The sequence below is a fragment of the Trujillonella endophytica genome (assembly GCF_900110555.1).
Classification (GTDB): Bacteria; Actinomycetota; Actinomycetes; order Mycobacteriales; family Geodermatophilaceae; genus Trujillonella; species Trujillonella endophytica.
This window is the reverse complement of record NZ_FOEE01000002.1, coordinates 55,932-112,428: the sequence shown is the minus strand read 5'-3', so window position 1 is coordinate 112,428 and position 56,497 is coordinate 55,932. Positions and strand designations below refer to the sequence as shown.

Annotated in this window: 53 protein-coding genes (2 of these 53 only partly in view); 23 read left to right on the top strand and 30 right to left on the bottom strand. The window is 74.7% G+C overall.

Annotation, left to right across the window (positions count from 1 at the left end; all coding sequences use genetic code 11):
- Positions 1–844: the 5' portion of a hypothetical protein gene (locus BMY88_RS03490; RefSeq protein WP_139220387.1), read on the bottom strand. 101 nt of this gene lie to the left of the window's left edge; 844 of the gene's 945 nt are visible here — the first part of the coding sequence; it begins with the start codon at positions 842–844; its stop codon lies beyond the left edge, outside the window.
- Between the two features lie 169 nt (positions 845–1,013).
- Between BMY88_RS03490 and BMY88_RS03485 the strand changes: the two genes are divergently transcribed.
- The 5 genes from BMY88_RS03485 (at position 1,014) to BMY88_RS03465 (ending at position 4,661) form a co-directional block, all read left to right on the top strand.
- On the top strand, positions 1,014–1,517 hold the full coding sequence (locus BMY88_RS03485) for a DUF1269 domain-containing protein (protein WP_091940259.1): 504 nt from the start codon (positions 1,014–1,016) through the stop codon (positions 1,515–1,517).
- Positions 1,518–1,694: 177 nt separating this feature from the next.
- Positions 1,695–3,137, top strand: a complete 1,443-nt coding sequence (locus BMY88_RS03480) for a DUF2252 domain-containing protein (RefSeq protein ID WP_091940257.1) — start codon at positions 1,695–1,697, stop codon at positions 3,135–3,137.
- Between the two features lie 105 nt (positions 3,138–3,242).
- Positions 3,243–4,070: a YhjD/YihY/BrkB family envelope integrity protein gene (locus tag BMY88_RS03475; protein WP_170860944.1), complete on the top strand. Its 828-nt coding sequence runs from the start codon at positions 3,243–3,245 to the stop codon at positions 4,068–4,070.
- A gap of 66 nt (positions 4,071–4,136) precedes the next feature.
- Positions 4,137–4,409, top strand: a complete 273-nt coding sequence (locus BMY88_RS03470) for an amphi-Trp domain-containing protein (RefSeq protein WP_091940253.1) — start codon at positions 4,137–4,139, stop codon at positions 4,407–4,409.
- Between the two features lie 36 nt (positions 4,410–4,445).
- On the top strand, positions 4,446–4,661 hold the full coding sequence (locus BMY88_RS03465; protein WP_091940819.1) for a hypothetical protein: 216 nt from the start codon (positions 4,446–4,448) through the stop codon (positions 4,659–4,661).
- Positions 4,662–4,876: 215 nt separating this feature from the next.
- Here the strand turns inward: BMY88_RS03465 and BMY88_RS03460 are convergent, their stop codons facing one another.
- From BMY88_RS03460 to BMY88_RS03440, 5 genes are all read right to left on the bottom strand, one after another.
- On the bottom strand, positions 4,877–5,419 hold the full coding sequence (locus BMY88_RS03460; protein WP_091940251.1) for a hypothetical protein: 543 nt from the start codon (positions 5,417–5,419) through the stop codon (positions 4,877–4,879).
- A gap of 159 nt (positions 5,420–5,578) precedes the next feature.
- Positions 5,579–5,821: a hypothetical protein gene (locus BMY88_RS03455; RefSeq protein ID WP_091940249.1), complete on the bottom strand. Its 243-nt coding sequence runs from the start codon at positions 5,819–5,821 to the stop codon at positions 5,579–5,581.
- Between the two features lie 57 nt (positions 5,822–5,878).
- Positions 5,879–6,085 (bottom strand): hypothetical protein, encoded by a 207-nt coding sequence (locus BMY88_RS03450; RefSeq protein WP_091940247.1) that lies wholly within the window; start codon positions 6,083–6,085, stop codon positions 5,879–5,881.
- Positions 6,086–6,183: 98 nt separating this feature from the next.
- Positions 6,184–8,802: a winged helix-turn-helix domain-containing protein gene (locus tag BMY88_RS03445; RefSeq protein ID WP_091940245.1), complete on the bottom strand. Its 2,619-nt coding sequence runs from the start codon at positions 8,800–8,802 to the stop codon at positions 6,184–6,186.
- Positions 8,803–8,896: 94 nt separating this feature from the next.
- Positions 8,897–11,485, bottom strand: coding sequence for a LuxR family transcriptional regulator (locus tag BMY88_RS03440; protein WP_091940243.1), 2,589 nt, complete (start codon positions 11,483–11,485; stop codon positions 8,897–8,899).
- Between the two features lie 331 nt (positions 11,486–11,816).
- Between BMY88_RS03440 and BMY88_RS03435 the strand changes: the two genes are divergently transcribed.
- Positions 11,817–12,011: a hypothetical protein gene (locus tag BMY88_RS03435; RefSeq protein WP_091940241.1), complete on the top strand. Its 195-nt coding sequence runs from the start codon at positions 11,817–11,819 to the stop codon at positions 12,009–12,011.
- A 35-nt stretch (positions 12,012–12,046) separates the two neighbouring features.
- On the opposite strand, the gene BMY88_RS03430 is transcribed toward BMY88_RS03435, so the two are convergent.
- Entirely contained in the window at positions 12,047–12,964 is a 918-nt protein-coding gene (locus BMY88_RS03430; protein WP_244524428.1) for an MIP/aquaporin family protein, read from the bottom strand.
- A 156-nt stretch (positions 12,965–13,120) separates the two neighbouring features.
- On the opposite strand from BMY88_RS03430, the gene BMY88_RS03425 reads away from it, so the two are divergent.
- Together BMY88_RS03425 and BMY88_RS03420 are read left to right on the top strand one after the other, a co-directional pair.
- Entirely contained in the window at positions 13,121–13,618 is a 498-nt protein-coding gene (locus BMY88_RS03425) for an NUDIX hydrolase (protein ID WP_091940237.1), read from the top strand.
- 101 nt (positions 13,619–13,719) lie between these two features.
- Positions 13,720–14,736: a patatin-like phospholipase family protein gene (locus BMY88_RS03420; RefSeq protein WP_091940235.1), complete on the top strand. Its 1,017-nt coding sequence runs from the start codon at positions 13,720–13,722 to the stop codon at positions 14,734–14,736.
- A 14-nt stretch (positions 14,737–14,750) separates the two neighbouring features.
- Here BMY88_RS03420 and BMY88_RS03415 read toward each other — a convergent pair whose 3' ends face one another.
- A complete protein-coding gene (locus BMY88_RS03415; protein ID WP_211435469.1) occupies positions 14,751–16,121 on the bottom strand; it encodes a diacylglycerol/lipid kinase family protein in 1,371 nt (456 codons plus the stop codon).
- The gene (locus BMY88_RS23685; RefSeq protein ID WP_170860943.1) at positions 16,118–16,291 is read right to left on the bottom strand and encodes a hypothetical protein; all 174 of its coding nucleotides are present in this window, start codon (positions 16,289–16,291) and stop codon (positions 16,118–16,120) included. Before BMY88_RS23685 ends, BMY88_RS03415 begins: the two co-directional genes overlap by 4 nt.
- A 218-nt stretch (positions 16,292–16,509) precedes the next feature.
- On the opposite strand from BMY88_RS23685, the gene BMY88_RS23680 reads away from it, so the two are divergent.
- From BMY88_RS23680 to BMY88_RS03405, 3 genes are all read left to right on the top strand, one after another.
- Positions 16,510–16,647: a hypothetical protein gene (locus BMY88_RS23680; protein WP_170860942.1), complete on the top strand. Its 138-nt coding sequence runs from the start codon at positions 16,510–16,512 to the stop codon at positions 16,645–16,647.
- 34 nt (positions 16,648–16,681) lie between these two features.
- Positions 16,682–17,896, top strand: coding sequence for a cation:proton antiporter domain-containing protein (locus tag BMY88_RS03410; protein WP_244524427.1), 1,215 nt, complete (start codon positions 16,682–16,684; stop codon positions 17,894–17,896).
- A gap of 117 nt (positions 17,897–18,013) precedes the next feature.
- The gene (locus BMY88_RS03405) at positions 18,014–19,762 is read left to right on the top strand and encodes a SulP family inorganic anion transporter (RefSeq protein ID WP_091940233.1); all 1,749 of its coding nucleotides are present in this window, start codon (positions 18,014–18,016) and stop codon (positions 19,760–19,762) included.
- A 12-nt stretch (positions 19,763–19,774) separates the two neighbouring features.
- On the opposite strand, the gene BMY88_RS03400 is transcribed toward BMY88_RS03405, so the two are convergent.
- Entirely contained in the window at positions 19,775–21,772 is a 1,998-nt protein-coding gene (locus BMY88_RS03400; protein WP_091940231.1) for an alpha/beta-hydrolase family protein, read from the bottom strand.
- A gap of 176 nt (positions 21,773–21,948) precedes the next feature.
- Between BMY88_RS03400 and BMY88_RS03395 the strand changes: the two genes are divergently transcribed.
- The 4 genes from BMY88_RS03395 (at position 21,949) to BMY88_RS03380 (ending at position 25,990) form a co-directional block, all read left to right on the top strand.
- Complete coding sequence (locus BMY88_RS03395) at positions 21,949–23,604, top strand: alpha/beta hydrolase (RefSeq protein WP_244524426.1); 1,656 nt, start codon at positions 21,949–21,951, stop codon at positions 23,602–23,604.
- A gap of 30 nt (positions 23,605–23,634) precedes the next feature.
- Entirely contained in the window at positions 23,635–24,315 is a 681-nt protein-coding gene (locus BMY88_RS03390) for a CPBP family intramembrane glutamic endopeptidase (protein ID WP_091940227.1), read from the top strand.
- Between the two features lie 290 nt (positions 24,316–24,605).
- Positions 24,606–25,733 (top strand): inorganic phosphate transporter, encoded by a 1,128-nt coding sequence (locus BMY88_RS03385; RefSeq protein ID WP_091940225.1) that lies wholly within the window; start codon positions 24,606–24,608, stop codon positions 25,731–25,733.
- A gap of 17 nt (positions 25,734–25,750) precedes the next feature.
- Positions 25,751–25,990, top strand: coding sequence for a hypothetical protein (locus tag BMY88_RS03380; RefSeq protein WP_091940223.1), 240 nt, complete (start codon positions 25,751–25,753; stop codon positions 25,988–25,990).
- 62 nt (positions 25,991–26,052) lie between these two features.
- Here the strand turns inward: BMY88_RS03380 and ppk2 are convergent, their stop codons facing one another.
- Positions 26,053–26,919: a polyphosphate kinase 2 gene (gene ppk2, locus BMY88_RS03375; protein WP_091940221.1), complete on the bottom strand. Its 867-nt coding sequence runs from the start codon at positions 26,917–26,919 to the stop codon at positions 26,053–26,055.
- 161 nt (positions 26,920–27,080) lie between these two features.
- On the opposite strand from ppk2, the gene BMY88_RS03370 reads away from it, so the two are divergent.
- On the top strand, positions 27,081–29,822 hold the full coding sequence (locus tag BMY88_RS03370) for a cation-translocating P-type ATPase (protein WP_091940218.1): 2,742 nt from the start codon (positions 27,081–27,083) through the stop codon (positions 29,820–29,822).
- Positions 29,823–29,887: 65 nt separating this feature from the next.
- On the opposite strand, the gene BMY88_RS03365 is transcribed toward BMY88_RS03370, so the two are convergent.
- From BMY88_RS03365 to BMY88_RS03340, 6 genes are all read right to left on the bottom strand, one after another.
- A complete protein-coding gene (locus tag BMY88_RS03365) occupies positions 29,888–30,397 on the bottom strand; it encodes a DUF6328 family protein (protein WP_244524425.1) in 510 nt (169 codons plus the stop codon).
- 195 nt (positions 30,398–30,592) lie between these two features.
- Positions 30,593–31,393: a bestrophin-like domain gene (locus tag BMY88_RS03360; RefSeq protein ID WP_091940214.1), complete on the bottom strand. Its 801-nt coding sequence runs from the start codon at positions 31,391–31,393 to the stop codon at positions 30,593–30,595.
- 153 nt (positions 31,394–31,546) lie between these two features.
- Positions 31,547–31,849, bottom strand: a complete 303-nt coding sequence (locus BMY88_RS03355; RefSeq protein ID WP_211435468.1) for a muconolactone Delta-isomerase family protein — start codon at positions 31,847–31,849, stop codon at positions 31,547–31,549.
- Positions 31,846–32,700 (bottom strand): catechol 1,2-dioxygenase, encoded by an 855-nt coding sequence (catA, locus tag BMY88_RS03350; protein WP_091940212.1) that lies wholly within the window; start codon positions 32,698–32,700, stop codon positions 31,846–31,848. Before catA ends, BMY88_RS03355 begins: the two co-directional genes overlap by 4 nt.
- A gap of 40 nt (positions 32,701–32,740) precedes the next feature.
- A complete protein-coding gene (locus BMY88_RS03345) occupies positions 32,741–33,844 on the bottom strand; it encodes a mandelate racemase/muconate lactonizing enzyme family protein (RefSeq protein WP_091940210.1) in 1,104 nt (367 codons plus the stop codon).
- On the bottom strand, positions 33,841–34,770 hold the full coding sequence (locus tag BMY88_RS03340; RefSeq protein ID WP_091940208.1) for a LysR substrate-binding domain-containing protein: 930 nt from the start codon (positions 34,768–34,770) through the stop codon (positions 33,841–33,843). The genes BMY88_RS03345 and BMY88_RS03340 overlap by 4 nt, the downstream gene beginning before the upstream one ends.
- Before the next feature lie 287 nt (positions 34,771–35,057).
- Here BMY88_RS03340 and BMY88_RS03335 point away from each other — a divergent pair, with 287 nt between their 5' ends.
- Complete coding sequence (locus BMY88_RS03335; RefSeq protein WP_139220386.1) at positions 35,058–36,023, top strand: GGDEF domain-containing protein; 966 nt, start codon at positions 35,058–35,060, stop codon at positions 36,021–36,023.
- Positions 36,024–36,111: 88 nt separating this feature from the next.
- Here the strand turns inward: BMY88_RS03335 and katG are convergent, their stop codons facing one another.
- Complete coding sequence (gene katG, locus BMY88_RS03330; protein WP_211435467.1) at positions 36,112–38,334, bottom strand: catalase/peroxidase HPI; 2,223 nt, start codon at positions 38,332–38,334, stop codon at positions 36,112–36,114.
- 22 nt (positions 38,335–38,356) lie between these two features.
- Complete coding sequence (locus BMY88_RS03325) at positions 38,357–38,803, bottom strand: Fur family transcriptional regulator (RefSeq protein WP_280138688.1); 447 nt, start codon at positions 38,801–38,803, stop codon at positions 38,357–38,359.
- A gap of 146 nt (positions 38,804–38,949) precedes the next feature.
- Between BMY88_RS03325 and BMY88_RS03320 the strand changes: the two genes are divergently transcribed.
- The 3 genes from BMY88_RS03320 (at position 38,950) to BMY88_RS03310 (ending at position 41,485) form a co-directional block, all read left to right on the top strand.
- Positions 38,950–39,423 (top strand): globin domain-containing protein, encoded by a 474-nt coding sequence (locus tag BMY88_RS03320; RefSeq protein WP_091940199.1) that lies wholly within the window; start codon positions 38,950–38,952, stop codon positions 39,421–39,423.
- Between the two features lie 146 nt (positions 39,424–39,569).
- Complete coding sequence (locus BMY88_RS03315) at positions 39,570–40,415, top strand: mycofactocin-coupled SDR family oxidoreductase (RefSeq protein ID WP_091940197.1); 846 nt, start codon at positions 39,570–39,572, stop codon at positions 40,413–40,415.
- Entirely contained in the window at positions 40,412–41,485 is a 1,074-nt protein-coding gene (locus tag BMY88_RS03310; protein WP_091940195.1) for a phosphotransferase, read from the top strand. Before BMY88_RS03315 ends, BMY88_RS03310 begins: the two co-directional genes overlap by 4 nt.
- 55 nt (positions 41,486–41,540) lie before the next feature.
- On the opposite strand, the gene BMY88_RS03305 is transcribed toward BMY88_RS03310, so the two are convergent.
- Together BMY88_RS03305 and BMY88_RS03300 are read right to left on the bottom strand one after the other, a co-directional pair.
- Complete coding sequence (locus tag BMY88_RS03305; protein WP_091940193.1) at positions 41,541–42,479, bottom strand: LLM class flavin-dependent oxidoreductase; 939 nt, start codon at positions 42,477–42,479, stop codon at positions 41,541–41,543.
- Entirely contained in the window at positions 42,476–44,833 is a 2,358-nt protein-coding gene (locus BMY88_RS03300) for a CaiB/BaiF CoA-transferase family protein (protein WP_091940191.1), read from the bottom strand. The genes BMY88_RS03305 and BMY88_RS03300 overlap by 4 nt, the downstream gene beginning before the upstream one ends.
- A gap of 267 nt (positions 44,834–45,100) precedes the next feature.
- Between BMY88_RS03300 and BMY88_RS03295 the strand changes: the two genes are divergently transcribed.
- Positions 45,101–46,348 (top strand): ABC transporter substrate-binding protein, encoded by a 1,248-nt coding sequence (locus tag BMY88_RS03295; RefSeq protein ID WP_091940189.1) that lies wholly within the window; start codon positions 45,101–45,103, stop codon positions 46,346–46,348.
- Between the two features lie 111 nt (positions 46,349–46,459).
- Here BMY88_RS03295 and BMY88_RS03290 read toward each other — a convergent pair whose 3' ends face one another.
- From BMY88_RS03290 to BMY88_RS03250, 9 genes are all read right to left on the bottom strand, one after another.
- Positions 46,460–47,179 (bottom strand): TetR/AcrR family transcriptional regulator, encoded by a 720-nt coding sequence (locus tag BMY88_RS03290; protein ID WP_091940187.1) that lies wholly within the window; start codon positions 47,177–47,179, stop codon positions 46,460–46,462.
- On the bottom strand, positions 47,179–48,381 hold the full coding sequence (locus BMY88_RS03285; protein WP_091940185.1) for a thiolase family protein: 1,203 nt from the start codon (positions 48,379–48,381) through the stop codon (positions 47,179–47,181). The genes BMY88_RS03290 and BMY88_RS03285 overlap by 1 nt, the downstream gene beginning before the upstream one ends.
- Positions 48,378–48,848, bottom strand: coding sequence for a Zn-ribbon domain-containing OB-fold protein (locus tag BMY88_RS03280; RefSeq protein WP_091940183.1), 471 nt, complete (start codon positions 48,846–48,848; stop codon positions 48,378–48,380). Before BMY88_RS03280 ends, BMY88_RS03285 begins: the two co-directional genes overlap by 4 nt.
- Positions 48,845–50,089 carry a CaiB/BaiF CoA transferase family protein gene (locus BMY88_RS03275; RefSeq protein WP_211435466.1) on the bottom strand — a complete coding sequence of 415 codons (1,245 nt, stop codon included), beginning with the start codon at positions 50,087–50,089 and terminating at the stop codon, positions 48,845–48,847. Before BMY88_RS03275 ends, BMY88_RS03280 begins: the two co-directional genes overlap by 4 nt.
- Positions 50,082–50,528: a nitroreductase family deazaflavin-dependent oxidoreductase gene (locus tag BMY88_RS03270; protein ID WP_091940181.1), complete on the bottom strand. Its 447-nt coding sequence runs from the start codon at positions 50,526–50,528 to the stop codon at positions 50,082–50,084. Before BMY88_RS03270 ends, BMY88_RS03275 begins: the two co-directional genes overlap by 8 nt.
- Positions 50,529–50,621: 93 nt before the next feature.
- On the bottom strand, positions 50,622–51,869 hold the full coding sequence (locus BMY88_RS03265) for a cytochrome P450 (RefSeq protein WP_091940179.1): 1,248 nt from the start codon (positions 51,867–51,869) through the stop codon (positions 50,622–50,624).
- A gap of 146 nt (positions 51,870–52,015) precedes the next feature.
- Positions 52,016–52,240 carry a ferredoxin gene (locus BMY88_RS03260; protein WP_091940177.1) on the bottom strand — a complete coding sequence of 75 codons (225 nt, stop codon included), beginning with the start codon at positions 52,238–52,240 and terminating at the stop codon, positions 52,016–52,018.
- Positions 52,233–53,444 carry an amidohydrolase family protein gene (locus tag BMY88_RS03255; protein WP_091940175.1) on the bottom strand — a complete coding sequence of 404 codons (1,212 nt, stop codon included), beginning with the start codon at positions 53,442–53,444 and terminating at the stop codon, positions 52,233–52,235. Before BMY88_RS03255 ends, BMY88_RS03260 begins: the two co-directional genes overlap by 8 nt.
- A 23-nt stretch (positions 53,445–53,467) precedes the next feature.
- Complete coding sequence (locus BMY88_RS03250; protein ID WP_091940173.1) at positions 53,468–54,940, bottom strand: aldehyde dehydrogenase family protein; 1,473 nt, start codon at positions 54,938–54,940, stop codon at positions 53,468–53,470.
- A 316-nt stretch (positions 54,941–55,256) separates the two neighbouring features.
- Between BMY88_RS03250 and BMY88_RS03245 the strand changes: the two genes are divergently transcribed.
- A complete protein-coding gene (locus tag BMY88_RS03245; RefSeq protein ID WP_091940171.1) occupies positions 55,257–56,378 on the top strand; it encodes an NDMA-dependent alcohol dehydrogenase in 1,122 nt (373 codons plus the stop codon).
- Positions 56,375–56,497, top strand: partial view of an ArsR/SmtB family transcription factor gene (locus tag BMY88_RS03240; RefSeq protein WP_091940169.1) — the beginning only. 216 nt of this gene lie beyond the right edge of the window; the window shows 123 of its 339 coding nt (coding positions 1–123); its start codon is at positions 56,375–56,377; the stop codon falls past the right edge of the window. Before BMY88_RS03245 ends, BMY88_RS03240 begins: the two co-directional genes overlap by 4 nt.

The window sequence follows — 56,497 nt, the reverse complement described above, 5'->3', positions numbered from 1 at the left end:
GGGAGGACACCGCGCTGCTGGACTCCCGCAGGATCTCCGGGAGGTCGACGGCGGCGAGCACCGAACGGGTGAGCGCGACCAGATCGAGCCGGGCGAGGACCGCGTCGAGATCCACCCGCGAGACCAGGGCGTCGGGATCGATGCGCCGCACGACGGCGTCGAGGTCGATGCGCCGCACGACGGCGTCGAGGTCGATCCGGCGGACGACGGCGTCGAGGTCGATCCGGGCGGCGAGCCCGTCCAGGTCGAGGCGGGCCGCGATCCCGTTCAGGTCCACGCGGTGCAGGACCGCGTCGAGGTCCACCCGGGACAGGATCGTGTCGAGGTCGACGCGCCCGACCAGACCGTCGACGTCGAGGCGGGCGGCGACCCCGTCGAGGTCCACGCGGAACAGCACCGCGTCGAGGTCCACCCGCGCGATCAGGCCGTCGAGGTCCAGCCGGTCCAGGGCGGCGTCCAGGTCGGTGCGCGCCACCACGGCGTCGACGTCGAGCGCGGCCGCGAGCGTGTCCAGGTCGACGTGCCGGCGGACCAGGTCGGTGACGTCGAGCGCGGTGAGCGCGGCCTCCGCCGCCCAGCGCACCGCCTCGGCCGCCGCCCGGGCCAGCCGCTCCCGCATCCGCTGCGCCCGGTCGTCCAGCCCGGCTGCCAGCCCGGCGGCCAGCCGGTCGGCGCCGCCCGGCAGCACGCGGATCGTCCGTGCCACGGCGCCGGCCACGCCCGCGGTCACCGCGCCCAGCGCTGAGGTCCCCACCCGCCGGACCCCCAGCCCGATGGTCAGGTCGAGATGCCGCAGCTCCCGCCGTCCTACCGGAGCGCCGCGCCGTCGCCGGTCCAGGTCCACGGCGGCAGCGTCCCCCGCCCCGGCGCCGCCTTCGTCATCCGGAGCGGGTGATGCCGGGCGCTCGCCGCGCTTCGCACACTCCGGGGACGCCGCCGCCGGGCTCGTCGATGCCGGCCCGCGGCGCGGGCAACCGGCCCCGGCTGCCCTCCGACGCAGCCCAGGAGTTGGCATGGCGACCTTGACCGTCTGGAAGTTCGACTCGGCCGGTGGAGCGGCGAACGCGCTCGCGATGCTCGAGCGGATGCAGAAGGAGGAACTGCTGCAGATCGTCGACGGCGCCTACGTCTACTGGCCCGACGGGAAGAAGCGGCCGAAGACCGAGCAGTTGCACAGCACCGCCGGCGGCGGCGCGCTCGGCGGCAGCTTCTGGGGTCTGCTGTTCGGGCTGATCTTCTTCGTCCCGCTGCTCGGCATGGCCGTGGGTGCGGCGATGGGTGCGCTGGCCGGGTCGATGACCGACGTCGGCATCGACGACCAGTTCATCCGCGAGGTCCGCGAGCAGGTCACGCCCGGCACCTCCGCGCTGTTCGTGATGACCTCGCACGTCGTCGCCGACAAGGTGATCGAGGAGTTCCGGCACAGTGGCGCCACGCTGGTGTCCACCAACCTCTCGAACGAGCAGGAGGCCGCGCTGCGCGAGGCCTTCGCCGAGGCCGAGGCCGAGGCCGAGTAGCCGAGCGGCCGAGGCCGGGCAGCCGGGCCGGCGCGGCCGGCCGGCGGCGGTGCGGGGTACGCGTTCCCCGCACCGCCCGCTCGTCCTCACCTCCGCCGGGGGATGCCCCCCCGGCACCGCCGGGGCACCGTCCCCGGCACAGCGCAGCGGGGGCCGCCGACCGACGAGGGACATCCCATGACGAGAAGCACCACGACGCGCCGCAAGCGGGCCGCGACCCCCGCACCGACCCCGCCGGCGCCGCGGGAACGGCGTGCCGCGCAGGGGAGGGCGGCGCGCGCGGAGGTGCCCCGGGAGAGCCACGCCCAGTTCACGCCGGGACCCGACCGCGCCGATCCGATCAGCCTGCTCGAGGGGCAGGGACTGGACCGGGTCCCGGAGCTGCTGCCGATCCGGTACGGGCGCATGGCGTCCTCGGAGTTCGCCTTCTTCCGCGGCGCGGCCCTGCCGATGGCCAGCGACCTGGCGCGCACGCCCCGGTCCGGGCTGACCGTGCAGGCCTGCGGCGACGCGCACCTGTCCAACTTCGGGCTGTTCGCCTCCCCCGAGCGGCGCCTGGTCTTCGACATCAACGACTTCGACGAGACCACGCCCGGACCGTGGGAGTGGGACGTCAAGCGGCTCGCCGCGAGCCTGGAGATCGCGGGCCGCTCCAACGGCTACCCGGCCAAGGCCCGCCGGCGGATCGTCCTGGCCGCGGTGGCGGCGTACCGGCGGGCGATGCGCGAGTTCGCCGGCATGGACGCGCTCGGCGTCTGGTACGCGCACGCGGACATGGCCCGCGTGCAGGACGTGATCTCCCGGCCGCTCACCGACCGCCAGCGCAAGACCCTCGCGAAGACCGCGGCGAAGGCGCAGACCAAGGACAACATGGGCGCCCTGAGCCGGTTCGCCGCGGTCCACGACGGCGTCGCGCAGATCGACGCCGAGCCGCCGCTGGTCGTTCCGCTGCGGGACCTGATCGCCGACCCGGCCGAGGCGCGGGCCGCGGAGGACGGCGTCCGGGAGATCCTGTGGACCTACGCGCAGACGCTGGAACCCGAGCGGCGGGTGCTGCTCGACCGGTACCGGCTGGTGGACCTGGCACGGAAGGTGGTCGGCGTCGGCAGCGTGGGCACGCGGTCCTGGATGTTCCTGTTCCTCGAGGACGACACGTACCCGTTGTTCCTCCAGGCGAAGGAGGCGGGGCCGTCGGTGCTCGAGGCCTTCGCCGGCCCGAGCGGGTTCGACAACGCCGGCCAGCGGGTCGTCGTCGGCCAGCGGCTGATGCAGGCGGTCAGCGACATCTTCCTCGGCTTCGTCCGGGTGCCCGGCCTCGACGGCGTCCCGCGCGACTTCTACGTCCGCCAGCTGCGCGACTGGAAGGGCTCGGTCGAGGTCGAGGCGATGGTTCCCGAGGGGATGGTGGCCTACGGCGAGATCTGCGGGTGGACCCTCGCCCGGGCGCACGCCAGGTCCGGCGACCGCGTCGCCTTGGCCGCGTACCTGGGTGGTGGCCCCGCCTTCGACGAGGCGGTCCGGGAGTTCGCCGACGCCTACGCCGACCAGAACGAGCGCGACCACCTGGCCCTCGTGGAGGCCATCGCGGCCGGCCGGATCACCGCCGAGGCCGGCGTCTGACCTGCCGCGACCGGATCCGGACCGGAGGGGAGGCCGACGCTGAACCGGCAGGGGGCCGCGGCGATCCTGCGCCGCCTGGAGACGACGTTCCCGGGCCGGTGCCTCGTGACCTTCCTGGCCCTGCGCGGCATCGACCGGGCGCTGGCGATCGCCTCCCAGGCCTTCACCGCGCTCGTGCCGCTCGTCCTGCTGGTGGCGGCCCTCGCCCCGGTCGACCAGGGCGACGTCGTCGCCGACGCCCTCGTGGGCAGGTTCCGGCTGACCGGCGACACCGCCGCGGCCATGCGGCAGCTGTTCGCGAACACCGGCGACGGCGCGACGGGCACCCTCAGCGTCCTGCTCCTGGTCCTGTCCGGGATCAGCCTCACCCGGCGCATGCAGCACATGTACGAGCAGGCCTGGCGGTTCGAGCCGCGGCCCGGCCTCGCGCACACCGCGCACGCCGGAGCCGGGCTGGCGGCCCTCCTGCTCGGCATCGCGCTGCTCTACCTGGCGCGCGACGTCGTCGAGCCCCTGCCGTACCCCGACGTGCTGGTCGTGGTCGTCTCCGGGCTCGCGGGCTTCCTGGTGTGGACGACGGTGCCGTGGCTGCTGCTCGACCGGCGCATCGAGTGGCGGCGGCTGGTCCCGATGGGCGTCCTGACCGCCGCCTGCTCGTGCCTCTACGGGGTCGCGACGACCGTGTACATGCCCGATCTGCTCGAGTCCTACAGCCGGCGCTACGGGCTGTTCGGGGTGACCCTCGCGCTGGTGGGGTGGCTGCTCGCCATGGCGGTCATCATCGTCGCGGCGACGGTGGTGGCCGCCGAGCTCGACCGGGCGCCGGAGCCGTGGGCCCGGCGCCTGCGCGCCCCGTGGGCCCCCGGGCCGCGGGTCGGGGAGGCAGACCTGGCCGACCCGGCCGGCCCCGGTGCGCTCATGCGTCGCGGATGAGGCGGGGCGGCCGCGTCCGCGGCAGGCTCCGGGAGTCCCCACCGCCGGCGAGGAACGGAGCCCGGGATGTCCGACGTGAAGGTGGAGCGGAAGGTCACGATGGCCCGGAAGGAGGCGGCCCGCTGGGTGGCCGACCTCGCCGAGGCGCTCGCGGGGGAGGGCCGGGTCACCATCCGCCTGGCCGGCAGCACCGTCGAGATGGACGTTCCCGACGAGGTGCGGTGCGAGGCCGAGGTCGAGGTCGACGGCGACGAGGTCGAACTCGAGTTCGAGCTGAAGTGGTCCACCGCGGAGCCGGCCAGTGGACGCGCACACGCGAACGGCTCCACGGCGTCCTGAGTCGCCCGTGGACCCGCCGGACGGAGAGGGCACGTGATGACACCGGCCCTGTACGAGTTCCGCGTGGACGGCCCGCTCACCGAGCAGGCGCGCGAGGCCTTCTGCGACATGCGGATCGAGGAAGCGCGCACCGGAGCCACGCTGCGCGGTGAGGTGATCGACGAGTCGCACCTGCTGGGCATCGTCGCGCAGTGCCGGATCCTCGGCCTCGTCGTCGTCTCGGCCCGGCGCGTGCTGTCGGGCCGGCACTGACACCGACCCCGGTCCCGCCGGACCGAGGTCGGCCGGCGCGGGATCGGGGCCGGTGCGCGCCCGGGCTGCGCCGCGTCAGCCGCGACGGCGGTTGACCCGGCGGCCGGTGCGTCGCGCGGTGCGCCTGGCGGTGCGCCGGGCGACCCTGCGTGAACCGAACATGCCGTCCTCCTCTCCGCGTGTCGAAGGCCCCGAGCCGGGTGGACCGGCCGGGGTCAGCTGGACACGGAGGCCGACTCGATCGCGTGCAGTTCGGCCGCCTCGGCAGCGGTCAGCAGACCCACCCCGATCAGGTCGAGCGGGCTGATGAAGCCGTCGCTGACGCGGTAGCCGCCGGCGCGCGCGACCGCATCCCGCAGCCCGACCGCCCAGTGGTGCTCCAGCAGCAGCAGCGCGGCCGCCGATCCGTTGGGGATGTCCTCGAGGACGTCCCAGGCATCGGCGTCGTCGAAGGCGCTGATCCCGTCGGCGGCGGCCTGGGCGCCGGCCAGCGCGCCGGCCTCGGCACCCTCCTCCCCGTCGAAGCCGAGGCCGATCAGCGCCCCGACCACGCTGCCGAGCTCGATGGCCTCCTCGTCGGAGAGGTTGCTCAGGTGCGCCGCCTCGAGCTCGCCCTCGGGCGTCTTGTACACCGCGAGCGCGTCGATCACCCGGACGGTGTCGCTCTGCCTCAGTCGCTCCAGCTCGTCGATGATCTCGCCGTGGAAGTCCGGGGTCGGGAATCCCAGCACGACCAGTTGCACGGGTCCTATCGCCATGTCGTCTCCTCGTCGTCCCTGCCGGTGGCCCTCGGCGCTCGGCTCGCGCGACGGGCCGGAAGGCCGGCACGCGGAGCCTCGTGGCCGCCGCACCCGCTCACCTCGCCTCGGAGGGATGAGCGGGCCGGGCGGCGGGGGACAGGGGGCCGGAGCCGGTGGTCAGTCCACCTCGCCGTGCCGGTGCGCCGCGGCGAACCGTGCGGCCTCGGTGAGGTCCTCCAGCGGTTCGCCCTCGTGCGGCGTGAGGCCGTCGCCCGCGCAGACCGCGCAGTGGCCGGTGAACCGGGCGGTGGAGTACCCGTTCCCGGCGCGGGAGCGCCGGATGGTCACGGCGCCGTCATCGGAGGCGTACGTGTCGGAGAACGCGAGCGTGCGCTCGAACAGCTCCTCGTCGCTGGGCACCCTGCCCCCCTCCGGCTCGCGCGCCCCCGCCCGGGGCGACGGTAGCGATCACGGGGGTCAGGGGGCCACCTGCTGGACGGACACGACGTGCAGCCCCAGCGACTGCACCCTGGCGAGCAGGTCGTGCAGCTGCTGGTCCTGGTGGACGAGCCCGGTGATGACCGTCTCGGCGGTCACCTCGGAGACGTCCAGGTCGGCGAAGGCATCGCGCGCCCGCTGCGACAGCCGCCCCGTCACCCGCAGTTCATAGCGTCGATCCGGCATCGTCGACCTCCGTCGCGGCCGCCGAGGATGGCGGCTCCGCCCGGCACCACCCTGAGCCGGTCGCGGCCGGGAGCCGTCACCCCGCGCAGGTGAACCGGTCAGCGCAGCAGCCCGCGGTCGGCGGCGAGCAGCACGGCCTCGCGCCGGGACGAGACGCCGAGCTTGGCGTAGATCGAGCGGATGTGGCTCTTGATGGTGTTGACCGACACGGTGAACTCGTCGGCGATCTCGCGGGCGTTCAGCAGGGAGGGCAGCAGGGCCAGGACGGCCTGCTCGCGCTCGCTGAGCAGGGCCGGCGGCTCGGGCGACACGCCGGCGCGGGCGGCGGCCACCTGCCCGGCGAAGGACCCCCGCCGGGCGGTGGCGGTGCGGGCGCGCAGCAGCTCCTGGGTGCGCGGGCCCGCCAGCGCGAACGGCCGGACCACGCCGAGCGGCTCGGCGCGTCCCAGCGCGGCCTCCAGCGCGGACCAGCCGGCCGGCCGGTCACCGTGCTGCAGGGCGGCCTCCGCCTCGGCGAGCAGCGCCTCGACGACCGTCTCGGGCAGCAGGCTGAGGACGTCGGGCCGGTGCACGGGCGCCACGGCGGCGGCAGCGGCCTCGTACCGGCCGGCGGCGGCCTCGGTCCAGGCGCCCAGCAGCAGCGTCTCACCGGTGGCCCCGACCCGGTCGGCGAGCCACAGGGCCACCTCGTCCGCCGCGCCCACGTTCCCGTTGAGCAGGGCCACCCGGTGCTCGAGCACGGCCAGCCCGGCGAGCACCGGTGGCGTCACCGGGGCGTCGCCGAGGACAGCGCGCGCCGCGCGGATCTCGGCAAACCCCTCCGCCGGGCGGCCCAGGTCGGCGACGGCGGCGCCGTGGACGGCGTGCAGCACGTACGCCGACTCGGGCGGCAGCGCCTCCCAGGAGTCGAGCGCGGCCCCGCTCCGGAGCGCGGCCTGCCCGGGGTCGCCGAAGAGCAGGTCGGCATAGGCGAGCATCCCGGTCGGCCCGGCCGACCACGCGGAGGGGTGGCGTCCGGTGCGGGCGGCCGCGGCGACGGCGCTCTCGGCGGCGGCGGCCATCGCGCGCAGGTCACCGTCGATGGTCGCCAGGGCCGACAGCGTCGCGAGGCTCTGCACCTCCAGGTAGGCCAGGTCGTGCTCCTCCGCGAGGTCCCGGGCCCGCTCCAGGTGGGTCCGCGCGAGGGGGACGTCGGGGCCGGCCGGGTTGGCGAACTCGGCGATGCCCAGGCTCACGTGGCGCAGGGCCGCGAGCTCCGGTCCGTCGTCCCCCGGCGAGAGACGGGGCGGCGGTACCGGCACGCGGGGCAGCCCGAGCGCACCCGCCAGCAACTCCGCGCAGTCGCGCAGCGTCTCGAGTGCGGTGTCGGGCGCGTCCGGCCAGGCGCGCCGGGCGTCGTCCAGCTCGGCCGCGGCGGGGACCAGGGCCCGCTCGTCGAGGTGGGCGAGGGCCGCGATCAGCGCGAGCCACGGGTCGCGGGCCCGGGCACCGGGGCCGACGGCCGCCAGCGCGCGCCGCAGGGGGCCGAGGTCACCCGCGAGCAGGAGGGCGACCCCGGAGCGGCGGAGCAGCTCCGTCGTCAGCGCGTCGTCGTCGGCGCGTTCCGCGTGGCGCAGGGCGTGCACGGGCTCCCCCTGCCCGGACCACCACCTCGCGGCCGTGGCGTTCAGCTGCCGGTACCGCTCCGGTTCCTGTCGCGCCAGGTCCGCCACGAGGTAGGAGCGCAGCAGCGGGTGCAGGCGGTGGTCGGCGCGCGGCGTCCGCTCGACCAGCGCCGTGGAGGCCCGCAGGCCGTCGAGCGTCGCCTCCGCGGCCGCGTCCCCCGAGAGCGCGGCCGCGAGGGCCGCCGGAACCGGGGTGCACACGCTGACCACCCGCAGGAACTGCTCGTCGTCGGGGTCGAGGCCGTCGAGGATCTCGCCGGTCAGGTACTCGGCGACGGAGCGTTCGTCCCCGGAGAACGAGGCGAGGAAGGCATCGACGTCGTCGGTGCGGAGCAGCGCCAGGGCGGCCAGCCGCAGACCGGCGGCCCAGCCCTCCGTCCGCTCGTGCAGGACGGCCACCTGGCGCGCGGTCAGGTCCAGCCCCGATGCGTCCAGGAGCACGGCGGCATCCTGCGGCGTGAAGCGCAGGGCCTCCGCCCGCACCTCGTGCAGCCGGCCCTCCAGCCGGAGGCGCGGAACCGAGATCGGCGGGTCGATCCGGCCGGCGACGACCAGCGCGAGCCGCGACGGGCGACGGCGGACCAGCGCCGCGAGGTCGTGCAGGACCTCGCGCCCGGTCAGTGCGTGCACGTCGTCGAGGACCAGCCGCACGGGGGAGGTGAGCGTGTCGAGGGCGTCGGCGAGGTCCTCCACGACGTCGGCTCCCCGGGACACGGTGAGGGAGGCGGCGAGCCGCTGCAGCTCGGGGTCCCCGGCGCAGGAGGGGAGCTCCAGCAGACCGCCGAGCGCGGCCGACCAGAGGCGGCGCGGGTCGTCGTCGTCGTCGTCGAGGGAGACCCACGCCGTCTCCAGCCAGTCGCTCTCGCGCACCCAGTCGGCGAGCAGCAGGGTCTTGCCGAACCCCGCCGGCGCGCTGACCACGATCACCTGGTCGGGCGCGGCCTGCTCGAGCAGCCGGCGGAGGGCGCGCCGCGGCCTGAACTCCGCCGGCAGTTCCGGAACCGCGATCTTGCTGGCGGGGATCCGCAGTGACGAGGTCGGCGCGCCGCTCATCCCAGGCTCCTCGGGATCGTCCCCCGTGGACGATGGACCGTGGCGTCCGCCCCCATCGGACCCGGCACCCGCCGCGACGGGCGCCGATCCCCGGTCAGGACAGCAGCCCCTGGTCCAGCGCGGTGAGGACGGCGGTCCGCCGGGTGTTCACCCCCAGCTTGCCGTAGATCGCCCGGACGTGGCTCTTGATCGTGTTCACCGAAACGGACATGTCCTCGGCGATCTCCCCGAGGTTGCTCAGGGAGACCAGCTGGACGAGGACGTCGCGTTCACGGGAGCTCAACCGGGGGGACGGCGCCCGCGACACGCGCCGGCGCGCGGCCAGGCACCGGAAGGCGAAGGAGGCCGGGTCCCGGGTGCCCCCGAGCTGGTCCACGAGCAGCGCGCGCACGCCCTGCCCGGCGAGGGCGAACGGCCGCAGCACGTCGAGCTCCTCCGCCTGCACCAGGACGGCCTGCAACCGGCGCCGCGCCCCGGGCCGATCGCCGCTGCGCAGGGCGGCCCAGACCTCCACCAGGCCGGCGTCCACGGTGGTGGTCGGCAGCAGCGGCCGCAGGGTGCCGTCGAGGATCGGGGCGACGGCGCCCCGGGCCCGGTCGGCCGCGCCGGCCGCCGCGTGGGACCAGGCCCGGACGAGGGCTCGCTCGGCGGCGGCCGACGGCTCGTCCGCGAGCCGGCCGGCGGACGTCGCGGCGGCGGCCGCGGAGCCCTGCATCAGCGCCGCCCGGTGTTCGAGCAGGGCGGCTGCGGCGGCCAGGTGCCGCGGCACGTGCGTCCCGACGACCTCGGCGTGCGCCTCCTGCAGCTCGAACAGCCCCAGCGCCCGTTCGCCCAGGTCGAACAGCGCCCCGCCGCGCGCACTCCGCAACGAGAAGCGGAGGCCGGGATCGCAGTGGGCGGCGTCGATGCGCAGGCCGTCGTCGGCGGCCCGCAGCGCATGCGCGGGCGTGGCGCGCACGAGGCAGGAGTGGGCCAGCACGGCGTGGGCCGCGGCGGCCCACCAGGAGTCCTGCCAGCCGTGGGTGCCCGCCGCCGCGACGGCGGCCGCCGCGGCGGCAGCGGCGCGCCCGTGGTCGCAGCCCACCCAGGCGGCGGTGCCGATGAGGCAGAGGGTCTGCACCTCGAGGAACCCCAGGTGCTGGTCCCGGGCGAGGTCCAGCGCCGTCTCGAGGTCGGCGAGCACGCTCGTGAGCTGCGCCGGTCCCCGGACCGAGAACATCCGGGCGGCGCCGCGGCCGGCGGCGACCAGCGCCGCCAGGGCGGGGACCGCCGGCGAGGGCGTCGGGAGGGGGCCGGGCGGGGCCGCCCCCGTCAGCCACTCGGTGGCGATCCGGAAGTGGGCGAGCGCGGTGTCGCCGGACCCGGTGTCGAGGTCACCCGCCCGGCGGAGTTCCGCCCGGGCGGCTCTCAGGTCCCCGTGGGCGACGTGGACCTGCGCCGCCACCACCGGCAGCCATGCGTCGGTCGATCCACCGCTGCCCTCCAGGGCCGCCAGTGCTCCGGAGAGCTCCCGGTGCTCGCCGCGGGCCACGAGCTCGGGCGCCCAGCGGTGCAGCAGCGCGGCGACGAGGCCGTCGTCGGCCGCCCGCTCGGCATGGTGCAGCGCCGTGACCGGTCGGCCCTGGGCCGCCCACCACGCCGCCGCCTGCCCGTGCAGCGCCGCCGCCCGGCCCGGCCCGTGCCGGTGGAGGTCGGCGACCAGGTAGGAGCGCATCAGCTCCTGGATGCGGAACACCGAGCGGCGCTCCCCGGTGGACACCACCAGCCCGGAGCCGCGCTCGAGGGCGCCGAGCAGGTCGGCGGCATCCGCGCGGCCGGACAGCTCCACGGCCAGGGCGGCCGGAACCGGGTCGGCGATGCTCGTCCGCCGGAGCAGCTCCCGCTGCACCGGGGAGAGCGATGCCAGGACCTCTCCGGCGAGGTAGTCGGCGACCGGTCGCAGGTCACCGGAGAAGTCGGCGAGGAAGCGGTCGGCATCGGGGTGGTTCCGCAGCGGCGTCGTCGCGAGCCGGATGCCGGCCACCCACCCGTCGGTGCGGGCGTGCAGCAGCGCGGCCTGCTCGTGGGTGAGCCGCAGCCCGCAGCGTGCGGTCAGCGCCGCCGTCTCCTCCACGGAGAAGGCGAGCTGGGCGGTGCGCAGCTCGCACAACCGCTGCTCCATCCGCAGTCGCGCGATGGGCAGGGGTGGGTCGAACCGGCTGGACAGGACCAGCCGGACGGTGCGCAGCCGGTGCCGCAGCAGGAGCTGCAGGCCGCGCACCGCATCCGGGCTGCGGAGGTGGTGGGCGTCGTCGAGCACCAGCCGCACCGGGACCGGGAGGGCCGCGAGCGCGTCGAACACCTCCATCAGGAGGTCGATGCCGACCCCGGTCCGGGGGACCACGAGCTCCGTCAGCGGGCTCGTCGCCGGGACCGCCGGGCACGCCGACAGCGCGGCCAGCACCGACGTCCACAGTCGCCGGGGGTCGTCGTCGGCCTCGTCGAGAGCGACCCACGCGGTGGGGGCCTCCCGGCGGTGGGCCCAGTCCGCGAGCAGGAGGCTCTTCCCGTACCCGGGTGGTGACGACACCAGCGTGAGGGCGCGATCCTCGCCGCGGTCCAGGGCGCTCAGCAGCGCCGGTCGGGACACGTGGTCGGCCGGCAGTCCGGGCACGGCCGTCTTCGACCGCCACCTGTGCGCCACGACCCCTCCTCTGCTCGGAGCGGTGCTCTCCCGTCGTCGACGTCCCGACCGCGGCCGCAGGCGCGCGCCGGTCCGGCGTGACGGTGTGCGCCCCGACCCTCTCGGGTTCCCGGTCGGGGGCAAGGGCCCAAGGGCTCGGGCCCCCGGGGACCGAGGGCACCGAGCGGCGCCGGGGAGCGGCCCGCCGCGCGCCGGGAGCGCGTCCACCACTGTCGGGTGAGCCGGGCGCGGGGCCGCTGCTCCTACCGTCCCGGCAGGTGGCCGTCGGGACGGAGGACCCCGCCGGCGCCGCCGTCGTCGATGCTCCGGAACGCCCTCGGGAGGTGCCGTCATGACCGCGTCCCTCACCCACGACCTGGCCGTGCTCGACGACCGGATCACCGCTGCGCTCCGCGCTCTGCGGCTGGCGCGCGCGGCCTCGGCGCACGGCGGGGACCCGGGGTGCCTCCGGGTGGAGGCCCGGGCGGAGGCCGCCCTGAACGCCCTCCTCGAGTACCGGCACTCCGTCCTGCCCCCGATGTGCTGAGCCGCGCGGCGCGAGCCGGTCGTCCCGGTCGGAGGTCACTGCCGCCCGGCGTCGGCGGGCGAGGCGGGCGAAGGCGACGCCTGCGGGGTGCCGGCCGGCCCGGGCTGCCAGTCGGTGCCGAGGCTGCCCTGGGCCGCCGTCCGGCCGCTGCGACCGCCACCGGCACCGCGGAGCACGAAGGCGATGCCCACCGCGACGACGGCGCCGGCGAGCGGGCCGAGCAGGTAGGCCCACCACGACGCCCAGTCCTCGAGCACCAGCGCCGGCCCGAGGGACCGGGCGGGGTTCATGGACGCGCCGCTCACCAGGGATCCCCAGAGGCCCGCCAGGGCGATGTAGCTGCCGACGCCCAGCGCGGCGATCGGGCCGAGCTGCTGGGCTCCGGAGGAGACCCCCAGGATGGTGCTCACCAGGCCGACGGTGAGCACGGCCTCCCACACCAGTGCCGTTCCGGTGGAGATCCCGGGGCCGGGCAGGGTGAGCCCCGCGTCGCCCTGCCGCCCGATGAGGGCCCACAGCGCCAGGGGCGCCAGGACGGCGCCGAGCGCCTGCGCGACGAGGTAGGCGGGCACCCGGCGCCACGGGAAGTCGCCCCGGAGGGCGAACGCGAAGGTGACGGCGGGGTTGAGGTGCGCGCCCGAGACGGCGCCCATGAACAGGATGATCGCCGCGACCATGAGCGCCGGCGCGACGACGAGCGCCCCGTAGGGGACGGCGGACCCGCCGAAGCGGGCGCCGACCATCCCCCCGCCGACGGCGACGAGCACGAGCAGGAACGTCCCGAACAGCTCGGAGAACAGGCGGCGCCCCTCGTACCGGTCGTCCCAGAAGTCGAATGCACGGAGCGCCGCGTCGGGGGATCCGACCGACCGGGTCCGGTGCCGGCTGCCGGGATCCGTCCCCCGGGGAGTGGCTCCGTGCTCGACCATGGCGACCTCCAGACGTGCGTGCACCGGTCCGGGGACCGTGGATCGGCCGCCCGGACCGCGCCCCACCCGGGCGAGGTGAGATCCCGCGGTCCGGTGCCCGGATCACCCGGGCCGGAGGATGCGGCGGATCGCCCGGCCCCGGCACCGTGCCCGCGGGACACCGAGCCGAGGGATGCGGTCATGACGACGATCGACCGGGCGACCGGCAGCCGGCGCATCCACTTCCACGACGAGGCGGCGCCCGTCGCCGGGGCCGTGGTCCCCTCCGTCTTCGTCGTGGTGCGGCACGAGGACGGCCGGCTGCTGCTCGTCCGGCGCTGCGACAGCGGCGCCTGGGAGCTGCCGGGCGGCCGCGTCGACGTCGGGGAGTCGGCGGTCGAGACCGCCGTCCGCGAGACCGCCGAGGAGACGGGGCTGCGGATCGTCGTCACCGGGTTCGCCGGGATCTTCAGCGACCCCGGCCACGTGGTGGTCTCCGCCCGGGGCGAGGCCCGCCAGCAGTTCGCCGTGCTGGTGCGGGCGCGCGCCGTCGGCGGGGACCTCGCCGCGGACCTGGTCGAGACGAGCGAGGCCGCCTGGGTGCCGGTGGAGGACCTCTCGGGGCTGGCCATGGAGGTCCCGGTGCGCCTCTGGATCGACTCCGTGCTCGACGCCGGGGCGGAACCGCACGTCGGCTGAGCCGGGCTGCCGCCCGCCGCCTGCCGCCTGCCCGGCGGGACGCGGCGGGCTCATCCACCGGGGATGAGGTGGCCGGACCGGCCTCCGCCCACCCTGGCGGGATGGCTCCGCGACCCCCGGGCTCCTGCCCCCCGCGGCTGCGCTGCGGCCTGGTGATCGGCGCCGGTGCCGCCGTGGGCGGCGCCTGGGCCGCCGGTGCGGTGTGCGCGCTGACCGAGACCGGGGCGTTCGACCCGGCCGGGCCGGAGCTGGTCGTCGGCACCTCGGCCGGGTCCGTGGTCGCCGCGCTGCTCGCCGCCGGGATGCCGCCCCGGGAGCTCGCCGGGCTGTTCTCCGACGACCGGGAGAGCGGGACCCCGCCGGTCCGCCCGGAGCTGTCGGCCCGGGTGCGGGCGACGCTGCGCGACGTGCCCCGGCCGGTGCCGATCCCGGGCAACCTGCGGCTGGCGGCGCGGACCCTGGGCCGGCCCGGACACCGGGCGCTGCGCACCGCGGCCGCGGCGCTCGCACCGCGTGGGCGAGGGGACCTGGCGCCGGTCGGCGAGTTGGTCGGCGCGGTCCAGGGGGACCGGACGTGGCCGGCCCGCCCGCGGACGTGGCTGGTGGCGATGGACTTCGACTCCGGCCGGCGCGTCGCCTTCGGAGCGCCGGGGGAGCCGCCCACCTCGCCGGCCGAGGCGGTCATGGCCTCGTGCTCGGTGCCCGGCCTCTTCGCACCCCGGTTCATCGCGGGCCGCCGCTACGTCGACGGCGGCGCTGTCTCGGTCACCAACGCCGACGTCCTGGCCGGGGAGGCCCTGGACGAGGTGGTGGTCGTGGCACCCCTGGTCACGCCCGGTCCGCTGCCGCGGCGGTCGGCCGCCGCGCGGATCGAGCACCGGGTCCGGCTGCACATCGCGCAGCGGCTGAGCTGGGAGGTGTGGCGGCTGCTCGCCGCCGGGATGAGCGTGCGCGTCCTGACGCCGACCGCGGAGGACGTCGCGGCCATGGGCGTCGACCGGATGGACGCCGGGCGGCACCGCCGGGTCTTCGAGACGGCGGTGCGCACCACGACGGCGCAGCTGGCGGCGGAGGCGCCGCCGGCGGCCGCGCACGCGGAGATCGACGGCGTCGCCTGAGGGACGGACGCGGCTCAGGCGCCGGGAGCGGGCGGTTCCGGGGCGCGGGTCGTCGCGAGTTCCCACAGGGGTCCCCACTGCAGGCGCCCCCGCGGCGGGCGGATCCCCGGGCGCTCGCGGGGCAGCCGCACCCGCAGGGCGCCGGGGCGGATGGTGCAGCGGATCGGGGTGGTCAGGTGCACCGACTCCCCGTCGATCCCGACCGGGACCGTCGGGGCGTCGGAGCGGACGACGACCTCCCGCGCCTGCGTGCGCACCACTCCTCGCCGGGAGGCGCCGCGCAGCAGCCCCACGGCCTCGCGCGCGCTGGCCACGTGGACGGCGATCACCCCCAGCGTCCCGCGGTCGAGCCGGGCCCGGCGGCCCATCGCGGTGAGGTCGCCGTCCTCGTAGGGGTCGTTGCTCACCAGGAGCGCCTGCGGGCCGTCGAGGACCAGCCCGTCCGCCTCGCCGACCAGCCGGGCGCCCCGCCGGCCGCCGAGGAGGTCGGGCAGCGTGCGCAGGGTCGTGCCGCGCTTGTCGTCGCGGTAGGCCGGGTCGTCCACGATCTCGGCGTAGGCCCCGAACGAGGTGTTGTTCACGAACGGCCGGCCGTTGATCTCCCCGAGGTCGATCCGGGCCTCCACGCCGTCGCGCAGCGCGGCCAGGCAGCGGGACGGGTCGTCGCGGTCCAGGCCGAGGTCGAGGGCGAAGTGGTTGCGGGTGCCGGCGCTGATCACGAGGAAGGGGACGTCGTGCTCGGCCGCCACCTGGGCCACCAGCGCCTGGGTGCCGTCCCCTCCGGCCACGCCGAGCAGGTCCGCACCGCGGGCCAGGGCGTCGCGGGCCAGCTGCTGCACGTCGGTGTGCGGCCGGTCCAGCAGCGCCACCTCCGCCCCCAGGGCCTCCGCCCGCTGGCGCAGCGAGAACCGGTCGACCTTGCCGCCCCCCGACCGCGGGTTCATGACGAGGAAGGGCCGCTGGGGCGCCGCGGCCGGGACGACCGGCAGCTCCCAGGCCGCGCGGTGCGGCCGCAGCGCGGCGCCCGCCGCGGCGGCCGCCGCGGCGAGCAGCCCCACGGCGACGACGACCACCCACAGCAGGCCCTCGGCGACGAGGAGCACCACGAGGGCGGCCGGGGCGCCCAGCGCCACCGCCACGGCCAGCCAGCGCCGCGGACCGCGCTGCTGCAGCGACCAGAAGCCCGCGGCCAGCACCACGGCACAGGTCGCCGCGGTGAGCAGCAGCAGCCACAGGCTGCGGCTCCCGGCGGCGGCCACCGGGACCACCGCCGCGAGTGCCGCGAGCGCCAGGGCGATCCGGGCCAGCCACCGGCGGTCGCGCAGCGGGTCCGCCACGGCCCGGTGCCCGCCCCGGGCGTGCCGCGGCACCCGGGTCCCGGTCACACCGGGACGGGGGCGTCGGGCGGCGTGTGGCGCCGGGCGTGCGCGCCGACCGCGGTGTGGGGGACGTCGACGTCGGCGCGTGCGCCCCGCTCGGGGGCGAGATCCTCGGCGACGCAGGCGCGTGTCGCGTAGCTCGCGGCCGCCAGGGTGATCGGGGCGGTGGCCGTCATGGCGGGACCTCCTGGGAGCCCCCGGGACCGGGCGCCCGGAGGGTGGGAACGCTAGGGCCGAGGCGCCCGGCCGGGATCACCCCCGGGGGAGTAGCGGGCCGCATCCCGCGGGCCGGCTCCGGCTCTCCTCTCGCGCGGGTGAGGCGCGCGGCCCGCCCGGCTCCGACGATGTCGTCCGCAACGACGCACGGTGAGAACGACGGCCGGTGAGGTGGCGCATGGTGTGGGTCCTGGTGAGCGTCGCGGGGCTGCTCGTCGAGACGTGCCTCATCGTCGTCCTCGGGCGGGCGGTGACCGGTCCGGCCGAGGCGGGCGCCGAGCCTGGGGGGAACCCGGTCCTGGTGCGGCGGCCCTGAGCGGGCTCGCCGGCGACCCTCCGAGAGGGGGCCCGTGGTGGAGTCGGCAGCGCTGACCACCGTCGCCGCGGCGATCTTCCTCTGGGGGGTGGGATCGGCGCGGCTGGAGCGCGCCGACGTGACCGGACCGATCGTCTTCGTGCTGGTCGGCAGCCTCATGGCCGGGACCGGGATGGCCGGCGGGACGGTCGAGCCGGAGACCGTTCGGCCGCTGGTGGAGATCGCCCTGGTGTGGGTGCTCTTCTCCGATGCCGCCCGCGTGCGGCTCCACGATCTGCGCGAGGAGGCGGGACGCTGCGCCCGGCTGCTCGGGCTCGGCCTGCCCCTGACCGTGCTCTTCGGCTGGGCGCTCGCGGCGTGGCTGTTCCCCGACATGGGCGGCTGGCTCGCGCTGCTGGTCGGCGCGGCCCTCGCCCCCACCGACGCCGCGCTGGGCGTGTCCGTGGTGACCGATCCCGCGGTGCCCTCCCGCATCCGCCGGCTGATCACCGTCGAGAGCGGCCTGAACGACGGGATCGTCACCCCGGTGGTCGTCGTCGCGCTGGCGGGCGCCGCGTCGGCGGAGGGCCTGGCGCAGTCGGTGGGTCTGGCGGAGGCGGTGGTGGAGCTCGCGGTCGGGGCCGCCGTGGGCGCGGCGGTCGGGACGGCCGGCGGCCTGCTCCTCCGGGCGGCACGGAGCCGGGGCTGGGCGGCCGAGGAGTTCGTCGGCGTCGCGGTCCTGGCGCTGGCGGGTGCCGCGTACGCAGCGGCCCTGGTCGCCCACGGCAACGGGTTCGTGGGCGCGTTCTGCGGCGGTCTCGCCTTCGGTGCGACCGCCGGGCGACGGGGACCCGCCGAGCTGCGGTTCACCGAGGAGGCCGGAGCGCTCGTGACCGCGCTCGTCTGGCTGGTCTTCGGCGCGGTCGCCGTCCCCGTCCTGCTCGACCGCGCCGACGGGGCCACGATGCTGTACGCCGTGCTGAGCCTCAGCCTCCTCCGCATGGTGCCGGTCGCCCTGGCCACCCTCGGGACGGCGATGGACGCCCGGACGGTCCTGTTCGTCGGCTGGTTCGGCCCTCGGGGGTTGGCGTCCCTGGTCTTCGCGCTGCTCGCGCTGGAGGAGCTGGGGCCCGCCGCCGAGGACGCCGTCGCGGTGATCACGGCGACGGTCCTGCTCAGTGTCGTCGTCCACGGCATCAGCGCGGCGCCCCTCGCTGCCCGGTACGGGCGCTCGGCCGCGGGACGAGGGGCCGTCACCCCCCGGGGATGAGGCCCGTCCTCTCTGCGGTGGCCACGCTGTGGGCGGTCCGGGACCCCGTGCGCCGCCTTCCCGGTGTCCGTGCTCCCGCCCGGCGACGTCGGCGGCAGACCACGCCAGGAGGTGCGCGTGTCCCTCGTTCCGCCCGGCTTCCGAGTGGCCGCGACCTACCGTCGCGCCTGGCTGGTGAAGGACCTCACCGCGGGGGTCGTGCTGACGACGCTGCTGGTGCCCCAGGGGATGGCCTACGCCGAGCTGGCCGGCCTGCCGCCGATCACCGGTCTGTACACCTCGATCATGTGCCTGCTGGGCTACGCGCTGGTCGGCCCGTCGCGCATCCTGGTGCTCGGGCCCGACTCCTCGCTGGGCCCCATGATCGCCGCGACGGTCCTGCCCCTGGTCGCCGCCGACGGGGACCCGCAGCGGGCGGTGGTCCTGGCATCCCTGCTGGCGGTGATGGTGGCGGCGATCATGCTGGTCGCCGGGGTGGCCAAGCTGGGGTTCATCGCCGAGCTGATCTCCAAGCCGACCATGATCGGCTACCTCAACGGGCTGGCCCTCACCATCCTGATCGGCCAGCTGCCCAAGCTCCTGGGGTTCTCGGTCGACGCCGACGGCCTGATCGAGGAGGTCGCCGACTTCGGCCGCGGCCTGGCCGACGGGGCGGTCGTCCCCGCCGCGGCGGCCGTCGGGCTCGGTGGGATCGCCCTCGTCCTGGCTCTGCAGCGATGGTTGCCCAAGGTGCCGGCCGTGCTGGTGATGGTCGTGCTGGCGATCGCCGTGAGCAGCATCGCGGGGCTGGGCGACCACGGGGTGAGCCTGATCGGGACGCTGCCCCAGGGGTTCCCGCCGCTGAGCATCCCCACGGTCCCCTGGGCGGACGTGCTGCCGCTGGCTGCAGGCGCCCTGGCCATCGCCGTCGTGTCGCTGGCCGACACCATCTCCACCTCGACCGCCTTCGCCGAACGGACCGGTCAGGAGGTCCGGGGCAATGCCGAGATGATCGGCATCGGCACGGCCAACCTCGCCGCCGGGCTGTTCCAGGGCTTTCCGGTCAGCACCAGCGCGTCGCGCACCGCCGTGGCCGAGCGGGCAGGCGCGCGCACCCAGTTGACGGGTGTCACGGGCGCCGTGCTGATCGTGATCCTGATCGTCGCGCTCCCCGGGCTCTTCCGGAACCTGCCGCAGCCCGCCCTGGCCGCGGTCGTGATCACCGCGTCGCTCTCCCTGGCCGACATCCCCGGCACCGTGCGGCTGTGGAAGCAGCGGCGGGTCGAGTTCTCGCTGTCGCTGGTCGCGTTCGCCGGCGTCGCGCTGCTCGGCGTCCTCCCGGGCATCGGGATCGCCGTCGGCCTGTCCATCCTGAACGTGTTCCGGCGGGCCTGGCGGCCCTACCAGACCACGCTGGGCCTGGTCGACGACATGCGTGGCTATCACGACGTCCGGTCCTATCCGACCGCGCGCCTGCTCCCCGGACTGGTGATCTTCCGGTTCGACGCGCCGCTGTTCTTCGCGAACGCGAAGACCTTCCGGGACGAGGTCGTGGCGATCTCGCGCGCGGAGCCCGCGCCCGAGTGGATCGTGGTCGCGGCCGAGCCGATCACCGACGTCGACACCACCGCCGCGGACGTGCTGTTCGAGCTGGACCACCTGCTCGACGAGCGCGGGCAGAGCCTCGTGTTCGCCGGGCTGAAGGACCCGGTGCGTCGCAAGATCGACGGGTACGGGCTGACGGAGAAGATCGAGCCCCGACACCTCTTTCCCACCGTCGGCTCCGCCGTCGCCGAGTTCCGGGCCCGCCGGCACGCCGAGTGGGCCCCCGCCCCGACCGCGGTGCCCGGCGACCGGAGCGCGATGACGCCCGGTCCCGGGGGGTGAGTGCGGGGGCGCTCAGCCGACGGCGCCGGGGACGACGGCGAACATCCGCTCACGCACGGTCTCGCGCAGCCGCAGGGTCTCCTCGATGCCGCGGAGTTGCGCGGGCGTCACGGGCAGCCCGAACACGTCGGCCAGGAACCGGGGCAGGTCCGCCCGGTAGTCGTGCTGCCACGCGCCGAACGGCCCGGACGTCTGTGCGTTCTTCATGTCGACCAGGCTCTGGAAGAACGTCGTCAGCGGCCGCCACCGCATGCCGGGGGGGATGCCACGGGGACTTCCGCCGGCGACCTCCTCCGGCCGGGGCCGGGAGGGACCCAACCAGTCCGGCGGGTACCACAGCAGGTCGGGACCGAACTTCGTCACCCCGTCGTTGTCATGGCTCAGCAGCACGAAGCGCGGCGGTGAGCCGCGCTCCTTCGTCACGGCGGTGTACTGGGCGTGGTCGTTGACGACGGCCACGGCCCGCCGGTCGACGTCGAGGCGGTCACCCCGGGTGACCTGGCGCATCCAGCCGCTGCCGTACGGCGTCCCGATCCACAGCGCGCGGTCGATCCCCATGGCGTCCGGCCCGAGCGTCCCCCAGTGCAGGAAGACGTCCTGGCTGGTGTGCGCCCCGAGGCTCTCGCCGAACAGCACGACGCGCGGACGGCGTCCCTCGCGTTCCTGCAGGCGTCGGAGGACCCGCAACCACAGCAACCGGTTCTGCTCGCGGGCCGTGCGCACCATCCCGAGCGACAGGGGGGAGGGGCGCCGGGAGTACTGCAGGGCCACGGTGGCGACGTCACCGAGCGCGAGGTACTGCATCGCGGCGACGGCGACGTAGTTGACGTAGCCGGTGCCGGTCGGGGAGACGAGGACCAGCAGCGACCGGTCGAACGCGCCGGTCCGCTCCAGTTCGGCGATCGCGAGATCGACCCGTTCCCGGGGGGAGGGCGCGTTGTCCAGCCCGACGTAGACCTGGACGGGCGCCGCCACCGCGGGCGTTCCCATGACGGTCTCGATCGACAGGTCCGGCACGCCTTCCGGACGGGTCGGGAGGGGCCGCGGACGGACGGTGGCGAGGGAGTGCAGGCGGCCGTCGCGCCCCATGCCCGCCCAGGAGACGAGGCTGCCCGGACCGCCGCTCACCGTCGTCGGCAGCCACCGCTGTGCCTCGTCCGGCTCGATGACCGGCACGTCGACCGACGTCCTGGCCTCGATCCGGTGCATCGCCCGGTGCCACACCGACGAGGCGCCGAGCCCGAGCCCGGCCAGGAGGCCCGCGTGCGCGGCCGGTCGCCACAGTTCCGGCGGGCCGGGCAGCGCAGCGGTCAGGCCGCGAACGGCGAGATCGGTGAGGACGCGCTCGCCGTAGGCGGCACCGGAGGAGCCGGCCACGATGCCCAGCGCGACGGCGAGCGACGACAGCGCCGACGGGACGCCGGCGCGGCCCCACGGCCCGGCGTCCCCGCGCGTGCGCAGTCGGTCCCCGACATAGCTCGCGGCGAGCCCGACGGGAACGGCCAGCGGAACGGCCGCGAGCCGGCCGCCGAGGTGCATCCGGTCGTCGAGGGCGCGCGTGCCGAGCCGTGCCGCCCCGAGCAGGGCACCGGACAGGCCCGTGGCGCCCGCCCGCCAGGCGGCCTGGCGGACGGCTCCCCGGAGCGGGTCGTCGGCGCGCGGAGGGAGGGCCTGCAGCACCGCGAGCCCGAGGGGGACGGCCGCGCAGTCGACCCCGATGACGGCCGCGTTGCGGGACGGCGCGGACGACTCCCCGCGGGCGAGCAGCCGCGCCAGCCCCTCGAGCACGTCCTGCGTGCCCACCGAGAGCAGGTAGTGCAGGCCCGTGGCCAGCCCGGTCACCAGGCCCTGGTCGAGGGTGCTCCGCGGGGACAGCGACGGCGCGAACGTCCCCGGCGCCATCGCGGCGGCGGCGACCAGGCCGACGTCGCCTGCCGCGGCCGCCGCGGCCGGCCGGCCGGTGTCGCGTCGTTCCGCCCGTCGTCCCGCTCGTCGATCGCGAGGTGTCATGCCGGGAGGGTGGCGTCCGGCGGTCCGCGGCGGCTCATCCTTCCCGTAGGAGTCCGGGCCCGCCGCCGACCCCTAGCGTGGCTCGCCGACGAGCGGAGGACCGCATGACGGCGCGACCGGCCAGGCCCCCGCGTGGCGGTACGGACGTGCTCGCGCCCGAGGATCCGGAGCCGCCCGTGGCCGAGCCCCGGGAGGCGCGACCGCGCCGACGGTGGCTGCCGCGGTACACGTGGAGCGGCACGGTCGGCGCCCTCCTGTTCGGCTGCAGCGCCCTGACCCCGTCCCTGCTGCCGCGGGGCTGGCTCATCCAGGGCCTGATCGCCGGGATCACCGCCGCGATGGGCTACGGCGTCGGCGTGACCGTCGCCTGGTTCGTGGCCGAGCTGACCGAGGGGCGGATGTCGGCCGTCGTCCGCCGCCGGGCGTGGCAGGGACTGGCCGTCGTCGGGCCGGTCTGCGTCGTCGTCATGCTGGCCCTGGGCGCGCGGTGGCAGCGGGAGATCCACGAGTTGATGGGCCAGGAGCCGCCGGGGGACTGGAGTCCGGCCGGCACCGTGGTCGTCGCCGTCCTCCTGTTCGCCCTCCTCGTCGCCGCCGGCCGCGGCGTCCGGTGGCTCGGCCGCGCGCTCGTCCGGTTCCTCGGCCGGTTCCTGCCGCGGCGGGTCGCCCGGCCGCTCGGGGTGCTCGCGGCCGGCGTGCTCGTGCTCTTCCTGATCAACGGCGTGCTCTTCCAGGGGCTGGTGGCGGCGGCCAACTCCGCGTTCAGCATCAGGGACGGAGGCACGGAGGAGGGCGCGGTGGAGCCGGTGGCTCCCGAGCGGTCGGGGAGCCCGCAGTCCCTGGTGCGCTGGGAAGACCTCGGCCTGCAGGGCCGCAACTTCGTCGGCAAGGGCCCGACGCCGGAGGAGCTGAGCGCGTTCTCCGGGCGGCCCGCGCTGGAGCCGGTGCGCGCCTACGTCGGGCTGGCCTCGGGAGGGGACGCCGGCGACCGCGCCGACCTGGCCGTGCGCGACCTCCAGCGGGCCGGCGGCTTCGAGCGGTCGGTGCTCGTGGTGGTGACGACGACGGGGACCGGCTGGGTGGACCCCGCGGCGAGCGACTCGCTGGAGTACGAGTTCAACGGCGACACCGCAATGGTGGCGATGCAGTACTCCTACCTGCCCAGCTGGCTGTCGTTCCTGGTGGACCAGGCCGAGGCGCGGGACGCCGGCCGGGCGCTGTTCGACGCGGTCTACGGGGTCTGGGCGCAGCTCCCGCCGGAGTCGCGGCCCCGGCTGTACGTGTTCGGCGAGAGCCTGGGCACGTTCGGCGGCGAGGCGGCCTTCAGCGGCCTGGCGGACATCGTCAACCGCACCAGCGGCGTCCTCTGGGCGGGTCCGCCGAACTTCAACGAGATGTGGCGGGACGTCGTCGGGGGCCGCGACGAGGGCACGCCCGAGTGGCTGCCCGTCTACGAGGAGGGACGGACCGTCCGGTTCGCCGACGAGCCCGGCGACCTGGGGGACCCGGGGGGCGACTGGGACGGGCCGCGCGTCGTCTACCTGCAGAACGCCTCCGACCCGATCGTGTGGTGGTCGCCGAACCTCGTCCTGGGCCACCCCGACTGGCTGCGGGGCGAGCGCGGGCCGGACGTCTCACCGGGCATGGTGTGGCTTCCGGTCGTGACGTTCTGGCAGGTCACCGCCGATCTGGTGTTCGCCGTGGACGCCCCCGACGGCCACGGGCACAGGTACGAGGCCGACTACGTCGACGGGTGGGCCGCGGTCGCGCAGCCGCCCGGATGGACGGACGCCGACACCGAGCGGCTGCGTCCGATCATCGGCGGAGGCTGAGACGGGGACGAGGCCGGGAGGGGGTCTGCAGTGACGATCTCCGCCGCCCGGCGCACGCGGTACCGCGCGGTGTCCGGCGCCGTCGTGGTCGCGCTGGTCGTCATCAACGCGACCGACCACGGCCTGCATCCGCCCTGGTGGGTCCGTGCGCTCCAGGGTGCCGGGCTGCTCGCTGCGGGCCGGCTCGTGGGACTGAGCTGGTCACGACTGGGCCTGGGCCGGGACCGGCTCGGATCGGGTGCCCGGTGGGCAGCGGGGGCGATCGCCGCGGTCGCGGGCGTCTACCTGGTCGCCGTGCTGCTGCCTCTAACGCGGCCGGCGTTCCAGGATGCCGAGTACCACCTCCCGGCACCCGACGCGCTGCACACCGCCTTCGTGAAGATCGCGTTCGGCACGGTGGTCCTCGAGGAGATCGCGTTCCGGTCGGTCCTGTGGGGGGTGCTGTCCAGGCACTGCCGACCCTGGCAGGTGCTGGCCGGCACCTCGGTGCTCTTCGGGCTCTGGCACGTCATCCCGGCCGTCCGCAGCGGGGGCGGCCCGCTGGTCGTGCTCGGGACGGTGGCGCTGACGACGATCGGCGGTCTCGTGTTCGGCGAGCTGCGCCGGCGCAGCGGCAGCGTCGTCGCGAGCGCGGGGGCGCACTGGGCCACCAACGCCCTCGGCGTCCTGTTCGGCCTGCTGGCCTGGCGCCTGTCAGGGGAGGACGCCTGATCCCCGCGCTCGTCCCGCACGGGTGATGCACCGGCACGGGCGGGGCCCGACCATCCCCTCACGACCCGGCAGTACCCGGCGCCACCGCTGGACAGCTGCCGCCGGGACGGCAGGGGGGAGCAGCCGATGATCCTGTCTCCGGCTCCCTCCCCCCGCGCCGGGTCGTCCATTCCGGCCGTCGACGGGCGCGCAGCGCCGGTTCTCGCGGAAGGGGTCCCGGAGGCCGGGTGCGCCGTCCCCGAGCGGAGCCATCGGCCAGGTTCCCGTCGGCCGATCGGAGGCAGCGGTCCATGGACGTATCGCTGATCGTCGTCGTCGTCGTGCTGACGGCGTTGGTCTTCGACTTCACGAATGGATTCCACGACACCGCGAACGCGATGGCGACGTCGATCGCGACCGGCGCCCTGCGGCCCAGGACCGCCGTGGCGCTGGCCGGTCTCCTCAACGTGGTGGGGGCGTTCCTGTCGATCCAGGTCGCGCAGACGATCTCCGGCGGGCTGGTCGACGAGACCCGGGTGGATCCCGTGGTGATCTTCGCCGGACTGGTGGGGGCCATCGTGTGGAACCTGTTCACCTGGCTCCTCGGACTGCCGTCCAGCTCGTCGCACGCGCTGTTCGGCGGCCTGATCGGCGCGACGTGGGTGGCGGCAGGGGCCGGCGCGATCGACTTCACCACGGTGGTGAACAAGGTCGTCCTCCCGGCCGTGCTCTCGCCGCTGGTCGCCGCCCTCATCGCGATGACGGCGACCTACCTGGCGTTCCGGCTCACCGCGCGGGCGGCCCCGGGCGTCGTCGCCCGGGGATTCAAGCTCGCGCAGACGGTGTCGGCCTCGATGGTGGCCCTGGCGCACGGGACGAACGACGCCCAGAAGACCATGGGTGTGATCACGTTGACCCTGATCACCGCCGGCACCCTGCCGGCCGGCTCGGGACCGCCGCTGTGGGTCGTCGCCTCGGCCGGGTTGGCGATCGGCCTGGGCACGTACATGGGTGGCTGGCGGATCATCCGCACCCTGGGCAGCCGGATGAGCGACCTCCGGCCGGCCCAGGGCTTCACCGCCGAGACCACCAGCGCAGCGGTGATCCTGACCTCGACGCACCTCGGACTGCCGCTGTCCACCACGCAGGTGTGCACGGGCTCGATCCTCGGATCGGCGGCGGGTCACCATCTCGCGTCGGTGCGCTGGGGGATCGCGGGCCGGATCGCGCTGGCCTGGATCTTCACCCTGCCGTCGGCGGGGGTCGTGGGCGCGGCGGCATCGTGGCTGGCCTCGACCGGCACCGCCGGTGTGATCGTCGTCGCCTTCAGCGGGGTCGCCATCGCCGCGGGCATCTACGGGGTGTCCCGGCGGAGCGCGGTCACCGCGGCCAACGTCAACGACGGCCCGCGGCCTCCGGTCCCGGACCTCGTCGCCTGAGCACCGGGAGGCCGTCCATGCACATCGACTGGGCCACGCTCACCGAGGTCGCGGTCGTGGCGGCCGCCGCGGCGCTGACCGTCGTCCTGCTCGTCTCCTCCGCGCTGGTCGGGCTCTCCGCCCGCGTGCAGCAGGGCGACCCCACCGTCCAGGACGGGCACGGCGACGGGGCCCGCGCCGGCACCGTGGTCGCGGTCCTCTGCGTCGCCGCCGGTGCGCTCATCGTCGGCTACGGCCTCTATCTGATCGTCGCGTGAGACCGGCCCCGCGGCCCGGCGGCCCGGCGGCTCCGCGGCCCCGCGGCCGCGCGGCCCCGTGGTCAGAAGGGCTCCGGGATGGACCGCGCCGTGCCGGCCGGGCGCCGGTAGCTCCCGGTCTCGGGCCGCGCCGGAAGGACGACGTCCCGCGCGGGCAGGGGGTCGTAGGGGATCTGGCTGAGCAGGTGGCTGATGACGTTCAACCGGCCACGCTTCTTGTTGTCGGTCGCGGCGACGAACCACGGGGCCCACGCCGTGTCGGAGGCCGCGAACATGTCGTCGCGGGCTCGCGAGTAGTCGTCCCAGCGGGTGTAGGACGTCAGGTCCAGGTCCGAGAGCTTCCAGACCTTGCGCGGGTCGTCGATGCGGCTCTCGAGTCGCCGGGTCTGCTCCTCGGGACCGACCTCCAGCCAGTACTTCAGCAGGATGATCCCGGAGTCGACCATCGCCTGCTCGAAGCCCGGGACCAGTCGCAGGAAGCGCGCCGTCTCCTCCGGGGTGCAGAAGCCCATCACCTTCTCGACCCCGGCCCGGTTGTACCAGCTCCGATCGAAGACGGTCACCTCGCCCGCCGCCGGGAAGTGCGGCACGTAGCGCTGCATGTACATCTGCGACCGCTCCCGCGCGGTCGGCGTCGGCAGCGCCACCACCCGGAAGACGCGGGGGCTCACGCGCTCGACGATCCGCTTGATCGTGCCGCCCTTCCCCGCCGTGTCCCGGCCCTCGAAGACCAGGCAGATCTTCGCGCCGCTCGCCTTGACCCACTCCTGCAGGGCGACGAGCTCGCCCTGGAGCCTCGCCAGTTCGGCCTCGTAGGCCTTGCGGCGCAGCTTGCCGGTGGCCTGCGGCGGGGAGCCGTGGCCGTTCGCGGCCGGGTCGTGGGCGCGCCGGTCGTGGTCGGCGCCCCGCTTCTCCGTCTTCTTCGACACGATGTCTCGCCTCCGTCGTCGGCTGGTCCGTCCCGGCCACAGTGGCGGGCATCCGGTCGCCGGTCATCGCGCGCGCGGGGTGGTCCGGCGATCCGGGAGGCGTCGGGGTCATCCGCTGCGGGGGATGCCCCTCCCGTCGGAGGGTCCCTACCGTCCGGCCGATGACGACCACGGTGCGATCCCGGCCGGCTCGGACGCCGGCTTCCCCGCGACGGTGGTACGCGATTCCGGCGGCGGACGTGGCCGCCGCGCTCGACGTCGATCCCGAGATCGGGCTCTCCGCCGAGACGGCCGCCCGACGGCTCCACGACGACGGCGCCAACGCACTGCCCGAGGAGCAGCCGCGGCCCGGCTGGCGGCGGTTCCTCGAGGAGTACCGCAGCTACATGCAGCTCATCCTCGTGGGCGCCGCGATCGTCTCGCTCGCGGTCCAGGAGTGGGGAACGACCGTCCTGCTCCTCGCGCTGACCGTTCTCAACGCCGTCATCGGGTTGCGCCAGGCCGGCAAGGCGCAGAGCGCCATGAACGCGCTGAAGTCGATGATGAGGGCGACCGCGCGGGTGCGCCGGGACGGATCCGAGGCCGAGATCCCGGCGGAGGACCTGGTCGTCGGGGACGTCGTCCTGCTCGCCGCCGGCGACCAGGTCCCCGCCGACGGCCGGATCATCGCCGCCAGCGCGCTGCAGATCGACGAATCCGCGCTGACGGGGGAGAGCACGCCCTCGGCCAAGGACGCCGACGCGCTGCCCGATGTGGAGCTGGGGCCGGGGGACCAGACCGACATGGCGTTCATGAACACGCCCGTCACGCACGGCAGCGGCGTCGTCGTCGTCACCGCCACGGGAGGGGGAACGCAGTTCGGGAAGATCTCGGCGATGCTGACCGCGACGGCGCGGGAGAAGTCGTTGCTCACCCGGCAGCTCGACACGTTGACGCTCTGGATCGTCGGAGCGGCCGCCCTGACGATGTTCGTGATGTTCGTGATGGGCCGCAGTCGCGGTGAGGCCTGGGACGTGCTGTTCGTCAGCGCGATCGCCCTGGCGATCGCGGCGATACCCGAGGCCCTGCCCAGCGTGACGCAGATGATCCTGTCGCTCGGGAGCGTCCAGCTGGCCGCGCGCAACGCCATCGTCAAGGAGCTGCCCGCGGTGGAGACCCTGGGCTTCACCTCCGCCATCAACTCGGACAAGACCGGCACGCTGACGATGAACCAGATGACCGTGGTCGAGGTCGTGACCCCGACCGACCGGTACACGGTCTCGGGCACCGGCTACGGCCTGCAGGGCCGCGTCCACCACGTCGCCGGCACCACGACCGGCTTCGCGGAGGCGATCGTCCCGTACGTCCTCGCGAGCGACGCCCAGCTCGTCGACGGCAGCGTCGTCGGCGACCCGACCGAGGGAGCCCTCCTCGTGCTGGCGCACAAGGCCGGGCTGGACATCGACGCCATGCGGGACGCTGCGCCGCGGCTCGCGACGCTGCCGTTCGACCCGACCTACAAGCTCATGGCGACCTTCGTCCCGCATGCGGATGCCTCCGGCCGCGCGGTCGTCCGGTGTTTCGTCAAGGGCGCGGCGCCGGCGGTCCTGGCGCTGGTGGCCACGGCCCGGGCGACCGGCCGCAGCATCCCCTGGGACGCGGACCGGGAACGGCTCGCCCGTGCCGACATGGAACGCATGGAGAACCTGGGCCAGCGGGTGATGGCGGCAGCCCGGCTCGACCTCGACCCGGCCGCCTTCGACCCCGAGGGAGACCTGCTCGGCTACGTTCGCGGCCTCGAGCTGACCAGCCTGGTCGGAATGGTCGATCCGCCTCGGGCCGAGTCCCGGGCGGCCGTGGCCGCTGCCCAGGCCGCCCACGTCCGGGTCCGGATGATCACCGGCGACGACGTGCTCACCGGCGCCGCGATCGCCAGGCAGCTGGGGATCCCGGGCACGGCCATGCTCGGCGCCGACTTCGCAGCGCTCTCCGCGGCCGAGCGGCTGGCTCGCATCGACGACCTCGGCGTCGTCGGGCGCGTCGCGCCCGAGCACAAGGTGCTCCTGGTCGAGACGTTGAAGGCGAAGGGCGACGTCGTGGCCATGACGGGCGACGGCGTCAACGACGCGCCGGCGATCAAGGCCGCCGACATCGGCATCGCGATGGGAAGTGGCACCGATGTCGCGAAGAACGCCGGCCGGATGATCCTCTCGGACGACGACTTCGCCACGATCGTGTTCGCCGTCGGTCAGGGCAGGAAGATCTTCGACAACCTGATGAAGTACATCCGGTTCGTCCTGATCCTGCTCGTGGTGTTCGTCCTGACGTTCCTCGCTGCCAGCCTGTTCGACATCGCCGACGGCGAGCCGTTCAACCCCGCGCAGGTGCTCTGGATCCACTTCTTCGTCAACGCGGCCTTCGGGTTCGCGCTGGGGTTCGACGCGGAGAGTCCCGGGTTGATGTCGGCCCGGCCCCGGCCCCGCGGCGAGTCGGTGCTGACCCGGACCATGGCCTGCATCGTGGGACCCGCGGGCCTGGCGATCGCGGCCGCCCTGCTCGGCTTGATCCAGCTGGGTGTCGAGCACTACGACAGCCTGGACGTCGGGGTGTCGATGGCCTTCTCCTCGTTCGCGCTGTGCCTGATCGTGGCCGCGCTCGAGTGCCGCAGCGAGACCGGCACGGTGTTCACCACGGCCACGTTCGACAGCAGGGTGATGAACCGCGCGGTCTTCGGCGAGTTCGCGCTCGCCGTGCTGGTCACCCAGATGGACGTCTTCAACCGGTTGCTGGACACCGTCCCCCTCACGATGGCCCAGTTCGGCTGGGCGATGCTCCCGGCGGTGGTCCTCCTGCTGCTCTGGGAGGCCGGGAAGCTCCTCGCCCGGCGTCTGCGCGCGGACGATCGTGCGACGGACACGGTCTGATCGGCGCTGCCGTCACGCAGGCCGGGTGGTCGGGACCAGGTGCTCGACGCCGGCGGCGGAGTCGTTCAGCGATGGTGGCGTGGCCGGTCGTGCGGCGGGCGCCGGCCGTGCCCGGAGCGGCGGACGCTGAGCGGGAGCACGTACCAGGTCAGCAGCCCGAGCAGCGTCGTGGCGGCGCTGCCGACGATCGCCGGCCAGCGACCGAGGACGACGTCGAGGATGAGCAGCACCGCGCTGGCCATGGCCGGCACGAGCATCGCCAGGCCGACGGCGAGCATGCGGTCGGCGACCGCGACCAGCGCGGCCTTCTGACCCCGGCGGAACACGATGCGGTGGAACGACACCGGCGCGAGGAGCACCAGGGTCGCGAACGCGGTGGTCATCAGGGCGACCGTGTAGACGGCGACGCCGAAGTCGTCGAGGTCGCCGAACCGCTGGGTGAACGCGAGGCCGAGCAGGAAGGCGAACATGATCTGCACGCCGGTGAACGCGACCCGCAGCTCCTGGAGCAGCTCGGCGAGGTTGCGGTCGAGCACCTGATCGACGGTCTCGCCGCGCAGCTCCGCGGACCGCATCGCTGCCGCGGGACCGAACCGCTGCCGGGCCGGCCGGGGTCGGTCGGGACCGGACGGTGTCTCCTGCGTGTCCATCCACGACCCCTGACGCCGGCAGCCCGCCGCGATCGTCGGGCCGCACTCGACGTGGGGGATCACCCCGTCGGGATGGGGTCGGGGAACGCGCGCCGCGGCAGCTCCGGGACGGGGCGGACGTCAGGGGCCCTGCGGGGCCTCCACCGCGGGCGGTTCGGCCATGGTGGCGGCCACCGCGTCCAGCGGGGTCGACGGGACGCGGATCAGGCCCCGGGTGGGCCGGTCCAGGTCGAAGGTGACGACCAGCAGCAGCGTGACCAGCGCCGCCGCGGCCGACACCGTGGCGATGCCCCGCCCGAAGGTGGCCAGGTGCAGCGCGAGCACCGCGAGGGCCAGGGCGGCACCGACGACCTCGAGCAGGATGACGGCCGAGGGCACGCGGTTGCCCAGCCCGGCCACCCGGCCGGCCTGCGCGTCGAACATCTCGTTGAGCGACTCGATGTACAGCTGGGGCGCCACGTTCGCCGGCGCGGCGTCGAGCGCCTGGCCGGCCAGGCCCCACAGCGCGCGCTGCAGCTCCTGGCTGTCGTCGACGGCGTCGCGCTGGGCGTCGCTGCCCGGCCGCTCGTCGGCGATGCGGATGCTCTCGTCGGCGTAGTCGCGCAGCAGGTCCAGCGACTGCGACCGGACCGGCTCGGCCAGGGTCTGCGCGCGCAGGTACGTCGTCCCGATCGCGTTGGCCTCGGCGACGACGTCGGTCCGCCGGTTCTCGTAGCGGCCGACCGCGAGGCTCAGGCCGAACGCCAGGATCAGCCCCATGAAGCCGATCAGGGCGCCCTGCAGGACGCCGAGCGGCTCCCGCAGGTCGACCGACCGCGTCGCCAGCCGCCGCCCCACCACCAGCCCCAGCGCGACCGAGGCGGCCATGACGGCCGCCAGCACGAGGGCGAGGACCCACGTGCTCAGGCCGAAGAACAGCACGGCCGCCGCCTCCCGGACGCCCGGACGGCGGTGCCCCGCCGATGGTGGGGGCGACCGTGCCGTGCCGGGCGCACCGCGCGCATCACCCGGCCCGGACGAGCGGCCGCGGCCCGTCCGGGGGGCCGATCGCTCGCCGGCCGGCGGTCCGGCCGCTCAGGCCCCGGGGCCGGCCAGGGCGATGTCGGAGGGGTGACCGGCCAGCGGCGTGATGGTCATCGTCATGTGGGGGAACAGCGGCAGCCCCCACAGGATCGAGTGCAGCTCCTCGTTGGACTCGACCGCGAAGACGCTGAGGTTGGCGTACTCGCCCACGCACCGCCAGATGTGGCGCCAGTGCCCCGACCGCTGCCACTCCTGCGAGTAGGCCTTTTCCCGGGCGAGCAGGTCCCCGCGCGCCGCCGGGTCCATGTCCGGCGGCAGCGCGACGTCCATGCGGACCGCGTACAGCTGCGTCACTGCGCGGGGTCCAGCGCGAAGTCGTAGGTGACCTCCTCGCCGGTCCCCGACGCGGCCGGGGTCGGACGGAGGATCAGCTCGGGCTTCACCGCCTGGGCGACGTCGTTCTCGACCCACTCGCCGCCCTCGAAGTACAGCTGCGTGGTGATGGGCGCCCGGCCGGGCGCGGAGACCTTGAGGTGCAGGTGCGCCGGGCGCCAGGGGTGCCAGCCGGCCGCGGCGACGAGCGCCCCGCAGGAGCCGTCGGTCGGGATCTGGTAGGGCGCGGGCTTCATCGTGGAGAAGGCGAACCGGCCGTCGGGCCCGGTCAGGATCGTGCCCCGCAGGTTCCACTCGGGGATGCCGGGGGCGAACTGCGAGTAGTAGCCGTCGTCGTCGGCGTGCCAGAGCTCGACCGTCGCGTCCTCGACGGGGGAGCCGTCGAGGTCGGTCACGGTGCCCTGGAAGACGAACGGCGTCCCCTTCTCGTCGTCCCGCATCGGCAGGGTCGCCTCGGTGCGGAACTCAGGCGCCCCGGGGATGTAGTACGGGCCCTCGATGCTGCCCTTGGTGCCCTGGCGGTCGGTGTTGGCGACCTCCTCGACCACGTGCTCCACCCAGACGTCGAGGAACAGCGGCCACTCGCCGTCCTCGCCGACGCGGATCAGCCACGCCTTGAGCGCGTCGTACTCCGCGTAGGTGACGCCGTGCTCGCGGATGACCTGGTGCAGTGCCGTCAGGGCGGCGGTCGCCAGGGTGTCCACCCGGGCCTGGTCGACCGTGGCACCCGCGCGCTCCTTCCGGGCGAAGCGCTCGGTGGCCGAGCGGCCGGAGCCGGCGGCGGTCGGTTTGGGGGCGGTGGGTGCGCTCATGGGGATCTCCTGCGGCGTTGCGGGACGGGGGGAGGGCAGGTCAGCGGTCGGTGCGGTAGTGCGCGAGCTTCCCGGGGTCGACGTCGAAGCCGATCCCCGGTCCCGGACGGACGACGAGCTCCCCGCCGGAGATCTCCAGCGGCTCGGTGAGCAGGTCGTCGCTCATGTCCAGGAAGTTGGAGAGCTCCCCGGCCCGGCGGGACGACGAGCGGTGGGCGGCGCCGAAGGCCACGGCGCACGCGGTGCCGACCTGGCCGTCGATCTGGTTGCCCAGAACGACCTCGACGCCGAGGCCCTCGCACTGGTGGAGGATCCGTTGCGACGTGGAGAAGCCGGTGCGGGCCGTCTTGATGCTGATCATGGTCGCGGAGCCGCCGAGCAGCTCGCGGGTGACGTCGCCGGGGGTCGGCACGCTCTCGTCGGCCACCGTGGGCACCGTCGTCCGGGCGGTCAGCCAGCGCCGGCCGAGCACGTCGTCGGCGGGGGACAGCTCCTCGGCGAGGGTGAGGCCCAGGTCGGCCATCGCGTCCATCGCCCGGGCGGCTTCCGACGCCGTCCACCCGCGGTTGCCGTCGACGTAGAGCTCCACATCCGGGCCGAGGGCCTCGCGCAGCGCCCGGCAGGCGCCGACGTCGAGCTGCACCGGCCGCCGGCCGACCTTCACCTTGAACGTGGAGATGCCGTACCGGTCCCGGACCCGCTCGGCCTCGGCCACCATCTCGGCGTCGGGCGCGAAGCCGACCATGTGGCACACGCGCATCCGGTCGGTGAACCCACCCAGCAGCGCGGTGACGGGGAGGTCCAGGGTGCGGCCGAGCGCGTCCCACACCGCCATGTCCACCGCGGCCTTCGCGGTCGGGTTGCCCACGGTGCGCTCCATCCGGGCGTGGGCGGTCTCCCGCTCCAGCAGCGTCAGGCCCACGAGCTCCGGCGCGAACAGCTTCTCGACGACGGCGACGATGGACTCCTGCGTCTCGCCGTAGGTGAAGGGCCGCGGCGGGGCCTCGGCGGTGCCGACCACGCCGTCGTCGGTGTGCACGCGCACCAGCACGTGGTCGGCGACGGTGACCTGGCCGCTGGCGAAGCGCAGCGGCTTGCGGTACGGGATCGCGAAGGGGATCGCCTCGATCCGGGTGATCTTCATCGGGGCTCTCCAGGGGGCGTGGACGTCGTCATCGGGGTGGGTGGGACGAGGAAGCCGTCGGCCTCGAGGGCCTCGACCAGCCGGGGCAGCACGGGGGAGGGGTCCCCGGCCCGCCAGGCCAGCGCCAGGTCGACCGAGACGTCGTCCTCGATCGGGAGGAAGCGGACGCCCTCCACGGACAGCGCCTGCACCGACTCGGGCAGGACGGCGACGCCGAGGCCGGCGGCGACCAGCGTGAGCACGATCGACACCTCCGCCGCCTCGTGCGCCCGCCGCGGCAGGAACCCCGCGGAAAGGCAGGCGTGCGTCACGGCCGCGTTCACGACCGAGTCCGGCCGGCTGTACAGGACGAAGTCCTGGTCGCGCAGCGCCGCGAGCGGCACGCTGCCCGCGCCGGCCAGGGGGTGCTCGGCGTCGGCGGCCAGCACCAGCCGCTCCCGGCTGATCAGCCGCGAGCCCAGGCCCTGCCGGCGCAGCGGAGGACGCAGGACGGCGACGTCGATCCGGTCCTCGGCGAGCGCGAGCTCCTGGTCGGGGGTCAGCAGGTCCGGGTGGAACTGGAGGACGACTCCGGGCAGCTCCCGGGTGGCGACCCGCGCGAGCCGGGGGAGGTGCCGCAGGGTGGCCAGGCCGGTCGCGCCCACCCGCAGCAGCCCCTCGTGCCCGCTGCCCACGAGGTCGACGCGCATGCGGGCGGCGTCGACGGCGTCGAGGATGCGGCGCGCGTCGTGCAGGAAGGCCTCGCCGGCGGCGGTGAGGTCGACCCGCCGGGTCGTGCGCTCGAACAGCACGGCGCCGACGCTCGCCTCCAGCTGGCGGATCGCGTGGGAGAGCGGCGACTGGGCCATGTGCAGCCGTTCGGCGGCCTGCCCGAAGTGCCGGGTCTCGGCGACGGCGACGAAGTACTGCAGGTGGCGGAGCTCCACGGCTGCTCCCTCCCGTCGCCGGTCCGATGGAACGCGGCCACCGTAGGACCGCAGACCTTGCGGAGGGAAAGACGGAGTTCCGCTCGATCCAGACGTACGAGGTCTGGATCGACGCAGAGGCACCCCAAGGGGTGGGATCGCTCAACCGGGCGACAGCGCCCGTCGATCTCCCTGGTATGTCGTCCCGGTTCCCGGCCCGCGGTCCCGATCGGTGGGCTTCTCGCTTCGGCTGGTGGTGGCGCGGCGGAGACGCCGTCGGGTGGGGCCGGCTCATCTGGCTCGGGTCCGTGGGAACGCCGGCGTCGGCCGCCGCCGTCCTCCGCGTCGACCGGGTGGACGCCGACCTGCTGACCGCCGCGGCGGTGGCGCACGCGGTCGCCGTCGTGCTCAGCTTCCTGCTGCCCTGGCGGCGCTGGAGTGCCTGGGCGCTGCTGGCGTTCCCGGTCTTCTCGACGGCCTCGGTGGCGCTCGTGGCCACGGCCGTTCCCGGAGTGTCCGGCGTCTTCGGGGGCTTCTTCGCCCTCTGCTTCGCCTACGCCGGGCTCTTCCTGCCGCGCGGCGGGAGCTACGTCCTGCTCCCGCCGGCCCTCGTCGCCTACTTCGGGACCCTGCCGGCGGTGGGCGGCACGGCGCTCGTGCGGGCGGTCTTCCTCGCCGGCGCCTGGCTGATCCTGGGGGAGCTGCTCGGCCTGCTGCGGCGCCGGCACGAGGCCCTGTTCCGGGAACTGCGGGTGCAGAACGAGACCGACGCGCTGACCGGGCTGGCCAACCGGCGCGGCATGGAGCGGTTCCTCGGCGCGGCCGAGGGCGGCGACATCCTGATCGTCTTCGACCTGGACGACTTCAAGCGCCTCAACGACTCCCGCGGGCACGCCGAGGGCGACCGCGCCCTGGAGACCTTCGGGCGCCTGCTCTCCGGCGAGCTCCGGACCCGGGACCGCGCGGCCCGCTCGGGCGGCGAGGAACTGCTGGTCCTCCTCCGGTGCTCCTCCGAGCCGCGGTGCGGGGTGGCGCTCACCCGGCGGTTGCGCCGCTCGCTGGAGACCGCCTACCCGGGCCTCACCTTCAGCGCCGGGATCGCGGTGGTCGACCCCGATCTCAGCGTGGACTCCGCGGTCCAGGCCGCCGACCGGGCCATGTACGCCGCCAAGGCCGGGGGGCGGGACCAGGTGTGGGTCGTCGACGACGAGCGGGCCGGCGAGCTCCGCCGGGTCGCGGACTTCCGGTTGCCGGACGGCGTCCCCGCGCCCTAGTGCGCTTCGTGCCGTTGATCATCGGCGGGTGGTCGACCGCCACGCTGGAGTGGACGACCACCCGCCGATGATCAACTGGTGGAGACGCTCAGTAGTGCAGGTCGAACCGGTCGAGCTCCATGACCTTGACCCAGGCGTCGACGAAGTCCCGCACGAACAGCTCCTGCGCGTCGTCGGCCGCGTACACCTCGACGATGCCGCGCAGGATGGAGTTCGAGTTGAACACCAGGTCCGCCGCGGTGGCCGTGCGCACGACGGTGCCGCCGGCGTCCAGCCCCTCGTAGACGCCCTCGGTGGCGACCGAGGTGCGCCACGAGGTGCCCAGGTCGAGCAGGTTGCGGAAGAAGTCCTGCGAGAGCACGCCCACCCGGTCGGTGAAGACGCCGTGCTGCACCCCGCCGGTGTTGGCGCCCAGCACCCGCAGGCCGCCGACCAGCAGCGTCAGCTCCTTGGGCGTCAGCTCCAGCATGTAGGCCTTGTCGACCAGCAGCCGCTCCGGCTCCAGCTTGCCGCCCGGCGCGATCCAGTTGCGGAAGCCGTCGGCCCGCGTCTCCAGCCAGCGGAAGTTGTCGACGTCGGTCTGCTCCTGCGAGGCGTCCGTGCGACCGGGGTGGAAGGGCACGGTGACCTGCACGCCGGCGTCGGCCGCGGCCTTCTCCACCGCCGCGCTGCCGCCGAGCACGATCAGGTCGGCCAGCGAGACCTTCTTCCCGGTCTGCTGCTCGAACTCGCCCTTGACCCGCTCCAGCACCGGCAGCACGTCCTGCACGCCCTGGTTGGCCGCCCAGTTGATCTGCGGCTCCAGGCGGACCCGGGCGCCGTTGGCGCCGCCGCGCTTGTCCGTGCCGCGGTAGGAGGCGGCGGCGGACCAGGCGGTGTGCACCAGCTGGGAGACCGTCACGCCGGAGGAGAGCAGCCGCTGCTTGAGGTCGGCGATCTCCGCCTCGCCCACGAGCTCGTGGTCCACGGCCGGGAGCGGGTCCTGCCAGGCGAGGTCCTCGGCCGGCACGTCCGGGCCGACGTAGCGGGTCTTGGGCCCCATGTCGCGGTGCAGCAGCTTGAACCAGGCGCGGGCGTACTGGTCGGCGAAGTACGCCGGGTCGCGGTGGAAGCGCTCCGAGATCGCCCGCAGCTCCGGGTCCTTGACCAGCGCCATGTCGGCGGTCGACATGATCGGCGGGTTCTTCTTGCCCGCGATGTGCGCGTCGGGGACGAGCTCCTGCGCCTCGGGGTTCGTCGGCTGCCACTGCTTGGCGCCCGCGGGGCTCGTGGTCAGCTCCCAGTCGTAGCCGAGCAGCGTGTCGAAGTAGGAGTTGTCCCACTGCGTCGGCGTCGGGGTCCAGGCGCCCTCGAGGCCGCTGGTGATCGTGTCGGCGCCCTTGCCGGTGCCGTACTGGCTGACCCAGCCGATGCCGTTGCCGTGCACCGGGCAGGCCTCGGGCTCCGGCCCGACGAGCTCGGGGTTGCCCGCGCCGTGGGTCTTGCCGAAGGTGTGGCCGCCGGCGACGAGCGCGACGGTCTCCTCGTCGGTCATCCCCATCCGGCTGAAGGTGACGCGGATGTCGTGCGCCGACGCGATCGGGTCGCCGCTGCCCTTCGGGCCCTCGGGGTTGACGTAGATCAGGCCCATGGTGACCGCCGCGAGGGGGCCCGCCTCGAGGTCCAGCGGGTCGTCCCCGCCGTAGCGCTCGTCGCCGAGCCAGGTGTCCTCCGGGCCCCAGAAGACCTCGTGGGGCTGCCAGACGTCCTCGCGGCCGAAGGCGAACCCGAAGGTCTTCAGGCCCATGTCGTCGTGCGCGACGTTGCCGGCGAGCAGCAGGAGGTCGGCCCAGGACAGGGCGCGGCCGTACTTCTGCTTGACCGGCAGCAGCAGCCGGCGGGCCTTGTCCAGGTTCGCGTTGTCCGGCCAGCTGTTCAGCGGGGCGAACCGCTGGCCGCCCTCGCCGCCGCCGCCGCGGCCGTCGGCGATGCGGTAGGTGCCGGCCGCGTGCCACGACATGCGGATGAACAGCGGGCCGTAGTGGCCCCAGTCCGCCGGCCACCAGTCCTGCGAGGTGCGCATGACCTCGACGAGGTCGCGCTTGACGGCGTCGACGTCCAGCGCGGCGACCGCGGCCTTGTAGTCGAAGTCCGCGCCGAGCGGGTCGGAGTCCCGCGCGGGCTTGTTCAGCACGCCCAGGTCCACCTGGTTCGGCCACCAGTCCCGGTTGCTCCGCGGTCGCTGGTTGGGCACCTGCTCCGGCGCGGGGATCGCCGGGTTCTCGCTCTCGCTGGTGCTCGCCGTCTGCAGCTTGTCGGACTCTGTGCTCACTGTCTGCCTCTCTCGGTGGTGGTCAGATCGATGGAACAGGGTGCTGGTCGGTGGCGCAGGTCGGGCAGCGGCCCCAGTAGATGACCTCCGCCTCGTCGATCTCGAAACCCGCGTCGTCGGCCGCGGTCAGGCAGGGCGCGTCGCCGACGGCGCAGTCGACGTCGACGATCACCCCGCACGACCGGCAGACGACGTGGTGGTGGTTGTCCCCGACGCGGGCCTCGTAGCGCGCGACCGAGCCCGGTGGCTGGAGCCGGCGCAACAGCCCCGCGGCGGAGAGGGCGCGCAGGACGTCGTAGACGGCCTGGTGCGAGACGTCCGACAGCCGGGCCCGGGTCGCCCCGAGGATCGCGTCGGTGTCGGCGTGCGGGTGGTCGAACACCGCGGAGAGCACCGCCACCCGGGGGCGGGTCACCCGCAGGCCGACCCCGCGGAGCATGCGCTCCAGATCGGGTGTGGTCGGCGACACACTCGCAGTGTGGCCCGAAGCCAGTTCGGGATCAATCAAAACTGCGAGATCGCCGTGGATCGGCGGTCCCACGGCCTCCGGGTCTGTCGGCGGCCCCGCTCGGAGGTCTAGACAGGGGTGCCCGTCCGCCGCCCGAGGAGCCCGGCATGACCGCAGATCCGCCGACCGTCCACGACTGGGCCGGTGGCCGCCCGGCGTTCGAACGCTGGCTCGGCCGCTTCTACGACCTGGTGGAGGACGACGACCTGCTGTCGCCGGTGTTCGGCGGGCGGGTGTCGCACCAGCACCGGCGCGACGTCGTCACCTGGTGGTGCGAGGTGATGGGCGGCCCGGCCGACTACACCGCGGCACTGGGCGGCTACGAGAACATGCTGCGCCACCACCTCGGTCTGGCGATCACCGCCGAGCAGCGGCTGCGCTTCGTCACCCTGCTCTCCCGCGCCGCGGACGACGCCGCGCTGCCCGCCGATCCGGAGTTCCGGGCCGCGCTGATGGGCTACGCGGAGTGGGGGAGCCGGCTGGCGATGCACAACTCCGACGAGGCCGCCCCCGTCGTCGCGCACGCCCCGGTGCCGCGCTGGGGCTGGGGCGTGGCGCCCCCGTACCGGCCCGAGCGCTGAGCGGCCTGCGGGCCCGGGGGCGGTGCGCGGACGGGCCGCGTGCGGCCGCCGGGCCGAGGAAGCGCTTCCCTTCGCGAGAATCACGTTCTATGGTCGCGCCTGTCTGTGTTCTGTGTTCTGCACCACATGAGGAGTGGGGTCAGCCGATGAGTTCGACGCAGGGGCGGGGTCAACTGGAGGGCAAGGTCGCCTTCATCACCGGGGCGGCCCGAGGCCAGGGGCGGTCGCACGCACTGGCCCTGGCGCGGGAGGGCGCCGACATCGTGGCGCTGGACATCGCCGACCAGATCCCCACGGTGTCCTACGCGATGGCCAGCCGCGAGGACCTCGAGGAGACGGTGGCGCTGGTCGAGAAGGAGGACCGGCGCTGCCTGCCGATCGTCGCCGACGTCCGGGACATCCACGCGATGCAGCGGGCGGTGGACGCGACGATGGCCGAGTTCGGCCGGATCGACATGGTGCTCGCCAACGCCGGGATCCTGCTGACCGCCCGCGGGGAGCAGAGCATCGACGACGACGCGGCCACCTGGGCCGACGGCGTCGGCGTGATGCTCACCGGGGTCTACAACACGATCCGGGTCACCGCGCCGCCGATGGTCGAGGGCGGCGTGGGCGGCTCGATCGTCATCACCAGCTCGACCGCCGGGCTCAACGGGATGCACGACGGCACCGGCGGGATGGCCGCGTACACGGCGGCCAAGCACGGGGTCATCGGGCTGATGCGCGGCTACGCCAAGACGCTCGGCAAGCACAGCATCCGGGTCAACACGGTCCACCCCATGGGCGTGGCCACGCCCATGGTGATCAACCCCCAGTTCGAGGAGTTCTACCGGGGCGGCGAGGCGATGCTCGAGACGCAGCCGCGGCTCCTGCCCATCCAGATCCTCGACCCGAACGACGTCAGCAACGCCATCCTGTGGCTCGTCTCCGACGGGGCCCGCGCGGTCACGGGGGTCACCCTCCCCGTCGACGCCGGGGTGACGACGCCGTGACCGCGGTGGCGGCGACCGACGAGGCGCCGGCGATCCCGGCGACGCTCGCGGAGGCCCTCACCCCGGAGTGGCTCACCGCGGCGCTGCGCACCCGCTTCCCCGACGTCGTCGTGCAGTCGGTCGAGCCGGGCCCGATAGTGTCGCGGGTGTCGACCAACGCCCGGTTCACGATCACCTGCACGGGTGCCCCGGCCGACGAGCTGCCCCGCGAGCTCTGCATCAAGGGCTACTTCGCCGACATGAGCAGCGCCGGGGGAGGGGCGGCGGGGTTCTCGGAGGGTCTGTTCTTCGACTCCCTCGCCGAGACCACCGGCGTGCGCACGCTGCGGCCGGTCTACGCCGGGATCGATCCGGGGACGCGCGAGAGCGTCGTCATCACCGAGGACGTCGTGGCCCGCGGCGCGACCTTCCTGGACTCGCTCAGCCCCTACCGGCCCGACCAGGTGGCGCAGAGCCTCGAGCAGTTCGCCACGCTGCACGCCTCCACGTGGATGGACCCCACCCTCGGGCGGCAGCAGTGGCTGACGCCGTCGCTGCCGCGCATCCTGGGCGGTCGCGGGCTGCCCGAGATCCGGCACAACTTCGAGGGGCCCATCGGCGCGGGCGCGCCCGACTCGGTGCGCAACGGCGAGCGGCTGATCGAGGCCTACACGGTCGTCGCGAACAACGCGGCCACGGCGTCCCCGTGGGCGGTGATCCACGGCGACGCGCACGTCGGCAACGTCTTCGTGGACGGCGAGGGTCGGTCGTGCCTGGTCGACTGGCAGCTGGTGCAGCGCGGCCCCTGGTACGTCGACGTCGGGTACCACATCGCCTCGACGCTGCCGATCGAGCAGCGGCGGGAGCACGAGCGCGACCTGCTGCGGCACTACCTCGACCGGCTCGCGGCCGGCGGCGTCGACCGGCCCGACGAGGACGAGGCGTGGCGGCTGATCAAGCACGGCATCGTGCACGGCTTCTACCTGTGGGCCATCACCCAGAAGGTGGCGCCGCCGATCACGACCGAGCTGCTCACCCGCATCGGCGCCGCGGTCGAGGACCACGACGCGCTGACCGCAGTCCAGGGCTGACCGGGCGCCGGCGCGCGGGCGGGGAGGACCCGCCCGCGCGCCGGCCTCTTGCCGGTCAGACCCGGGTGGCGGCGTACGCCCGGACCTCCGGGACGACGTCGTCGAGCAGCCGGCGGACGAGGGTGTCGGCGTCCCCTCCGCCCGGCGCCGGCATGAGCACGATGTGCCGGGCGCCGGCGTCGACGAAGTCCTGCAGCTTGCGGGTCACCTCGGCCGGCGTGCCGGCGGCCGCGACGCCGTCGACCATCTGCCGGAAGTCCTGCGCGTAGTTGCCGCCCATGGTGCGCGCGGCCTCCTCGCGCGCGCGCCCGCCGTCGGGATCGGCGTGGACGAAGACGAACGCGCACCACTCGAAGCCCGCCAGGTCCCGCCCGGCCTCCGCGGCGAGCGCGCGGATGGTCTGCACCGACTCGGCGTAGCGGCGGGGCGAGTACAGGTAGGGGATCCACCCGTCGCCGAGCAGCGCCGCGCGGCGCATCGCGGGCAGCTTGCGGCCCGCGACGACGATCGGCGGCCCCCCGGGTTGCGCCGGCGCGGGGTGCACCTTCACGTCGCGCATCGCGTAGAAGGGGCCGTCGTGCGTGATCTCCTCGGCGGTCCACAGCCGGCGCAGCAGCCCGATGGCCTCGTCGGTGCGCCGTCCGCGTTCCTCCAGGGGCACCTGGCAGGCGCGGAACTCCTGCGGGTACTCCCCGCCCACGCCGACCCCGAGGACGAGGCGGCCACCCGTGGCGCGGTCCAGGTCGGCGATCTGCTTGGCCACGATCGCGGGCGGATAGAGGGGGAGCAGCAGCACCGCCGTGCCCAGCTGGACCCGCGAGGTGACGGCCGACAGCCGCGCCAGGCTCATCATCGCCTCGGTGGACGGGTTGCGGGAGGCGACGTGGCCGCCGGTCCACAGCGAGTCGATCGCCCCCGCCTCGTCGAGGGCCGCCGCCCGCTCCAGGTCCCCGGCCACCAGCCCGATGCGGATGCCCTGCGTCGTGCTCGTCACCGGAACACCTCGTCCCTTCGTCCTGCCTCGATGGATCCGTCGTCCCCCAGCTCCGCGACGACGGCCGCGGTGTCCGCGCCCAGCAGCGGCCCGGGGCCGGGCACGCCGCAGCCGCCGGCGGAGAACCGCCACGGCGGACGCAGGACCCGCTGCGCGCCCAGCACCGGGTGCTCGACGTCGACGAACGCCTCGCGCGCGAGCAGGTGCGGGTCCGTGGCGAGGTCGGCGAAGGTCCGCACGGGCTCGGCGGGAACCCCGGCCGCGCGCAGGGCGTGGGCGGCGGCGGCCGCCGACCGGCCGCACGTCCAGGCGCTGACGCCCTCGTCGAGGAGGTGGGCCGCCGCCCGCCGCTCCGCCGGCCCGGGGAAGGCGTCGAGCCAGTCCGGGCGGTCGAGAGCCCCGCAGAGGGCGGCCCACTCGTCGTCGTCGCGGACCGCCACCGCCAGCCAGCCGCCGTCCCGGCACGGGTGGACGCCGTGCGGGGCCCAGGTGCGGTGCCCGTTGCCGATCCGCGACCGCCAGGGAACGCCTGCGGCGGCGGCCAGCAGCGCGTCGGGGGCGCTGGCTACCACCACCTCGCGCGAGGCCAGGTCGATCCACTGGCCCTCGCCGGTGCGCTCGCGGTGCAGCAGGCCGGCCAGGATGCCCACCGCCAGCGCCGCGCCGCTGCGGTAGTCGACGGGGTCGCCGACCTCGGTCGGGGGCCCGTCGGGGTATCCCGTCTGGTCGCTGAGGCCGCCCGTCGCGGCGAAGATGCTCGCCAGCCCGGCGCCGCTGGCCTGCGGACCGGTGGCGCCGTTCGCCGACGACGAGGCGACGACGAGCCCCGGATCGGCCGACAGCAGGGTCCGCGGGCCGAGGCCGAGGCGGTCCAGGACGCCGGGCCGGAAGTTGTCGACCACCACGTCGACCTCCGTGGCGAGCCGGCGGACCAGGGCCACGGCCTCGGGCTGGGTCAGGTCCAGCTGCAGGGACCGCTTGCCGAGGTTGAGCTCGTTGAAGACGGGGGAGCGGTCCAGGCCCTCGTACCGGGCGAGGAAGCCGCCGCGCGCGGGGTCCGGCCGCCGCGTGGACTCGACCTTGACGACCTCGGCACCGAGGAACGCCAGCAGCAGCGTCGCGTAGGGCCCGGCCGCAGCCCAGGTCACGTCCAGCACCCGCACGCCGTCCAGGAGCCGCGCGCCGGCCCGGCGACGGGAGCCGGGCGCCACCGGGTCCGGCGCCGGCGGCCGCGCCGCGAACCCCGTGTCCGACCCGAGCTCGGGGGCCGGTCGCACCGGGAGCGGGGTCGCGGAGAACCGATAGGGGGCGCCGGGGATCCGCAGGGTGCCCCCGAAGCCGTCACCGACCTCCCGGAGGAAGTCGCGATGCGCCAGCTGCCCGTCGGTCAGCAGGTCGGCGGGCTCGGCGAAGGCGCCGGCCGGGACGCCGACGCCGGCGAGGACCCGCACGACCTCGGACCGGGTGCGGGCGGCGCACCAGCCGGCCAGGAGTCGGCCGAGCCCCTCGGGGTCGGCGGCCCGCCCCGCGGGCGTGCCGTGGCCCGCGGCGGCGAACTCCGCGCCCTCGGGCAGCCCGGCCAGCCGGTCCCAGTGCTCGTCCCGGATCCCCACGACCTGCGCCCAGCCGTCGCGGCAGCGCAGCATCCCGGCGATCCCGTACCGGTTCCGCTCGCGGCCGACGCAGATCCCCTCGTTGAGGTACCTGTTCAGGCGCGTGCGGTTCAGCGACAGCAGCGACTCCTGCACCGACACGTCGACCCGCTGGGCGTCGGGCCACCGCAGCGACTCGTAGCAGGCGGCCAGCGCCGCGACGGCGGCGTTCCAGCCGGCGTCGGCGAACCCGATGTCGCTGCCGAGCTGGAGCGGGGCGCGGTCGGGGAAGAGCTCGAAGCTCCGACCGCCGGGCAGCGTCGACATCTCGCCGGACGCGGCGGAGACCGTCAGGTGGGGACCCGGCCGGTCGGCGTCCGGGCCGGTCGCGCCGAAGGGGCGGATGCCGACGACGACCACCCGCGGGAGGCCGGCGACCAGGCCGGCCACCTGCTCGGGATCGGCGTCGCTGACCAGGAGGTCGCAGGCGGCGGCGAGCTCGGCGAGCCGGCTGTCGTCCTCGACGAGGACGCTGCGCTTGCCGGCGCTCAGGTGGACGAAACGGGCGCTCGTCCCGTCGGCGCGCCGGGGTTCCTCTGCCCGGAGGGGGGAGCCGTCGGCGGGCTCGGCCAGGACGACGTCCGCCCCGAGGTCCGCGAGCAGCCGCGTGCACCAGCCCGCCGCCGCGCCGGTCGCCCACTCGAGCACCCGCAGCCCGGCCAGCGGTCCGGCCGGGCTGCCGGGCGAGGTGGCGCGGTCCATCGGGGTGGCTCCGCTCTGCCCGATCGGGCGCCGAGGTGTGGTGCGGACCACAAGCAGGAACTAGGTTCTATCACGACAGGTACTCCGGTTGTTGGTGTTAGAACGCCCTGTAACCGTTCGGTAGAGCCCCCTTCTACTTTTTCGTGGTCTGTGCCACAGTTCCGACGTCCAGCTGAGTGACATCGACGTCGGAGCAGCTCGGAACGAGCCCGGAGGAACGCGCCACGCGCCGCCCTCCGCGAGTCTCCGCGGGAGCAGGGAGCATCCATGCGCTCGAACAGAATGGCGGCGGTCGGCGCGGTCTGCGCCGCCCTCCTCGTGGTCTCCGCGTGCGGGAGCGACGACGAGGACGACGGCGGCACCAGCGCCAGCGGCGGAGGCGGTGGCGGCAGCAGCGCCGGCGGCCCGCTGCGGATCGGCCTGCTGACCGAGATCACCGGCCCGGCCGCCGCCCAGAAGGGCGACCGGGCCCAGACCGGCTTCAACGCCCGCCTGGCGGTCAACCGCGACGAGGGCGGCGCGTGCGCCGACACCGAGGTCGAGCTGGTCGTCGCCGACACGGCCTCCAACCCGCAGGGCGCGCTGACGGCGGCCCAGCGGCTGGTCCAGCAGGAGGACGTCTACGCCATCCTCGGCGACAGCCAGCTGTTCTTCGCCGCGGTCGACTACCTGACCACCCAGGCCGCCGACATGCCGGTGATCGGCCCCGCGACCGACGGGTCCCCCCAGTGGCTGGAGAACGACGGCAACCTGTTCCCCGCGTCGCCGCCGCCGCTGCCGGACGTCGTCTTCACCACGACCGGGGAGTTCCTCGCCGAGCAGGGCGTGACCACGGTGGCCGGCGTCGCGATGGCCACCCCGTCGTCCCAGACGTCGCTGGAGACCATCCTGCGCTCGGCGGACGCTGCGGGGCTGGACCGGGGCTACGTGAACAACAGCATGCCGCTGGGCAGCGAGGACGTCGGCGCGATGGTGCTCGGCATCCAGGACTCCGGGAGCAACGGCCTCTACCTGCCGATCACCACCAGCTCCGCGGTCGCGATCATGCAGGGCCTCTCGCAGGCGGACTACCCGTTCGAGGCCGCGATCCTGGCCAGTGGCTACGGCGGCAGCACCCTGGAGAACCAGCCCTTCGTCGACGCCGCGCAGGGGGCGAGCTTCTCCCTGTCCTACTCGCCGGTCCAGATCGAGGGCGAGGCGACCGACCGCATGCGGCAGGCGATGGAGGCCGCCGGCGTGCCCGGCGGGATCCCCGACCTCGGGCAGTCCCAGGGCTGGATGATGGCCGACCTCCTGCTGCACGGCCTCGAGGTCGCCGGGTGCGACGCCACCCAGGAGGAGTTCATGGCCGCCCTGGACGACGACGCGACGTGGGACGCCGGGGGCCTCTACTCGCGGCCGTTCGACTTCTCCGACCACCGCGACCTGGGTCAGGAGTGCGGCTGGTTCGTCACGCTCGAGGGTGAGGAGTTCGTGCCCGTCTCCGACGAGCCGATCTGCGGCGAGGAGGCCTAGCCCTCCGACCCGGCGGCCGTCGTCCCCGGAGCCCCCACGGGTTCCGGGGACGACGCACGTCCGGGCCCGCGCGCGGCGGGCCCGGACGGGGATCCGGGGCTCGGGGACGACTCAGGGGACGGGGGCCGCCGCCGGCGACGGCACGGGGACGTCGACCGGTGCAGACGCGGGCAGGCCGCCGCCGTAGGCCGGCAGCAGGAACGCCCACAGCCGGGCCGCGATCACCGCGCCGGGCTCGCGCCGCCGGGCGAAGTACTGCTGGTGGTACTCGGCCAGCAGCAGCTGGTTGGTCAGCGCCGCGGCGTGCGCGACGTCGGCCGGGGCGAGCAGCCCCGCCTCCCGTGCCTCCTGCAGCGCCGTGGCGAACAGGTCGGCGACCGGCCGGCGGGCCTGCTCGACCTCGTCGGGGTAGAGCTGCACCAGCCGCCAGTGCTCGACCGGGATGAGCCGGCCGGAGTCGTCGTCCAGGGCGGTCATCGTCGAGAACACGTAGAACCGCAGCCGCTCCACCGGGTCGGCGATGGCCAGGCCCTGCCGGCGCAGCTGGTCCATCGAGTCGCCGATGACGTCCTCGAGGACGGCGAGCATGACCTCGTCCTTGCCCGCGAAGTGCTTGTACAGGGTCTGGATGGCGATGCCGGCCTCGCGGGCCAGCTGGTGGGTGGTGAAGTCGCCGCCGGTGGTGATCAGCCGGCGGGCGGCCTGCACGATCTGCTGGGCGCGCTGCATGCTGCGCTCCCGGGAGCTGCGCACGCTCGGCGCGCGGTCCGCCGCCCGGGCCACCCACGACGAGGGCTGGGCCTCGCCGCCGGGCGCCTCGACGTGCACCACTACCCGGCCTCGGCGCTGTACACGAGCGCGCCGCCCAGGTGCGGGGACGAGTGGCAGGACAGCGCCGTGGTGACGTCCGGTCGCTGGCGGTCGCCGGCGCGGCCGGAGACCTGCAGGTAGCACTCGAGCAGCTGAGGGACGCCGTGCATGCGGCCGTTGCCGAGCGAGCCGCCGGACAGCAGCACGGGGTCGGCGCCGGGTCGGTCGCTGTCGATGCCGCCGTCGCGGACGTAGCGGTGCCCCTCGCCGACGGGGCAGCGCCCGAGCGCCTCCAGCCAGAGGTAGACCAGTGGCGAGAAGCCGTCGTAGACCTGCACGAGGTCGATCTCGTCCAGCCCCATGCCCGCGCTGGCCCACAGCCGCTCGGCCATCGTGGCTCCCGCGGACACGAGGTCGTCGAGCGGCCAGTGGGCGGGCAGCCGCCGGGTCGGGGGCGCGCCGGTGGCGTAGCCGGAGACGTGCACCGGGCGGTGCGGGAGGTCCCGGGCGCGCTCGGCGGAGGTGAGCACGAACGCCGCCACGCCGTCGATCGGGATGTCGCAGTCGAACCGGCTGATGGGGTCGTCCAGCATCGGCTCGGCCAGGTACTGCTCCCGGGTCAGCGGGCGGTCCGCCCAGTAGGACCAGGGCAGCCGGGCGCCGTTCTTGCGGGCCTCGACGACGACCTCGGCCAGCGCCTCGCGGGAGGCGCCGTACCGCTGCACGTACTCGTTGTAGGTGAGCGCGATCATCGCCAGGGGGCCGAAGAAGCCCTGCGGCGCCGTCCACTGCATCGGGCCGGCGAACTCGGTGGAGCTCGTCGCGTGGTAGCTGCCGCGGGGGTTGTGCAGGGCCCGGTGGACGACGACGTGGTCGGCGGCCCCGCTGGCGATCGCGTTGACCGCCAGCGCCATCGACCCCGGGATCTGGCCGAGGCCGGAGAAGCCGGCCGCGTACCGCGGGTTCGGGTTCAGCCGGGCGGCCAGCCAGTCGGCGGACACGACGCTCACCCCGTCGACGACCGCGTGCGCGCCCGACGTGGGGAACAGGGTGGCGGTGACGAACCCGTCCACCTGGTCGGCCTCGAGGCCGGCGTCGGCGATGGCGGCGCGGGCGGTCTCCACGGTGAGCGCACCGAGGCTGCGGTCGGCGTGCCGGGTGACGGGGCTCTGCGCGTAGCCGACGATCGCGACCTGGTCCCGGGCGCGGAACCGGCCGCTCACGACGCGGCCAGCTCGAAGGCGGGGACGGCGAGGTCCGGGCGCAGCTGCTCGAAGGCCACCCGGACGGCGGCGCCGGCCGACAGCGGAGCGTCGACGCCGTCGAGCAGTCGCCCGACGAGGCGCACGTCGGGCTGACCGGCCAGCGCCGGGTCCACCAGCTGCACGTCGACCAGCACGAACGGCACCAGGTCGGCGAACCCCGGCAGGAACGACTGGCGGACGACGGTCCACGAGCGCACCACCCCGCGCCCGTCGACGGGGGTCGCCGCGAACCGCGGCGACGTGCTGCCGCAGGCGTCGCAGACGAGGTCCGGGGGATGGGTGAGCGTGCCGCAGTCCGAGCACCGCGCGAGCGTGAGCTCGTGCCGCGCGGCCGCCGCCCAGAACGGGGCGGACAGCTCGTCGGGGACGGGGACCGGGCGCTGCGTGTCGACGGGCCGGGCCTCCGGGCGCTCGACCGCCGTCACGGGATGGCCCGCGCCGACTGCAGCGCCGCGATGTCGTCCCAGCCGTAGCCGAGCTCCAGCAGCACCGCCTCGGTGTGCTCGCCGTGCTCGGGCCCGCGGCGCAGTTCCGCCGGGCGGCCGTCGAACTGCACCGGCACGTTCGGCATGCGGTAGGTCCGGTCACCGTCCTCGACGGTCCCGATGTAGTCGTTGGCCGCGACCTGGGGATCGTCGAGCAGCTCCGGCACCGACTGCACCGGCGCCCAGGGGGCGTCCAGCCCGCGCAGCAGCTCGACCCACTCGGTCAGGGTGCGCCGGGCGAACTCCTCGTCGAGCAGGGCCACGCACGCGGCGCTGTTCTCCCGGCGGGCGTGGATGTCGGCGAACCGCGGGTCCTCGATCAGCTCCGGGCGCCCGATCAGCTTGCAGAACGGCGACCAGTAGCGGTCGGCCTCGAGGAACACGAGCTGCACGTGCCGGCCGTCGGCGGTGCGGTACGTGCCGACCAGCGGGTTGGGCGTCGGGCCGCGGCCGGGGTTCGGCTGCGGCGTCGTCCCGCTGAGGGCCGCCAGGACGTCGGACGACAGCGTCCACATCGCCGTGGCGAGCAGCGAGACGTCCACGACGCCACCGGAGCCGGTCCGCTCCCGCCGCAACAGCGCCGTGGCGATACCGAAGGCCAGCGCCATCGCGCCGTTGCGGTCGCCCATGGCCCCGCGCTGGCCGATCGGGTACTCGAGGCCGGGCGGGGTGAGGATGTGCGCCAGGCCGCCGCGGGCGAAGAACGCCGAGGAGTCGTAGCCGGCCTGGTCGGCGTCCGGCCCGCGGGCGCCGTAGCCGTGGCCCCGGGCGTAGACCAGCCGCGGATACCGCGCGGTGAGCTCCTCGGTGCCGAGCCCCAGGCGCTCCAGCGCGCCGGGGCGCAGGTTGGTGAGGAAGACGTCGGCCGACGCGAGCATGCGGTGCAGCACCTCCTGCCCGCGCTCGGTGCGGACGTCGAGCGCGATCGACCGCTTGCCGCGGTTGGCCAGCGCCATGGAGACGTTCACGCCGCCGGCGTCGGAGCCGATGCCCTGGGTCATCAGCCCCCGGTAGGGGTCGCCCGTCGGCGGCTCGACGTGCACGACGTCGGCTCCCCAGTCGGCCAGCAGGGCGCCCGCGACGGGCACGAACACCCACTGGGCCAGCTCGACCACGCGCAGGCCGTCGAAGGCCTGCTCGATCCCGGTGGCGTCCGCACCGGCAGCCGTCGGGTCAGCCACGGGAGCCGTCCGCGACCGGGCTCAGGACCACGACGGGGATCACGCGGTCGGTGCGCTCCTGGTAGACGTCGTAGTTGGGCCAGGGCCCGCGCACGACGTCCCACAGCCGCGGGCGCTCCTCCTCGGTCGCGGCCCGGCCGGTCACGGCGATGCGCTCGGCCTTGACCTGGATCTCGGCCTCCGGCCGGTCGAGCAGGTTGAGGTACCAGTTGGGGTGCGTCGGGGCCCCGCCCTGCGAGGCGACGACGAGGTAGTCGTCCCCGTCGCGGGCGAAGATCAGCGGCGTCGTCCGCGGCTCGCCGCTCTTCCGGCCGGTCGTCGTCAGCAGCAGGATCGGCACGCCGTTCCAGATGTAACCGACCTCCCCGTCGGTCTCCCGGTACACGCGGACGTGGTCCTGGTTCAGCAGCGTGCCGTCGATCTGCTGGTACTGCGCCATTCGAGGCTCCTTCTCGGAATCAATGGGGGACCGGATGGCCCTCGTGCAGGGGCCCGCGCCGAGCGGAGCGAGGCGTGGGGGGCACGGGGGTCCTTATCCGAAGAGGACGGGGATGGCGGTGGCGCCGCGCTCGTAGAAGCCGACGTACCGGGGCGGCTCCGCGTCGGGGTCCAGCCGCAGGTTCGGCAGGTTGTCCAGCAGCGCGCCGATGCCGGTGACCATCTCGGCGCGGGCGACGTGCATGCCGAGGCAGATGTGCGGGCCGCCGCCGAAGGAGAGGATCGGCTTGACCGGCCGGTGGATGTCGAACTCGTCGGGCCGCTCCCACCGGGCCGGGTCGCGGTTGGCCGCGCCGAGGGCGATGTGCATGACCGCGCCCTTGGGCACGTGCACGCCGTGGAAGTCGACGTCGCGGGTGACGAAGCGGGAGAACATCGGGTCGGTCGGCTGCCAGCGCAGCGCCTCCTCGATCGCCGGCCGCAGCAGGCTGCGGTCCTCGCGGACCGCCGCGAGCACCTCGGGCCGCTGGAGCAGCGCGGTGAGCGTGATGCCCATCTGCTTCCACGTCGTCCCGGAGCCGGCGGCGAGCAGGAGGATGCAGAACGAGTAGATCTCGGGGTCGGTGAGCCGGTGCACCACGCCGTCCTCGTCGGCCACCTCGGCCTGGACCAGGACGCTGATCAGGTCGTCGCCCGGCTCCTCCCGGCGGGCGGCGACGAGCGGCGCGACGATCGTGATCACGTCCATCGGGTTGGCCATGGCCGCCCGGACGTCGAGGGCCTGCTCGACGGGGATGCCGAAGACGCCGGTGATGGTGAGGACGGGGATCGCGGCGCAGAAGTCGACGTTGAGCTCGGCGCGCTTCAGCGGCCGGATGTGGGCCACGAGCGCGTCGACGGTCTCCTGGATGGACTTGCGGATCCACCACTCGGCGGCCTTCGGGGTGAACCGGGGCTGCACCAGGGCGCGGTACCGGCGGTGCTGCGCGCCACCCATCGACAGCATGCTGCTCTCGACGCCGGCGGAGGCGGTCGGGTCGACGGCGTTGGCCGAGGAGGCGAAGAGCTCGCTGTCCTTGTAGACGTCGTTGCACGCGGCGTAGGTGAACGCGGTGAAGTGCGGGCGGTCGCGCTCGGGCAGGCCCTGGAACGTCCAGTCCTCGGCACCCTCGGTGAGGGCGTGCAGCGTGCCCTCGTGCACGGGCGCCTGCTCGCGCAGCGCCGCCCACAGCGGGTAGGGGTCGGGGGAGAACCCGCCGCCGTTGTGGGCCATGTAGGCGCCCCGCAGGTCGAACAGTTCGCGTACCCGGTCCACGTCGAGCAGCGGCGCGGTCTCGGTCATCTCTCGGCACTCCTGTCGACCGGCTCCGGTGGCCGGTCACGGTCGGGGATCGCGGAACGGACGCCGCCGGCGCAGCCGGCCGGGCGGGTGGTCGGGTGGGAGGAGGTCGCGCGGCGGGCCCGCCGTGCGACCTCCTCCCACCCAGGTCACTCCGTGGGGACGGAGGACCGCAGCGTCAGCGCGCCCATCGGGCACGCCTCCACGGCGGCGGCGACGTCGGCCTCGGCGTCGTGCGGGGGCTCCCGCAGGACGGCCGTGGTCTCGTCGTCGTGCACGAAGGTCTGCGGCGCGTAGGCGATGCACTGCCCGGCGCCGATGCAGAGGTCCCGGTCGATGCGGACCGGGGCCTCCGCCGGAGCCGCCTCAGGCACGGACGACGGCGGGGGGCTCGGCCGGCGTGAACTGGTACAGCTTCTCGGCGTTGCCGCGCAGGATCTTGTACTGCGTCTCCGCGGGCAGGTGCTCGATGATCCGCTTGACCACGTGGATGCTGTCGGGCCAGGTGGTGTCCGAGTGCGGGTAGTCGGTCTCGCACATGATGTTGTCCTCGCCGATCTCGTCGATCGAGGCGATGCCGTGCTTGTCCTCGATCATGCAGCCGAAGACGTGGTCCTTGTAGAGCTGCCGCAGGTCGAAGTTGTCGTAGTCGATGACGTTCCCGCCGTCGGCGTGGTCGGCGAAGGTGACGCCCTTCTTGACCCAGTGGCGCTGCTTGTCCAGGACCTGCTCGCCGCGCTCGAGGAAGTAGGGGATCCAGCCGATCTCGCCCTCGGACAGGGCGATCTTCAGCTTCGGGTACTTCTGGAACCAGCCGCTGAACAGCCAGGCCAGCATGGTGCCGGAGGTGCGGCTGGCGCCCCAGGTCAGGTTCGCCATGAACGGCGCGTCCGGAGCGATCGCGGGCAGCGTCGACGAGGAGCCGACGTGCATGCACGCCACCATCTCCAGGTCGTTGGCCGCGGCGAGCACCGGCTCCCAGTGGCCGTTCTTGTCGTTGATCGTCGGGTAGCCCAGCGGAGCGAAGTTCTCCGAGAACGCGAAGGCGTGCGAGCCCATCGCGGCGCAGCGCTCCATCTCCGCGACCGCCAGCGCGGTGTCCCAGATGGGGATGAGGGTCAGCGGGATGTAGCGGCCGGGCGCCGAGCCGCACCACTCCTCGATCATCCAGTCGTTGTAGGCCTTCAGGCAGACCAGGCCGAAGTCGCGGTCGCTGGCCTCGGCGAACAGCTGCCCGCAGAACCGGGGGAGCGAGGGGAACGACAGCGAGGCGAGGATGCCGGCGCGGTCCATGTCCTCCAGCCGCGCGATCGGGTCGTAGCAGCCGGGCGCCATCTCGGCGTAGCTGATCGGCTCGGGGCTGAAGTCCTCCTTCTTCTTGCCGACCACGGCCGACAGGCCCGACCCCGGCATCTTCTTGCCCTCGTACAGCCAGTAGTCGCTGCCGTCGGCCTCCACGACCAGTCGCGGCGCCCGGTCGCGGTCCTTGGCCGGCACGCGGTCGACCCACAGGTGCGCCGGCTCCAGCACGTGGTCGTCGACGGAGATGAGCCAGTCGAGGTTCAGTTCGGATGTCATGTCGCGCTCCTGGTGGTGGGTTTCTAGCGGGGCAGTTCGCCGATGGACATGTGCTTGACCTCCTGGAAGGCGCGGATCCCGTCGGGTCCGCGCTCCCGTCCCAGCCCGCTGTGCTTGTAGCCGCCGCTGGGGGCGTAGGCGCTGAAGACGGAGGTGTTGACGTTCACCGCGCCGGTGCGCAGCCGGCGGGCGACGGCCGTGGCCGCCGCGGCATCGGCGGAGTACACCTGGCCGGACAGGCCGTAGGGGCTGTCGTTGGCCATCGCGACGGCGTCGTCGAGGTCCCGGTAACCGATCACCGTGAGGACCGGGCCGAAGATCTCCTCCTGCGCCGCCCGGTTCGTGTTGTCCGGCACGTCGAGCACGGTCGGCTCGACGTAGTAGCCGCGGTCCAGGCCGGCCGGGCGGCCACCGCCGACGACGACCTTGCCGCCGTGCTCCTCGGCCAGGCCGACGAAGCGCTCGCACCGGGTGCGCTGGGCGGCGCTGATCACCGGGCCGAGCACGGTGTCCGGGGCGGTCGGCGGCCCCACCTTGAGTGCGCCGTAGGCCCCGGCGACCGCGGCCAGCACGTCGTCCTTGCTCTCCTGGGGTACGAGCATCCGGGTGGCGGCGACGCAGGCCTGCCCGGCGGTCGCCGCGACGACGGCGGCGGCGCCCTGCGCGACCCGGTGCAGCGCGTCGGGCAGGTAGATCTGCGCCGACTTGCCACCGAGTTCCAGCGCGACGTGCTTCACCGTCGCCGCGGCCTGGGCCAGGATCTGGCGCCCGACCGCGGTGGAGCCGGTGAACGACACCATGTCCACGCGCGGGTCGGTGGTCATCACCTCCGCCCCGGCGGCGCCGTCCTCGATCAGCACGCTGAGCACCCCGGCCGGCAGCCCGGCCGCCTCGGCGGCGCTGCCCAGCGCCAGCGACGACAGCGGGGTGAGCGGGCTGGGTCGCAGGATCACGGAGTTGCCGGCCATCAGCGCCGGCACGACCTTCTGCATCGCCATGATGAAGGCGCCGTTGTACGGGGTGATCGCCGAGACGACGCCGACCGGCTCGTGGCGGCGGACGCTGAGCGCGACGCGGCCGCGGATCAGCTCGTCGACCGGGACGGGGTTCATCTCCTCGTGCGCCATCGACAGGTAGAGGTCGACGGTCCGGCGGCCGAGGTCGAGGCCGGAGCCGTACTGCGTCATCTCGGCGAACCACGTCGGCTGCCCGGCTTCGGCCGAGATGCTGCCGACCAGCTCCTCGCGCATGCCCGTCAGCGAGGCGAGGAAGGCGCGCACGACCTCGGCGCGCTCCGCCGCCGGCCGGTCGGCCCAGATCCCCGAGTCGAAGCTGCGCCGGGCCGCGGCGACGGCGGCGTCGACGTCGGCTGCCGACGCCGCCTCCACCTCGCACAGCACCGACTCCTCGGCGGGGTCCTCGACCGCGAACGTGCTGCCGCCCTCGGCCCACCTGCCGGCGACGAAGGATGAGCGGGGTGCGAGCAAGCTGGTCATAACAACGACTCCCGTCCGAGTAGAACGCGATTGTATGGTCTGCGTCACAGGCGCGGATGTCAACGGTTTCCGCGCACCTCGGCACAGGACGCCGCCGCGCGTCGCCGTCGAGGACGGGGACCCGGCGCCGGACCGAACTGTGGCACAGCCCACCGCTTTGCAGAAAGGGGTTCTACCAATTGGACATGCACCGTTGCGCCAGACCCCTGGTCCTCACTATGGTCCGGCCTGCATGTGATGACCACCACATCCCGTACGCCTTCGCGGTTCCGCCGGTCCCGCGCCGTCGTCCGCCCGGTCGCTGAGGAGTTCCACCGTGCGCACCAGAGCCGCCGTCCTGTTCGCCCAGCCCGGGAAGTGGGAGGTCACCGAGCTCGAGCTCCAGGGGCCGCAGCAGGGCGAGCTCCTCATCCGGATGGGCGCGGCCGGGCTGTGCCACTCCGACGACCACCTCGCCACGGGTGACCTCCCGGTCCCGCCCGAGGCCTTCCCCATGGCGGGCGGGCACGAGGGGGCCGGCACGGTCGTCGAGGTCGGCCGCGACACGCCGGGCTGGACGGTCGGTGACCGGGTGGCGCTGTCCTTCATCCCGGCCTGCGGGTTCTGCCGGTGGTGCGCCTCGGGGATGCACAACCTGTGCGACGACGGCCTCCGCGGCCTCTCCGGCGCCCGGGACGGCGGCAGTCTCCGGACGACGCTCGACGGCCGGCCCGTGGGGGGCGCCAGCGCGACCTTCAGCGAGCTGTCCACCGTGTCCGCCCGGTTGGCCGTCAAGATCCCGGACGACGTCCCGCTGGACGTCGCCTCGCTGACCAGCTGCGGCGTGGTCACGGGCTGGGGATCGGCCGTCCGGTCCGCCGACGTCGGGCCGGGCGACGTCGTGGTGGTCATGGGCGTCGGTGGCATCGGGATGAACGCCGTGCAGGGCGCCGCCCATGCGGGGGCCTCGGTGCTCATCGCCGTCGACCCCGTCGAGTCCAAGCGGGCGTCGGCCCTGGACTTCGGGGCCACGCACGCCGTCGCGACCATGGAGGAGGCGGGCGAGATCGCCGGCTCCTTCACCAACGGGCAGGGCGCGGACTCCTGCATCATCTGCGTCGGCGTGGTCACCGGAGAGCACATCGCCGCGGGCGTCGAGGTCATCCGCAAGGCCGGCACGTGCGTCCTCACCGGGCTGCCGCGGGCTCAGGACGACACCAGCATCCCGATCTCGAGCCGGCACCTGACCCTGTTCCAGAAGCGCATCCAGGGCTCCCTGTTCGGCGCCTCGAGCCCGGCGGTGGAGATCCCGGCGGTGCTCGAGCTCTACCGGCGCGGGTACCTCAAGCTCGACGAGCTCATCACCCGCCGCTACACCCTCGAGACGATCAACGACGGGTACGCCGACATGCGTGCCGGCGCGAACATCCGCGGCGTCGTCGAGTTCGACGCCCTGTGACCGGCCTGCTGCTGCGCCCCGCGCCGGCCGCCGCGGGGCGGGTGCCGGAGCGGCCGACCGGGCCGCTGCCGGTGTTCCGCGCCCTGTCCGACCCGCTGCGGTGGGAGCTGCTCGGGCAC

Coding starts and splice junctions, on each gene's coding strand:
- BMY88_RS03485 (WP_091940259.1), top strand. CDS start 1,014: ATGGCGACCTTGACCGTCTGGAAGTTCGACTCGGCCGGTGGAGCGGCG.
- BMY88_RS03480 (WP_091940257.1), top strand. CDS start 1,695: ATGACGAGAAGCACCACGACGCGCCGCAAGCGGGCCGCGACCCCCGCA.
- BMY88_RS03470 (WP_091940253.1), top strand. CDS start 4,137: ATGTCCGACGTGAAGGTGGAGCGGAAGGTCACGATGGCCCGGAAGGAG.
- BMY88_RS03465 (WP_091940819.1), top strand. CDS start 4,446: ATGACACCGGCCCTGTACGAGTTCCGCGTGGACGGCCCGCTCACCGAG.
- BMY88_RS03460 (WP_091940251.1), bottom strand. CDS start 5,419: ATGGCGATAGGACCCGTGCAACTGGTCGTGCTGGGATTCCCGACCCCG.
- BMY88_RS03450 (WP_091940247.1), bottom strand. CDS start 6,085: ATGCCGGATCGACGCTATGAACTGCGGGTGACGGGGCGGCTGTCGCAG.
- BMY88_RS03445 (WP_091940245.1), bottom strand. CDS start 8,802: ATGAGCGGCGCGCCGACCTCGTCACTGCGGATCCCCGCCAGCAAGATC.
- BMY88_RS03435 (WP_091940241.1), top strand. CDS start 11,817: ATGACCGCGTCCCTCACCCACGACCTGGCCGTGCTCGACGACCGGATC.
- BMY88_RS03425 (WP_091940237.1), top strand. CDS start 13,121: ATGACGACGATCGACCGGGCGACCGGCAGCCGGCGCATCCACTTCCAC.
- BMY88_RS03420 (WP_091940235.1), top strand. CDS start 13,720: ATGGCTCCGCGACCCCCGGGCTCCTGCCCCCCGCGGCTGCGCTGCGGC.
- BMY88_RS23685 (WP_170860943.1), bottom strand. CDS start 16,291: ATGACGGCCACCGCCCCGATCACCCTGGCGGCCGCGAGCTACGCGACA.
- BMY88_RS23680 (WP_170860942.1), top strand. CDS start 16,510: ATGGTGTGGGTCCTGGTGAGCGTCGCGGGGCTGCTCGTCGAGACGTGC.
- BMY88_RS03400 (WP_091940231.1), bottom strand. CDS start 21,772: ATGACACCTCGCGATCGACGAGCGGGACGACGGGCGGAACGACGCGAC.
- BMY88_RS03385 (WP_091940225.1), top strand. CDS start 24,606: ATGGACGTATCGCTGATCGTCGTCGTCGTCGTGCTGACGGCGTTGGTC.
- BMY88_RS03380 (WP_091940223.1), top strand. CDS start 25,751: ATGCACATCGACTGGGCCACGCTCACCGAGGTCGCGGTCGTGGCGGCC.
- BMY88_RS03370 (WP_091940218.1), top strand. CDS start 27,081: ATGACGACCACGGTGCGATCCCGGCCGGCTCGGACGCCGGCTTCCCCG.
- BMY88_RS03365 (WP_244524425.1), bottom strand. CDS start 30,397: ATGCGGTCCGCGGAGCTGCGCGGCGAGACCGTCGATCAGGTGCTCGAC.
- catA (WP_091940212.1), bottom strand. CDS start 32,700: ATGAGCGCACCCACCGCCCCCAAACCGACCGCCGCCGGCTCCGGCCGC.
- BMY88_RS03345 (WP_091940210.1), bottom strand. CDS start 33,844: ATGAAGATCACCCGGATCGAGGCGATCCCCTTCGCGATCCCGTACCGC.
- BMY88_RS03320 (WP_091940199.1), top strand. CDS start 38,950: ATGACCGCAGATCCGCCGACCGTCCACGACTGGGCCGGTGGCCGCCCG.
- BMY88_RS03315 (WP_091940197.1), top strand. CDS start 39,570: ATGAGTTCGACGCAGGGGCGGGGTCAACTGGAGGGCAAGGTCGCCTTC.
- BMY88_RS03300 (WP_091940191.1), bottom strand. CDS start 44,833: ATGGACCGCGCCACCTCGCCCGGCAGCCCGGCCGGACCGCTGGCCGGG.
- BMY88_RS03295 (WP_091940189.1), top strand. CDS start 45,101: ATGCGCTCGAACAGAATGGCGGCGGTCGGCGCGGTCTGCGCCGCCCTC.
- BMY88_RS03270 (WP_091940181.1), bottom strand. CDS start 50,528: ATGGCGCAGTACCAGCAGATCGACGGCACGCTGCTGAACCAGGACCAC.
- BMY88_RS03265 (WP_091940179.1), bottom strand. CDS start 51,869: ATGACCGAGACCGCGCCGCTGCTCGACGTGGACCGGGTACGCGAACTG.
- BMY88_RS03255 (WP_091940175.1), bottom strand. CDS start 53,444: ATGACATCCGAACTGAACCTCGACTGGCTCATCTCCGTCGACGACCAC.
- BMY88_RS03250 (WP_091940173.1), bottom strand. CDS start 54,940: ATGACCAGCTTGCTCGCACCCCGCTCATCCTTCGTCGCCGGCAGGTGG.